This window comes from Brevibacillus sp. HB2.2 (assembly GCF_013284275.1).
Taxonomy (GTDB): Bacteria; Bacillota; Bacilli; order Brevibacillales; family Brevibacillaceae; genus Brevibacillus; species Brevibacillus brevis_D.
Window position 1 is genome coordinate 1 of the sequence record NZ_JABSUV010000034.1, and the last position, 57671, is coordinate 57671.

55 protein-coding genes and 1 pseudogene (1 of these 56 running past the window's edge) are annotated in these 57671 nt (G+C 49.0%); 48 read left to right on the top strand and 8 right to left on the bottom strand.

Annotated elements, in window-relative coordinates:
• Window positions 1–118 precede the first annotated feature (118 nt).
• From HP401_RS21735 to HP401_RS21750, 4 genes and pseudogenes are all read left to right on the top strand, one after another.
• Window positions 119–787: an MBL fold metallo-hydrolase gene (locus HP401_RS21735; protein WP_173606524.1), complete on the top strand. Its 669-nt coding sequence runs from the start codon at window positions 119–121 to the stop codon at window positions 785–787.
• A gap of 259 nt (window positions 788–1046) precedes the next feature.
• Window positions 1047–1420: pseudogene (locus tag HP401_RS21740) on the top strand (DoxX family protein).
• Between the two features lie 66 nt (window positions 1421–1486).
• Window positions 1487–1816, top strand: coding sequence for an ArsR/SmtB family transcription factor (locus HP401_RS21745; protein WP_015893276.1), 330 nt, complete (start codon window positions 1487–1489; stop codon window positions 1814–1816).
• Complete coding sequence (locus HP401_RS21750) at window positions 1813–2235, top strand: SRPBCC family protein (protein ID WP_015893275.1); 423 nt, start codon at window positions 1813–1815, stop codon at window positions 2233–2235. The genes HP401_RS21745 and HP401_RS21750 overlap by 4 nt, the downstream gene beginning before the upstream one ends.
• Window positions 2236–2308: 73 nt before the next feature.
• On the opposite strand, the gene HP401_RS21755 is transcribed toward HP401_RS21750, so the two are convergent.
• Together HP401_RS21755 and HP401_RS21760 are read right to left on the bottom strand one after the other, a co-directional pair.
• The gene (locus HP401_RS21755) at window positions 2309–3586 is read right to left on the bottom strand and encodes an erythromycin esterase family protein (RefSeq protein WP_173606525.1); all 1278 of its coding nucleotides are present in this window, start codon (window positions 3584–3586) and stop codon (window positions 2309–2311) included.
• 175 nt (window positions 3587–3761) lie between these two features.
• Complete coding sequence (locus HP401_RS21760) at window positions 3762–4340, bottom strand: GNAT family N-acetyltransferase (protein ID WP_173606526.1); 579 nt, start codon at window positions 4338–4340, stop codon at window positions 3762–3764.
• Between the two features lie 116 nt (window positions 4341–4456).
• On the opposite strand from HP401_RS21760, the gene pdxR (HP401_RS21765) reads away from it, so the two are divergent.
• The 8 genes from pdxR (HP401_RS21765) to HP401_RS21800 all read left to right on the top strand — a co-directional run bounded on the left by pdxR (HP401_RS21765) (window position 4457) and on the right by HP401_RS21800 (window position 12321).
• Window positions 4457–5878: a MocR-like pyridoxine biosynthesis transcription factor PdxR gene (pdxR, locus tag HP401_RS21765; RefSeq protein ID WP_173606527.1), complete on the top strand. Its 1422-nt coding sequence runs from the start codon at window positions 4457–4459 to the stop codon at window positions 5876–5878.
• 90 nt (window positions 5879–5968) lie between these two features.
• Window positions 5969–6538 (top strand): TetR/AcrR family transcriptional regulator, encoded by a 570-nt coding sequence (locus tag HP401_RS21770; RefSeq protein WP_173606528.1) that lies wholly within the window; start codon window positions 5969–5971, stop codon window positions 6536–6538.
• Between the two features lie 14 nt (window positions 6539–6552).
• Complete coding sequence (locus HP401_RS21775) at window positions 6553–6915, top strand: DMT family transporter (RefSeq protein WP_015893270.1); 363 nt, start codon at window positions 6553–6555, stop codon at window positions 6913–6915.
• Entirely contained in the window at window positions 6912–7334 is a 423-nt protein-coding gene (locus tag HP401_RS21780) for a YvaD family protein (RefSeq protein WP_173606529.1), read from the top strand. The genes HP401_RS21775 and HP401_RS21780 overlap by 4 nt, the downstream gene beginning before the upstream one ends.
• A 216-nt stretch (window positions 7335–7550) precedes the next feature.
• Window positions 7551–8381: an MIP/aquaporin family protein gene (locus HP401_RS21785; RefSeq protein ID WP_173606530.1), complete on the top strand. Its 831-nt coding sequence runs from the start codon at window positions 7551–7553 to the stop codon at window positions 8379–8381.
• Between the two features lie 54 nt (window positions 8382–8435).
• Window positions 8436–9935, top strand: coding sequence for a glycerol kinase GlpK (glpK, locus tag HP401_RS21790; RefSeq protein WP_173606531.1), 1500 nt, complete (start codon window positions 8436–8438; stop codon window positions 9933–9935).
• Between the two features lie 147 nt (window positions 9936–10082).
• Window positions 10083–11753: a glycerol-3-phosphate dehydrogenase/oxidase gene (locus HP401_RS21795; RefSeq protein ID WP_173606532.1), complete on the top strand. Its 1671-nt coding sequence runs from the start codon at window positions 10083–10085 to the stop codon at window positions 11751–11753.
• 13 nt (window positions 11754–11766) lie between these two features.
• The gene (locus tag HP401_RS21800) at window positions 11767–12321 is read left to right on the top strand and encodes a glycerol-3-phosphate responsive antiterminator (protein WP_016741431.1); all 555 of its coding nucleotides are present in this window, start codon (window positions 11767–11769) and stop codon (window positions 12319–12321) included.
• Window positions 12322–12502: 181 nt separating this feature from the next.
• Here the strand turns inward: HP401_RS21800 and HP401_RS21805 are convergent, their stop codons facing one another.
• On the bottom strand, window positions 12503–12856 hold the full coding sequence (locus HP401_RS21805; protein ID WP_173606533.1) for a hypothetical protein: 354 nt from the start codon (window positions 12854–12856) through the stop codon (window positions 12503–12505).
• Window positions 12843–14282 (bottom strand): MocR-like pyridoxine biosynthesis transcription factor PdxR, encoded by a 1440-nt coding sequence (pdxR, locus tag HP401_RS21810; protein WP_173606534.1) that lies wholly within the window; start codon window positions 14280–14282, stop codon window positions 12843–12845. The genes HP401_RS21805 and pdxR (HP401_RS21810) overlap by 14 nt, the downstream gene beginning before the upstream one ends.
• A 127-nt stretch (window positions 14283–14409) precedes the next feature.
• On the opposite strand from pdxR (HP401_RS21810), the gene HP401_RS21815 reads away from it, so the two are divergent.
• From HP401_RS21815 to HP401_RS21855, 9 genes are all read left to right on the top strand, one after another.
• Entirely contained in the window at window positions 14410–15375 is a 966-nt protein-coding gene (locus HP401_RS21815) for a proline dehydrogenase family protein (RefSeq protein WP_173606535.1), read from the top strand.
• A gap of 231 nt (window positions 15376–15606) precedes the next feature.
• Entirely contained in the window at window positions 15607–17982 is a 2376-nt protein-coding gene (locus tag HP401_RS21820) for a DUF7408 domain-containing protein (protein WP_254457145.1), read from the top strand.
• Window positions 17979–18905 (top strand): ABC transporter ATP-binding protein, encoded by a 927-nt coding sequence (locus HP401_RS21825; RefSeq protein WP_087351382.1) that lies wholly within the window; start codon window positions 17979–17981, stop codon window positions 18903–18905. The genes HP401_RS21820 and HP401_RS21825 overlap by 4 nt, the downstream gene beginning before the upstream one ends.
• A complete protein-coding gene (locus HP401_RS21830) occupies window positions 18902–19762 on the top strand; it encodes an ABC transporter permease (RefSeq protein ID WP_173606537.1) in 861 nt (286 codons plus the stop codon). The genes HP401_RS21825 and HP401_RS21830 overlap by 4 nt, the downstream gene beginning before the upstream one ends.
• Before the next feature lie 3 nt (window positions 19763–19765).
• Window positions 19766–21463, top strand: a complete 1698-nt coding sequence (locus tag HP401_RS21835) for a coiled-coil domain-containing protein (protein WP_173606538.1) — start codon at window positions 19766–19768, stop codon at window positions 21461–21463.
• A gap of 30 nt (window positions 21464–21493) precedes the next feature.
• Window positions 21494–22477: an AAA family ATPase gene (locus HP401_RS21840; protein WP_173606539.1), complete on the top strand. Its 984-nt coding sequence runs from the start codon at window positions 21494–21496 to the stop codon at window positions 22475–22477.
• Window positions 22474–23355 (top strand): DUF58 domain-containing protein, encoded by an 882-nt coding sequence (locus HP401_RS21845; protein WP_173606540.1) that lies wholly within the window; start codon window positions 22474–22476, stop codon window positions 23353–23355. Before HP401_RS21840 ends, HP401_RS21845 begins: the two co-directional genes overlap by 4 nt.
• Window positions 23356–23371: 16 nt before the next feature.
• Window positions 23372–25243, top strand: a complete 1872-nt coding sequence (locus HP401_RS21850; RefSeq protein WP_173606541.1) for a vWA domain-containing protein — start codon at window positions 23372–23374, stop codon at window positions 25241–25243.
• Window positions 25233–28076: a VWA domain-containing protein gene (locus tag HP401_RS21855; RefSeq protein ID WP_173606542.1), complete on the top strand. Its 2844-nt coding sequence runs from the start codon at window positions 25233–25235 to the stop codon at window positions 28074–28076. The genes HP401_RS21850 and HP401_RS21855 overlap by 11 nt, the downstream gene beginning before the upstream one ends.
• Before the next feature lie 38 nt (window positions 28077–28114).
• On the opposite strand, the gene HP401_RS21860 is transcribed toward HP401_RS21855, so the two are convergent.
• Window positions 28115–30265 carry a multicopper oxidase family protein gene (locus HP401_RS21860; protein ID WP_173606543.1) on the bottom strand — a complete coding sequence of 717 codons (2151 nt, stop codon included), beginning with the start codon at window positions 30263–30265 and terminating at the stop codon, window positions 28115–28117.
• A 231-nt stretch (window positions 30266–30496) separates the two neighbouring features.
• Between HP401_RS21860 and HP401_RS21865 the strand changes: the two genes are divergently transcribed.
• Window positions 30497–31261 carry a class I SAM-dependent methyltransferase gene (locus HP401_RS21865; RefSeq protein WP_173606544.1) on the top strand — a complete coding sequence of 255 codons (765 nt, stop codon included), beginning with the start codon at window positions 30497–30499 and terminating at the stop codon, window positions 31259–31261.
• Window positions 31262–31467: 206 nt separating this feature from the next.
• Window positions 31468–33192 (top strand): methyl-accepting chemotaxis protein, encoded by a 1725-nt coding sequence (locus HP401_RS21870; RefSeq protein ID WP_173606545.1) that lies wholly within the window; start codon window positions 31468–31470, stop codon window positions 33190–33192.
• A 324-nt stretch (window positions 33193–33516) separates the two neighbouring features.
• On the opposite strand, the gene HP401_RS21875 is transcribed toward HP401_RS21870, so the two are convergent.
• Window positions 33517–34656, bottom strand: coding sequence for an ABC transporter permease (locus HP401_RS21875; RefSeq protein WP_173606546.1), 1140 nt, complete (start codon window positions 34654–34656; stop codon window positions 33517–33519).
• Complete coding sequence (locus HP401_RS21880) at window positions 34653–35396, bottom strand: ABC transporter ATP-binding protein (RefSeq protein ID WP_142496931.1); 744 nt, start codon at window positions 35394–35396, stop codon at window positions 34653–34655. Before HP401_RS21880 ends, HP401_RS21875 begins: the two co-directional genes overlap by 4 nt.
• A gap of 217 nt (window positions 35397–35613) precedes the next feature.
• Here HP401_RS21880 and HP401_RS21885 point away from each other — a divergent pair, with 217 nt between their 5' ends.
• The 6 genes from HP401_RS21885 (at window position 35614) to HP401_RS21910 (ending at window position 40308) form a co-directional block, all read left to right on the top strand.
• On the top strand, window positions 35614–36033 hold the full coding sequence (locus HP401_RS21885) for a hypothetical protein (protein ID WP_015893247.1): 420 nt from the start codon (window positions 35614–35616) through the stop codon (window positions 36031–36033).
• 109 nt (window positions 36034–36142) lie between these two features.
• Window positions 36143–36787 (top strand): SurA N-terminal domain-containing protein, encoded by a 645-nt coding sequence (locus tag HP401_RS21890; RefSeq protein ID WP_015893246.1) that lies wholly within the window; start codon window positions 36143–36145, stop codon window positions 36785–36787.
• Between the two features lie 141 nt (window positions 36788–36928).
• Complete coding sequence (locus HP401_RS21895) at window positions 36929–38437, top strand: spore germination protein (protein ID WP_173606547.1); 1509 nt, start codon at window positions 36929–36931, stop codon at window positions 38435–38437.
• A gap of 35 nt (window positions 38438–38472) precedes the next feature.
• Window positions 38473–39654, top strand: coding sequence for a Ger(x)C family spore germination protein (locus tag HP401_RS21900; protein WP_173606548.1), 1182 nt, complete (start codon window positions 38473–38475; stop codon window positions 39652–39654).
• Window positions 39635–39910 carry a hypothetical protein gene (locus HP401_RS21905; RefSeq protein WP_217366181.1) on the top strand — a complete coding sequence of 92 codons (276 nt, stop codon included), beginning with the start codon at window positions 39635–39637 and terminating at the stop codon, window positions 39908–39910. Before HP401_RS21900 ends, HP401_RS21905 begins: the two co-directional genes overlap by 20 nt.
• Window positions 39911–39957: 47 nt before the next feature.
• On the top strand, window positions 39958–40308 hold the full coding sequence (locus HP401_RS21910; RefSeq protein WP_064201612.1) for a DUF2512 family protein: 351 nt from the start codon (window positions 39958–39960) through the stop codon (window positions 40306–40308).
• A gap of 55 nt (window positions 40309–40363) precedes the next feature.
• Here the strand turns inward: HP401_RS21910 and HP401_RS21915 are convergent, their stop codons facing one another.
• Complete coding sequence (locus tag HP401_RS21915) at window positions 40364–41200, bottom strand: oxidoreductase (protein ID WP_173606549.1); 837 nt, start codon at window positions 41198–41200, stop codon at window positions 40364–40366.
• Between the two features lie 336 nt (window positions 41201–41536).
• On the opposite strand from HP401_RS21915, the gene coxB reads away from it, so the two are divergent.
• From coxB to HP401_RS22010, 19 genes are all read left to right on the top strand, one after another.
• Complete coding sequence (gene coxB, locus HP401_RS21920; protein ID WP_016741454.1) at window positions 41537–42565, top strand: cytochrome c oxidase subunit II; 1029 nt, start codon at window positions 41537–41539, stop codon at window positions 42563–42565.
• A 71-nt stretch (window positions 42566–42636) separates the two neighbouring features.
• Window positions 42637–44481 (top strand): cytochrome c oxidase subunit I, encoded by a 1845-nt coding sequence (ctaD, locus tag HP401_RS21925; protein ID WP_173606550.1) that lies wholly within the window; start codon window positions 42637–42639, stop codon window positions 44479–44481.
• Entirely contained in the window at window positions 44481–45107 is a 627-nt protein-coding gene (locus tag HP401_RS21930; protein WP_015893239.1) for a cytochrome c oxidase subunit 3, read from the top strand. The genes ctaD and HP401_RS21930 overlap by 1 nt, the downstream gene beginning before the upstream one ends.
• A gap of 3 nt (window positions 45108–45110) precedes the next feature.
• Window positions 45111–45428: a cytochrome C oxidase subunit IV family protein gene (locus HP401_RS21935; protein ID WP_015893238.1), complete on the top strand. Its 318-nt coding sequence runs from the start codon at window positions 45111–45113 to the stop codon at window positions 45426–45428.
• 694 nt (window positions 45429–46122) lie between these two features.
• Entirely contained in the window at window positions 46123–46422 is a 300-nt protein-coding gene (locus HP401_RS21940) for an EthD family reductase (RefSeq protein ID WP_041749930.1), read from the top strand.
• A gap of 2 nt (window positions 46423–46424) precedes the next feature.
• A complete protein-coding gene (locus HP401_RS21945; protein ID WP_016741458.1) occupies window positions 46425–46886 on the top strand; it encodes a PaaI family thioesterase in 462 nt (153 codons plus the stop codon).
• Between the two features lie 93 nt (window positions 46887–46979).
• On the top strand, window positions 46980–47381 hold the full coding sequence (locus HP401_RS21950; protein ID WP_007723391.1) for a PaaI family thioesterase: 402 nt from the start codon (window positions 46980–46982) through the stop codon (window positions 47379–47381).
• Window positions 47381–48166, top strand: coding sequence for an enoyl-CoA hydratase-related protein (locus tag HP401_RS21955; protein WP_173606551.1), 786 nt, complete (start codon window positions 47381–47383; stop codon window positions 48164–48166). Before HP401_RS21950 ends, HP401_RS21955 begins: the two co-directional genes overlap by 1 nt.
• 56 nt (window positions 48167–48222) lie before the next feature.
• The gene (paaK, locus tag HP401_RS21960) at window positions 48223–49551 is read left to right on the top strand and encodes a phenylacetate--CoA ligase PaaK (RefSeq protein ID WP_173606552.1); all 1329 of its coding nucleotides are present in this window, start codon (window positions 48223–48225) and stop codon (window positions 49549–49551) included.
• A gap of 33 nt (window positions 49552–49584) precedes the next feature.
• The gene (locus tag HP401_RS21965) at window positions 49585–50358 is read left to right on the top strand and encodes an enoyl-CoA hydratase-related protein (protein ID WP_173606553.1); all 774 of its coding nucleotides are present in this window, start codon (window positions 49585–49587) and stop codon (window positions 50356–50358) included.
• 9 nt (window positions 50359–50367) lie between these two features.
• Window positions 50368–51147 (top strand): enoyl-CoA hydratase-related protein, encoded by a 780-nt coding sequence (locus HP401_RS21970; protein WP_173606554.1) that lies wholly within the window; start codon window positions 50368–50370, stop codon window positions 51145–51147.
• A 22-nt stretch (window positions 51148–51169) separates the two neighbouring features.
• Window positions 51170–52027, top strand: coding sequence for a 3-hydroxyacyl-CoA dehydrogenase family protein (locus tag HP401_RS21975; protein WP_173606555.1), 858 nt, complete (start codon window positions 51170–51172; stop codon window positions 52025–52027).
• Window positions 52011–52766, top strand: a complete 756-nt coding sequence (locus tag HP401_RS21980; protein ID WP_172141345.1) for a 3-hydroxyacyl-CoA dehydrogenase family protein — start codon at window positions 52011–52013, stop codon at window positions 52764–52766. Before HP401_RS21975 ends, HP401_RS21980 begins: the two co-directional genes overlap by 17 nt.
• Window positions 52763–53962, top strand: coding sequence for a thiolase family protein (locus HP401_RS21985; RefSeq protein WP_173606556.1), 1200 nt, complete (start codon window positions 52763–52765; stop codon window positions 53960–53962). Before HP401_RS21980 ends, HP401_RS21985 begins: the two co-directional genes overlap by 4 nt.
• 33 nt (window positions 53963–53995) lie before the next feature.
• Window positions 53996–55195 carry a thiolase family protein gene (locus tag HP401_RS21990; RefSeq protein WP_173606557.1) on the top strand — a complete coding sequence of 400 codons (1200 nt, stop codon included), beginning with the start codon at window positions 53996–53998 and terminating at the stop codon, window positions 55193–55195.
• Between the two features lie 27 nt (window positions 55196–55222).
• Window positions 55223–55648, top strand: a complete 426-nt coding sequence (locus tag HP401_RS21995; RefSeq protein ID WP_173606558.1) for a thioesterase family protein — start codon at window positions 55223–55225, stop codon at window positions 55646–55648.
• A 169-nt stretch (window positions 55649–55817) separates the two neighbouring features.
• Window positions 55818–56645 (top strand): phenylacetic acid degradation operon negative regulatory protein PaaX, encoded by an 828-nt coding sequence (paaX, locus tag HP401_RS22000; protein ID WP_173606559.1) that lies wholly within the window; start codon window positions 55818–55820, stop codon window positions 56643–56645.
• Between the two features lie 135 nt (window positions 56646–56780).
• Window positions 56781–57659: a branched-chain amino acid ABC transporter permease gene (locus HP401_RS22005; protein WP_173606560.1), complete on the top strand. Its 879-nt coding sequence runs from the start codon at window positions 56781–56783 to the stop codon at window positions 57657–57659.
• Window positions 57656–57671, top strand: partial view of a branched-chain amino acid ABC transporter permease gene (locus HP401_RS22010; protein WP_254457146.1) — the 5' portion only. Its footprint extends 1016 nt past the window's final position; the window shows 16 of its 1032 coding nt (coding positions 1–16); the start codon lies at window positions 57656–57658; its stop codon lies off the right edge, out of view. Before HP401_RS22005 ends, HP401_RS22010 begins: the two co-directional genes overlap by 4 nt.

A 57671-nucleotide genomic window follows, 5' to 3' on the forward strand; every position in this document is an offset into this window, starting at 1 on the left:
GAATGAATGAAGAAGCCATTCCTTTAAGGAATGGTTTTTTTTATGCAATGTTGACAACAATGAAACCAACATAATAATATACCCTTACGTAAAAACTAAATTTTATGGAGGCTGATTGATGGAAATTTCAAAGGGAGTCGAAATGCTTGATTTGGATTTTCATGGGAATATCATTCATCCCATTCTGTTGTGGGATCAAGACATGGCTGTTTTAATAGACACCGGATTCCCTGGACAAATGGAAGATTTACGCGTGGCCATGGAAAAGACAGGGGTGCCGTTCGACAAACTAAAAGCTGTGATTTTGACGCATCAGGATGTGGATCATATCGGCAGTCTTCCAGAGATTTTGCAGGAGTGCGGGGATCAGGTTCACGTTTATTCACACGATCTGGATAAGCCGTATATTCAGGGGGAAATCCCACTTTTAAAAGACGGACACGTTGAGAATCCTCCGAAGGGCAGAGTGGATCATACCGTGAGTGACGGTCAGGAACTGCCGTTTTGCGGTGGGATTCGCGTCATCCATACTCCTGGGCACACTCCCGGTCATATTAGCCTGTATCTAAAGCAAAGCAAGATCCTCATTGCCGGAGACTCGATGTACAGTGTAAACGGGTTTCTCGAAGGCATTCATGCCCCGACTACACCAGATATGAATGCAGCTAGACTCTCGTTGAAAAAGTATGTAGATCTCGACATTGCATCTGTGGTTTGTTACCACGGTGGACTTAGCACTGGAAATGTAAAGAGTAGGATCGTAGAACTTAGTCAAGAGTTATCTTAGCAGGCAGTTATTCAAATTCGACTGACAATCATCAAGCTTCGGCATGATCGCGCCGGGGCTTTTTAGCATGTAGTTAGGGGACAGGGGACAAATACACTCACATCGGATTTCAAGTAGTGCGAAAGGACGTTGTTGACAGGACACCAAAGGGTGTCGTATTATCAAAATGACACTAATTGGTGTCCAATCAGGAATTAGTCATTTAGAAAGTTTCGGACATGAATAAGTTTCACTTGAAACCATTATGAGGGGGAAACAAATGGGTCAAATTAACGGTGCAGAAACAATCGCGAAAGTCGAAACCAAGCCCCGAGGAAAAATGATTGCTTATTGGTCAGTCACATTACTACTCGTAGTAGCTCTTTTGTTAAGTGGTATTGGTCAGCTGATGCAATTTGGGGGAAACATCGAGTTAGTGACGAATCTTGGTTACCCGCTATACATCTTGACCATTCTCGGGATTTGGAAAGTGCTTGGAGCCATTGCTCTCGTCACCCCGGGTTTCCCTCGGCTTAAAGAATGGGTTCACGCTGGTATCTTCTTTTTAATGACTGGTGCGGCTTTATCTCACGCACATACGCTGCGCTAAATATTGTCTCGTGGGCGCTGCGTCCGATGAGCCGCAAACTTTAGGGAGGTTACAGAAATTAACGGTTGTCCCCACTATCCTACAGAAAATCAGATTTTGGAGGGAGTGTTGTGAGCGAGAATAACCCGTTACGGGATGTGTTTGATGCGATTGCAGATCCAACCAGGCGGCGACTGATTCGCCTGTTAGCAGAGGCAGAGGAGATGCCGCTTCATGAATTAACGGCACAGTTTCAAATGGGGCGTACAGCGGTATCCAAGCATTTGACAATCTTGAAAGAGGCCGGACTGGTACTTGACCGAAAAGTAGGCAGAGAAACGCGATTTAGGCTAAACGCCGCCCCACTTAGAGAAATTCAAGATTGGTTGGCTTTCTATACGCAGTTCTGGAGTACGAATATGTTGCGCTTAAACCAATTTTTAGAGGAGGAAGAAGAATGAGTTTAACATTATCCCTGGATTTTCAGTACAAGACATCGATGGAGAAGCTCTGGTCGGCCTTAACCGATGCAAACAAGCTCACTAAGTGGATGGTCAACGTCCACACCGGACAGGCGATGGAAAATGATTTTAAGCCCGTCATCGGACACCACTTTCAGTTTCGCACTCAGCCGACCGAATATTGGGATGGAATTGTTAATGGTGAAGTGCTTATTGTGGAAGAACCACACCGGCTGTCCTATACTTGGTGCAGTGGAGGGGAGGAGCACACGGTCACCTGGACGTTGCAGGATTTAGGGGACGGAAAGGTTAACCTTCATCTCGAACAAACCGGAATCTCAAATGCTCAAGCACTGGGTGGAGCCAAGTATGGCTGGAGCAATTGGTGCGGCGAGCTTGAAAAGGTATTGGAGCAATAATCGCATACCCTCAAAAAAACGGCAGCCAGTTTCATTGGCTGCCGTAATTTTTAACCAGGAAAATGTCCACCCGTTAATCCGTTATCATAACCGAAGGAGTAGCCGTTCGCACGAAGATGATCGCATCAAAAGCTTTTGCTGGAACCATCTGCAACGTATACATCTTCTCCATTTTTCCATACCAGCCACTAAAAGCATCACCAATTGCACTGATGGACTGCACTTTATTCAGATAGGTGTAAAAATCTTGATGCTGCTTTGCCTTGGAAAAATCAAGGAATCCATCCGCCATGCCTGTCTGTGCAAACAAAACAGCTAGCCGATCTTTGCCACTATTTTTTACAGTAAATGCTTTGCGCTCATTGGTAGTGGCGTCCTTTGCGAGTAAGGTGCTTTCGTAGAATTCACTTCCGATTGCGTAATAGTGGTCCCCCAAGGCTTTCGCGAGATGTGCCCCCATGCAGGTTGTCAGTCCTGCGGAAGTGGAGGTCTTTTCAATGTGTCCATTATGTCCGGCGATGAACAGGTTATTGCGACCGTAATGTTTCTTTTCAAAGGATAGAATCCACATCACTTTGTCCGCCATATAGCGATCACGGGTGTTGCCATAGTTTGTGTTTGTTCCGCGCAGTGTAGCGTTTTGCTTGATGGATTCTGCGAAGGCAGTAGCCAGCTCATATTCTTTCACAGAGCTTTTCGCGATGTAGGCGGATTGGTTTTGTTTCATCTGCTCCATCAAGCTTTTTATGTGGGTGAGCGCTTCTTGTACGAGGGCGATCTTTTGATCATACACCGTCTGATCATTCAGATTCGTAAGCAGCTTCTCATACTTGGTTGCGAATGTCGGATCAACTTTTTTCAAATAGGCGAATAGCCCGCTTTTGTTATGGTCATAGCGTTGCATGTCAAAGCCATAGAAATGAATTTGATCTTTGGCATCCCGTTGCTCATTAAAGGTGCGCATCCAAGAGAGAAGGGCGGCCATTTCTTCTGTATGGTAAATCGTAAATCCAATGGCTTTTGCGGCATCCTTCGCAGTTCCGCTGCCGCCTAAGATGTATTCATTGACCTTTTGTCCACCGCCAAAATCACCTTCGATGGCAAATACGCGATAACCTTGTTTTTCTACCAAATGCTTAAAAATATCTAACTTCAGCGTAGTGAATTGCTTGTTGCCATGTGTAGCTTCTCCAAACCCGATGATGGTTTTTGCGGGAAGCTCCATTTTTGAAACAGGGACAAGTGTAGATTGCAAGGACTGCTGCAAGGTGTTAGCTGATGCAGATTGGAAACCCGTCAATACACTCAGCACGATGAACAAGCTTAGGGTGATCAGGAGTTTTCTTTTCATATCAATCTCTCTTTCTTGAAGGGATTACTGTGAAACAAGTGGATTTTCTTACCATTTACATAATTATACTCCTTCTTGATCCTATTTACCTACAGTGAATTCTATTCTGTGGAGTCCCAGCCAACATGTAAAAACGCACCTGGGTTGGACGATCTCCCGGTGCGTTTTCCATTTGCTATTTTAAATATTTCGCCCGATACTCATCTGCCAGCATGGACATGAGAATGGAGTCGTGATAGGCATGGTTGTAATAAAGCGCTTGTCGTTGTACGCCTTCCCGTTGGAAGCCGAGCTTTTCATACGTGTGGATGGCACGTTCGTTAAAGGCGAATACGTTTAGCTCGATGCGGTGCAGATTGAGGATGCCAAAACCATAATCGAGCATCAGCAGAAGGGCTTCGCTTCCGTAGCCTTTGCCTTGATAGGCATTTTGATCAATAGAAATTCGGATAAAGGCGTTTCGATTATTCCGATCGATATCCCCGATTTGGACGTCGCCAATTACTTGATCATTTTCACACAGGCAGATCAATAACAGGACACTGGAAGAGTCTTGGCCTTTGTTTTCTATGTACTGGTGGATTTGCTCGCGCGTGAAATGTTTTTGTGTACCAGTCAGCATACGCGTTTCCTTGCTGAACAAGGAGCGGAAGTATAATTCGGTATCTTCCGTGCCAATCGGTCGCAAAAAGACACGTTCTCCTTCCAAAAAGCGAACCGCTGCACTTGCATTCTCGTGGGGTGTCATAGACATAATCGTTGTCCTCCTGTTCGTTCAAAACTTCTTTTTCTTAGGATAACGAACAGGTGTATACTTGAAAATGTGCAGTTTTGTGAAAATGAAAAGGACAGATGGAAGGGGAAATCGAGATGCTCTTGACCCCAAATTGGCAGGAAAACGACAACGATCCGCAATACGTACAGCTATATGCCTACTTGAAAAAGGAGATCGTGGCAGGACGCTTAGCGGTGAGTAGCAAGCTGCCATCCGTTCGAAAGCTGGCTGACCTGCTGGGCCTGAGCACGACACCTGTGGAAATGGCATATCAGCAGTTGCTGGCGGAAGGTTTTATCCAGAGCAAACCGCGCAGTGGGTACTATGTGGAGAAATTGCCTGATCCAGAAGTGAAGCCGGGTGCTGATCCGAGCATACAAACCATCCAGCGGCCCATGCTGCGTGACGAGCGGGAATACGTCTATGACTTTCATCTCTCCCGCAATGATTTTTCGTTATTTCCAACCATGATTTGGCGGCGTTTGTACAATGAGACACTTCACATAGAGCAGCAGGAGAATCTTTTTTATGGAGATCCGCAAGGCGAGGCTGGACTCAGGAGCCAAATCGCTGACTACTTGCGCAGGTACAGGGGCGTTGCTTGTTCACCGAATCAAGTGGTGATTGGGGCGGACCAATTTGGCTTGCTGTCCTTGATCTGTTTGATGGTAAAGCCGCAGTTCCAACGCATCGGCGTAGAAAATCCGGGGTATTTGCTGTTTGCCAATACGTTTCGCCAGCACGGCTACGATGTGGTGCCGATCTCACTGACAGAGGATGGAATTAATGTCAGGGAGCTATATGACTCAGAGGTTCGGTTGGCTGCCGTTTCTTCGGCTCATCAATACCCACGTGGGATGATCATGCCTATATCCAAGCGACTGCAATTGCTCGAATGGGCCAAAAGCGTGGGAGGGTACATCATCGAAGACGATTATGATGGAGAGTTTCGTTACCATGGCAGACCGATTCCGTCTATGCAAGGCTTGCTTCCGCATGCGAATGTCATATATATGGGGAGCTTTGCGCAGGTATTGGCGCCTGCACTAGGCATTTGGTACATGGTCTTGCCAGAATCTCTGCTGGATACGTACTACAACCTGCTGCGCGAGACATTGCTGGAACCATCCTCATCCCGACTACATCAGCGGACGATGGAAGCGTTTATGGAAAAAGGATACTTCGAAAAGCATGTCCGTAAAATGCGCAAGCTGTACCGTAAAAAGCACGATGCGCTTCTGTTGGCTGTGCACAAGCATTTTGGCGAAAGAGCGACCGTTATCGGAGCCGATGCTGGTTTTCATGTCCTGCTACGGGTAAACAGCGAGCGAAGCGAGGAGGAGTTGAAAAAGCTGGCGATTCAGGCAGGTGTGAGAGTCTCATCCGCATCGTTTACATGGCTGGTGCCACCCAATCCCTTGCCAAAAGAGTATTTCCTCGGCTTCGCGGGCATTCCTTTGGAAAAAATCGATTCTGGTATCGAGGCACTGAGCCAAGCGTGGTTTGGCGATTGTTGACAAGTCATGCGTATGCCTTTATGCTAAGAGTACCTTTTGGAAAATATGAAAAACAAAATATTTTCCTTGTTTTCGAAAGGAGGCAAGAGCATGCAGGAGCGTATCCTACAATGCGCCTATCATGAGATTGAGACCAAGGGCGTCCGTTTTACGATGTCCGATTTAGCTCGGCGCGCAGGCGTTAGCACCAAGACGTTGTATGCGAGCTTTCCATCGAAAGAAGCCTTGATTACCAAGGTCATTGAAGAAAACATCGAGGATTTGCGTAAAGCGGAAGATCAGATTTTGCATGATCCTGACCTCGATTTGGTAGAGAAGATGCGGCAGCTACTGGCACTGGTTCCGAACAACTTCTCACGAACGGACCTGCGCGTGTGGTACGAGCTGAAGCGCTACTATCCCGAGCAATGGAAGCTGATCGACGCGTTCAATCAACAGGAGTGGGAGTATGTTCGAATCATTCTGGAGCAAGGGGTAGAGGAAGGCGTGTTTCGTCGTATCCAGCTTCCGATCTTGATCCAGATATATACCGGAACGCTCAACCAGCTAATTGATCAACAGTTAGCGAACCAGCATCATGTGACGATTGGCGAAGCGCTGGATGCCGTCATCGATATTTTATTAGGTGGCATCGTAGATTCTTCGTCTTCAAACAAGTAAGTAGGAGGAACATAATGAGTTGGGTCTATCTATTAATGGCCATTTTACTAGAGGTGGCTGGAACAACATCCATGAAGCTGTCTGACGGCCTGAGCAAGCCTGTCCCCAGTGTGATGATGTTTATTTTTTATATTTTGTGCTTCTCGTCGCTGAGCCTGGCGCTCAAGGAAATGGAGGTCGGGACTGCCTATGCCATCTGGTCGGGTCTTGGCACAGCAATCATCGCGGTCATTGGTGTGGTGATCTTCAAGGATGCCTTCACTGTCAAAAAAGTAATTGCTGTCGGACTGATCATCGTGGGTTGTGTGCTGTTGAATCTGGGAGACACTTCTCATGCGCAACCTTCCAAAGATACAGGGGTAGCTGAGGCGAAATGAGTGAGAAAAATGTGAGGACCATGCTCGTGTTCTTTTGGGTCACCGATGTGGCTTTTGTCGCATACTGGCTCATTACATTTTTGGAGCTTCTCCCCGTGGAATATTTGTATCAGGATTACTACAACCCCCATTTGCTTGCATGGAACCTGTCCTTTTTTCCACTGGATATCTTCATTTCCATCACGGGCTTTGCCAGTCTGTACGCCTATCGCAGAGGACGACACATCTGGAAGCCGCTCGCCATGCTGTCACTTGTTTTGACGTCCTGCTCGGGTTTGCAGGCAATCGCTTTTTGGGCGTTCAAGGCAGATTTTGATTGGACCTGGTGGATTCCAAACCTGTACCTGCTGATTTACCCGTTATTCTTTTTGACGAGCTTGATGCGAGAACTGGCAAAAGTGAAGGAAAGGGATTCTTGACAAATTTTGAGCCGTGGCTATATAGTAAGTCTTAAGTTAATAGTGCTGTGGAGATTGGGAGATCAGCTAATATTTGCAAAATGAGGGCATTTGCTCTTGAGTTGCGAGTATTAGCTTTTTTATTTTCTTGCCAGTCAAACCACAAAGAAGTTGGCGAATTGTAAGCGCTTTACGGGAGTTGTTTTACAATTTTCCCAAAAAGGGGGAGGATGGGGCATGTCTATTTATGTAGGGGAATTGATCGGGACAATGATCTTGATCATTTTGGGGGCAGGTGTTTGCGCCGGACAGAACTTGAAAAAGGCGTATTCCCAAAACGGCGGTTGGATTGTGATTACGCTGGGCTGGGGACTGGCAGTTGCGTGCGGAGCGTATGCAGTAGGAAGCATTAGCGGAGCGCACTTGAATCCGGCACTTACCATTGCACTGGCCAGCATCGGTCAATTTCCGTGGGAGCATGTGCCGGGCTATATAGCAGCTCAACTGATAGGGGCATTTATGGGTGCGACGTTTGTCTGGATCTTTTATTACCCGCATTGGCGTGAGACGAATGATGCAGGAGACAAATTGGGGGTATTTGCAACAGGTCCCGCGATTCCTCATACAGTCGCCAATCTCTTCAGCGAAATTTTAGGTACGTTTTTCTTAGTGCTCGGTCTACTAGCGATCGGAGCGAATAAATTTGCAGAAGGACTCAATCCGTTTATCGTTGGCTTCTTGATTGTCGCAATCGGTTTGTCTCTTGGAGGTACTACCGGCTATGCGATCAATCCAGCCCGTGACCTTGGCCCTCGCCTCGCCCATGCTCTCTTGCCCATCCACGGCAAAGGAAAGTCCAACTGGCGCTACGCATGGATTCCTGTTGTTGGACCTATCATTGGAGCTGTAAGTGGAGCGTTTTTTTACAAATGGACGTTTACAGACCATTCGCTGACAGGTGTAATAGCATTAGCGGCTTTCATGGTGATTGCCATCGTGGTCGGCATGACAACCAAAAAATCAATCGGCAGCAAGGAGCGAATCGCATCCGAAAGTGCGCGTTCCTAGACATAAAGGTAAGAATGAAGACGATTTTAAATGAGTGAAGGAGGAACAATTATCATGGAAAATAAATATATGCTTTCCCTCGATCAAGGAACCACGAGCTCTCGTGCTATTTTATTCGATAAATCAGGTGCCATTATCGGAGTTGCTCAGAAGGAATTCACACAAATCTATCCGAAGCCGGGTTGGGTGGAGCACAATGCCGAGGAAATCTGGGAATCACAGTTGGAGGTTTTGAAAGCGGTTTTACTGGAGAATCATGTGAAACCGGAAGAAATAGCAGGAATCGGGATTACCAATCAGCGGGAAACCACTGTGGTATGGGATAAGCACACAGGAAAGCCGATCCACCATGCGATTGTATGGCAAAGCAGACAGTCCATCGATATTTGCAACCAGTTGAAAGAGCAAGGCTTTGAGCAAACCGTTCGCGAAAAGACAGGACTGTTGATTGACGCTTACTTTTCTGGCACAAAGGTAAAATGGCTGCTCGATCATGTGGAGGGAGCACGGGAGCGAGCCGAGAGAGGCGACCTCTTGTTTGGAACCATTGATACGTGGCTGATTTGGAAGCTGACTAATGGTCTTGTGCATGTGACCGACTATTCCAATGCTTCGCGCACGTTGATGTTTAATATTCATTCCCTGGAGTGGGACGACGAGCTGTTGAACATGCTGCAAATTCCGAAAAGCATGCTCCCAGCTGTCCGTCCTTCCAGCGAAATGTACGGCTACACAGACGAGAAGCTCTTCGAATTCCAGATTCCAATTGCCGGGATTGCCGGAGACCAGCAGGCCGCTTTGTTTGGGCAGGCGTGCTTTGCGGAAGGGCAAGCCAAAAACACATACGGAACAGGTTGCTTCATGCTGATGAATACCGGAGAAAAGGCAGTGGCATCCAAAAACGGGTTGTTGACAACCATTGCTTGGGGCGTGGATGGGAAGGTAGAGTACGCCCTGGAAGGCAGTATTTTTGTGGCTGGTGCGGCGATTCAATGGCTGCGTGACGGACTCAAGCTGATCGAAAAATCCTCGGATTCAGAAAAACACGCACTCGCTGTTGACACCACAGATGGTGTTTATATGGTTCCAGCCTTTGTTGGACTGGGAGCACCGTATTGGGACATGGAAGCAAGAGGCGCGATCTTTGGCTTGACCCGTGGAACGACAGAAGATCATTTGATTCGGGCAGCGCTGGAGTCTTTGGCTTATCAGACACGGGATGTGCTTGAAGCGATGGAGGCTGATTCCGGTATCCGGCTGCAAAAGCTGGCGGTAGACGGTGGAGCCGTGGCGAATAACTTTTTGATGCAGTTCCAGTCCGACATCCTGAATACAGAGGTAGAGCGTCCGCGTGTCAATGAAACGACCGCGCTAGGAGCAGCTTACCTGGCAGGGCTTGCCGTCGGGTATTGGGGAAGTAAGGAAGATATTGTAAATAATAAAGTGGTGGAGCGCTCCTTCTCACCAGATATGGCAGACGAAGTGCGCCAGGGGCTGTACGCAGGTTGGAAGCAAGCGGTTACGGCAACGATGGGTTACAAGATTAGGCATTGATTTTTGCGTAAAAGAGGTCTAAAGTTAAAGATAAGTTAATCATGCTGTGGAGACTCCGGAGACAGCCAGTATCAGAAGAGCAATGACATTGCATTGCTTCTTTTGGATATTGGCTGTCTTTTTCTTTTAGAAAGGATGAGAAGAACGATGAACGATCAACATGCACTATCATCAAGTCAACGCCAGGCTTGTCTGGATAAAATGGCAAACAAACAACTCGATCTTTTGGTAATTGGCGGTGGGGTGACGGGAGCAGGTATTGCCCTCGATGCAGCCGCGAGAGGTCTTAGCGTTGGACTCGTGGAAAAACAGGACTTCGCTGCGGGCACCAGCAGTCGCTCTACCAAGCTCGTTCATGGAGGATTGCGCTATTTGAAGCAGGGCGATGTGCAGCTGGTGCGGGAAGTAGGCCGGGAGCGAGCTATTTTGTATCGCAATGCGCCACATATCGTCATCCCGGAAAAAATGATTTTGCCTATCGTGAAAAATGGTACCTATGGCAAGCTGGCAACCTCTGTTGGTTTGTATGTGTACGATGTGCTGGCTGGAGTCGAAAGAAAAGAGCGACGCATCATGCTGAACAAACAGAAAACCGTGGAGGCAGAACCGCTTTTGCGACGCGATATTCTCAAGGGCGGCGGGCTCTATTTCGAATATCGAACAGATGATGCTAGGCTTACTGTTGAGGTCATGAAAACAGCAAGCTCGCACGGAGCGCTCTGCGTGAACTACACGGAAGCCATTGGCTTTATTTATGAAAACGGCAAAGTCATCGGGATTCGCGTGAAGGATTTGCTTACGGGTACGGAGTACTCCCTCCATGCAAAAAAAATCGTCAATGCAGCAGGGCCTTGGGTGGATCAGCTTCGAGAAAAAGACCACTCCCTGTACGGCAAGCGCCTCCACCTGACAAAAGGTGTCCATCTGGTCGTGCCATATAACAGACTTCCACTGAAGCAGGCCGTTTATTTCGATGTATCCGATGGGCGCATGCTGTTTGCCATTCCGCGCAATAACAGTACGTATATCGGTACCACAGACACGAATTACAAAGGTGTGCTGGAGCGACCAACGGTGACGAGAGAAGACATGGAGTATGTGTTGAATGCCGCGAACGAGATGTTCCCTTCTGTAAAGCTGACGGAACAGGATGTAAGCTCGAGCTGGGCAGGACTCAGACCGCTGATCCACGAAGATGGCAAGTCTCCATCCGAATTGTCACGCAAGGACGAGATTTTTTATTCCAAGAGCGGGCTGATTACGATCGCAGGTGGAAAATTGACGGGCTTCCGCAAGATGGCCGAGCGCATTGTCGATGTGGTGGTCAAGCAGTTGACCGAAGAAGAAGGCAGAGCATTTAAAGCTTGCCAGACAGACAAAATCGTCCTCGCTGGCGGAAATTTTGAATCCGCGGCCAAGATTCCTGTATTTGTGAAAGCACAGGCAGAGCGACTTCGCCAATGGGGAATCACCGAGGAACAAATCCGCGTTTTGGTTGGGAAATATGGAAGCAATAGTGAGCAAATCGTAACCATGTGCCAGGAGATTTTGACACAAAATGCTCAAAATGTATCACCAATCGAAGCCCTGTTGAAAGCAGAACTGCGCTACGCTGTAGAAGAAGAAATGGTCATGACCATGAGCGATTTTCTGATTCGTCGCAGTGGCAGACTATTCTTCGAGAGGGATACACTGGAGCCTGTGTATCGAATGGTGGGAGAAGAGCTCGCTCATGAGCTGCAATGGTCGGATGAGAGAAAAGAACATGAAATAAAAGCGTTTGAAGAGGAATATCATCTTGCGAAAACATTTCAATAGGGGTGATTCGTGATTGGCAAACCAGATCAATCAAGTCATACTTCCTGCAGCCCGGACATTAAAAGAATTTGATGAGCTCATGGAAAGCAGCTACGAGCGCATTATTTTGCTGAATGCTCATGTAGCGCAAGTAAAGCCACTGGGCAAACGGGCCAGAGCGTTTGGGAAAAAACTGCTGATCCATGCTGATCTCATAGACGGCTTGAAGTCTGATGAATATGCGATGGAGTTTCTTGCACAAGAAGCACAGCCCGAAGGAATCATCACCACACGGAACAGTGCTGTTCTTGCCGCCAAGAAAAAAGGACTCATTTCGATCCAACGACTTTTTCTCATTGATACGATGGCATTAGATAGCAGCCTAACTCAGCTGGAGAGAACCAAGCCGGATTACGTCGAGGTTTTGCCAGGAATCATTCCCCATCTGATTGAAGAAATCACTGTACGAACCAAGATTCCGGTTATCGCTGGAGGCTTTATTCGTACAATGGAAGATGTCGATCGCGCTATTCTTGCCGGTGCGACATCTGTAACCACTTCTCGCAGAGAGCTGTGGACGAAATCATAAGAGCCTATTAGGGTAGTCAAAAGCCGGTCATTCCTGTTCGTAGGAATACCGGTTTTTTGGTGTTTGTCCTATAAGAAAATAGGTAGATGACGATGATAGAGGAGGTAGGTAGATACCCTTTTATTTGGATAACGGTCAGTAGTCTATGCGGATGAACGTCACCGTGCATATACACATATAGTCAGCAAAAATAAGAGGAAAGAAGGCGGTTGCGTGAATTTTCAAAGCTCTCAATGGCAATCCTCGTATTCTTCGCGGGAAGGGCATTCTTCTTATTATCCTTGGCAAAGAGATCGGGAACGTCCACCAGGATGGGATCGTGGAGGAGAATGGCAGAGACCTTACCGGAGTTGGGAGTTTGACCACAGAAGGAGATGCCCGGATCACTGTCGTTGGTGCCCTCCTGGCTGCTGCGGACGCTTTCGCTAACAGATAAGTAGAAGAATGAGAGCCAAATCTTGAGATGGATTCGAGAGATTTGGCTCTTCTTTTGGGCGATTGAGAAGGAAAGAGGGTGGAAATCATGGAGAATCAAGAGATGCCAGCATTCTTGTTAAAACAGCCCTGATCCTTTCGATCCCTTCTTCGATCTGTGCCTCATTGGTATTGCCGTATCCGAGAATGATTTTATCTGTATGATTGCCTTTGACAATGGCGTGTTCCTCGACCGGGTAGACACGCACTCCGGCTTGCTCCAGCGCAGCAAGGACGTCAGGTGTGAAGTGAATCGTGGGAAAAGCAGCTACGATGTGCAGTCCAGCGGCCTCCCCCCAAATGCGAATACTATCACCAAAAGCCAGTTGAAGAGCATCAATCAAGCATTGACGGCGTTTTTTGTACAGCTTTTTTACGCGATTTACGTATTTCTCTAGATGCCCCTCCTCGATAAAAACCCCGAGGGCAAGCTGATCAATCGAAGGGGCGTGCAAATCGGATAGCCATTTTGCCTGCTGATAGGAAGCTACCAATGCTTTTGGCAGGACGAGGTACCCCTGGCGCAGTCCGGGAGAAAGGATTTTGCTAAAGGAACCGATGTAGATAACACGCTCCGAGGCAAGTCCCTGAATGGAGCTGATGGGAGCAGTCTCGTAACGAAACTCGCTGTCGTAATCATCCTCGACAATGTAGCAGTCAGCTTCCCATGCATAACGAATGAGTTGAAGTCTTCGCTGGATGGGCATCGTGCCGCCGAGCGGGAACTGATGAGAAGGCGTGACAAATACGAAGCGGGGGCGATGGACAGATAATGACGGTAGCTGTTCCATATCCATCCCGTAGGCATCTGTCGGAACAGGCAGTAAACGAGCGCCTGTCCTGGTGAAAATACTCTGGATATCGTGCGTGATCGGGTCCTCGATGACTACGTGACTATCAGGACGTAGAAGCACATTGGCAATCAGGGTGAGCGCCTGAGTAGCCCCGGATGTCATAATGATTTGCTCGGGGTCGCATTGCACGCCGCGCGTTCGATACAAATAGCGACACAAAATCGTGCGTAGCTCGGTGCGTCCCTCGGGACGATTATAACCAAAGACTGACAGCGGCGCTTCCTGACATACACGCTGGACAGTTTTGCCCCAGAGGTTGCGAGGAAAGTGCTCCAGAGCAGGAACACCAGAACGAAAATCGATTAGCTTGCTCTCGGCTTCGTTGAAATGCTGATCCACTTTTGGCAACCCAGCCCCTGCCTCTGTCATCCGGGCGTGCTGCTCCAAATAAATGCCCGAGGCAATGAAATACCCGGAGCCACGTCTACTCTCGATGTAGCCCTCGGCTAGTAGCTGCTCGTACGCCTCTAGTACCACATTGCGAGAGAGGTGCAGTTCGCTTGCTACTTTTCGGGTAGACGGAAGCTTGAAGCCTGCCGTCAGTTCTCCGCTCAAAATCTTTGTGCGCAATTCAGAATAAATTTGTCTGATTAACGGAATCGGTTTCTCTCGGTCAATGGTTATCCAGAACAAGCAGTGTGAGCCTCCTTACGCAACTGGTCCTCTCGAAATTGTGGGAAACTGGACCTAATCCAAACAAGCGTACCATGGTAGGGTGATAGAAGAGAAGAGGTATGCCACTGCCAAAGGAGAGAGAAGGATGACACCAGAAGAGAGAAGAACCGCAGAGATTTTGCGTACAATCGCCCGTGATGAACGAATCAAGGAAGCGGTCAGAACATCGCCCTTGCTATATCCGTTGCTTTTAACTGCTGCGAAACGTTATGTGACAGGTGAAACGCGTGCAGATGCAATAAAAATAGCCCAACGCTTGGAAAAAATGGGCTACCGTCTATCAATGGAACACATTGGTGAAAATACGCTGGATTCGCAGATTGTACATGAAGCGCAGCGGGAATTTCTGGCGCTAACTGCGGATTGCTCCCAACTACATACACCAATCGGAATCTCTTTTGATCTGTCCCATCTCGGCTTGTTACTGGATAAAGGGCTGGCGTTTGCCCACGTAGAAGAGTTGGCGGAGCGGGCGAGACATAGCGGCCACTATTTGATGATCAGCATGGAGGAATCGACGAAAACAGAGGCGATCATTAGCATGTATGAGCGCTTGGCACAGCGACATGAAAATGTGGGCATTACGATTCAAGCACATTTGCACCGCTCGCTGGATGATGTGAAACGGGTGCTCGGACTCCCGGGGAAAATTCGTTTGGTTAAAGGCGCATTCAAGGAGCCTCAGGAAATCGCATTGGGGCGTTCCGTGGAGTTGAACGAACGATACCTGGAGCTGGCTGATATGTGTGTACGAGCTGGGCGTGAATGCTCACTCGCCACGCACGACCAAGCGATTGTAGACGAGCTAGACGGTCGAGGCTATTTGCATCGACCGAATGTAGAGGTAGAGCTGTTATACGGGGTTCGCCCTGAGCTGGCTCATGCTTTGCGAGAAAAAGGGGTTCCAGTGCGCTTGTACCTCACATATGGGACAGAGTGGTACTTGTACTTGTGTCATCGACTGGCGGAGCACCCCCCTCATGTTCATCAGGCGATAGCCGATATGTTTGATACGGCGAGACTTCAGGATGTAGGGTATGGCATGTCATAGAAGAATTACGAAAAAACGTCAGAGCATGATCCTGACGTTTTTTCTATTTTTCATTATGTCTTGCCTGTGAGTCCCCGAGATCAAATTCATGCAAATCATCTCGCAAATTCCATGAAACCGTAGACTTCATTTTGAAAAAAATTGTAGCTATTTGTCTGGAAATAACGTCAATAACTGTATGAGTAGAAAAGATAGGAAGAAAAAAGAATGGTCCGTGGAGGTTTTGAACGAATGAAAACGGCACAGTGCAAGCGGTGGCTCCTGGCCTTCTGTGCGTTCCTCCTGTTAGTAGCAGGTGTTCCTTTTGGGGTAACGGGAACAGCCTTGGCAGAGGGAAACATTCAGCTAGGAGTAACAGTCGGAATTGAAGGGAAGTACAGGCAAACGGGGATGATTCCTGTTGTCGTCACGGTGAAAAATGGAGGGGCGGATATCGAAGGGGAGCTTTTTGTCGCCACTGGAGAACGGGTAGACACTCGCTTCGCAGTTGCCAATTATCAGCCGGTTTCCATTGCAAGCGGAGTGACCAAGCAGGCAACGATTATCGTTCCAGGATCAGAGCTGCAAAGCAGTTCTTATGTGGCCTTGATGCAAGATAACAAAGTGATCGCGCAAACGCCAATAACAGGCAGTTCTTACAGCGAAGATACGCTGATGATCGGTGTGTTAGCAGAAAACCCAGACACAGCTAACTTCCTTGGTGTACTGCCGAAAGGCTCTAATCATAACCCTGTCCAGCTCTTGACGATGAAGGCAGACAATATGCCAGTGACAGGTACGCAACTCCAGATGATGAATATGCTCGTCATCAATAATTTTGCATTGGATTCATTGAATGAACAGCAGATCAAAGCGATTCGGGATTGGACGAAATCTGGCGGGATGCTGATTTTAGCTGGAGGAGCACAGTACAAGAAATCCGGAGGCATTTTGGGTGATTTGTCACCAGTAGAAGTGACAGGAGTGACGAGTGTACAGGCACTTTCTAGTTTAAAAGTGGATAAGACCAATCCGATCGCACTGACATCCCCCTTTACTGTAAGCAATGGGACATTGAAGGCAGGGAAAGTTCTGTATAGCGAAGCAAATATTCCGCTGATGGCTGTACATAACGTGGGAGCGGGAAAAGTATTGTACGTCGCCTATGATTTGGCGGCGGAACCAGTAGCCAGTTGGGCAGGAAATAGCCGCTTTTGGGCAGATACATTAGTAAAGGCTTTTGGTTCTTCCATCAACGCTTCAAATAGGAGCATGATCGAAGACGTATGGCCGCTTAAGGATGCTGCTGATCGCGTCCCATCCTTGAAAATTCCGGAGGTTGGTTGGTTCGCAGTATTTTTCGGAATTTATGCCCTGGTTGTCGGGCCAGTTCTTTTCTATATTTTGCGGAGAGGCCGCAAGCAAAGCTACATGTGGGTGATCGTCCCTGCCCTTTCGGTGGTGGCGGGAATCGGAATCTTCTCGATTGGTGCCATCCAGCGGGGGGTAGGTGTAAAGCTGCACCAGGTAGGTTATGTGGAGCTGCAAAACAACGGACAGGCGAATTCGGTGAGTGTTACCGCATTATTCGTACCGAGTAATGACGACTATCGTTTGACTTTAAAGGGAGAGGGCATGACCAAGCCTGTCATTGAAAGAAATTATACCGATCAAGTTCCGAAAACGTGGATTTCCATACAGCCAGATCAGACTCATATTGATTTCCGAGATGTAGAGTTCTGGTCGATGCGCAAGGTTGCGACGGAGCAAACTTTATCAGACGTAGGAAAAATAGAATCGAATCTGTCGTATGAGAACGGCGCACTAAAAGGAACTGTGACGAACCATACGAAGTACTCGCTGCGAGATGTGACGATCTCGACAGGTATAACGGTACAAGAGTTTCCGCAGTTGGCGGCTGGCAGCAGTATCGAAGTGAACTTGCCGTTTGCCTCTCAACATCAAGCAAGGCGGAACAAACATCGGATGAATATGGGGAATGCGCTGCCGCAGCACCTGCAATCGAATGGCTATGAAACAGAAACGCGTGAACAACTCATCGTGGAAATGCTGGACATGGTGGACAGACGAAACGGTCCGTCTGAAGTGGTAAAACTCGTGGGCTGGACCGATGAGCAAGTTGTTGAGGCTGTCGTACCAAACGAAAATACGGAGAACAGCAGCATTACGATGGTTACTTCGACGCTGCATGTAAATCCATCCAAGGACGGACACATTTATTATCCGACGGGATCATTTGATGTGACGATGTCGGGCAGCTCTGTTCCGGTAGATGATTACGGCGATGGCTTTCGACTCCCTGCCGGGGATATTACGTTTGATATCAATCTGAATCAGGAAGGACAGGAGCTTACCATCAGCAATTTGTATCTGTACACCTGGTCAGAGGACAATACGACATTTGAAAAAGAGGTGTACAACTGGAAGACAAAAGCTTTCGAACCATTTGAAAAAGCATTCATGAACAACGTCATGTCAAGTGACAAGACCGCTACTTATGTTTCGGGCGACGGCATTGTCCGTATCAAATTTGCCCACCAGTTTGAGGACGAACGCCACATTGGGGTTCCAAGTGTCAGTGTGGAAGGGAAGGTGAGCAAGAAGTGATCCAGATCCAAAATTTGCGCAAGCGCTACGGCAAAATGGAAGCGTTAAAAGGACTTTCGCTCGAAATTGACAAGGGTACCGTTTTTGGTTTCGTCGGTCCGAACGGGGCAGGAAAATCGACGACAATGTCCATTTTGGCGACTTTATTGGAGCCGACCAGTGGGAAAGCATACGTAGGCGGCTACGAAGTGACCAAGCATCCAAAGGAAGTGCGGAAGCTGATCGGCTACATGCCAGACTTTTTTGGTGTCTACGACAATTTGACAGCAGAAGAGTACCTTGATTTTTACGCTGCGAACTACGATATTCCGGCAGCCGAACGAAAACAAATCATTCCGCAGTTATTAGAGCTGGTGAATCTCACGCACAAGCGGGATGCCTACGTTGACTCGTTGTCGCGGGGGATGAAGCAGCGCCTCGGACTGGCCCGCTCGCTGGTTCACAATCCGGAGGTACTCATTTTGGACGAACCGGCCTCTGGCTTGGACCCGCGTGCACGCATCGAGCTGCGGGAGATTTTGAAGGAACTGCGGGATATGGGCAAAACGATTATCATTAGCTCGCACATATTGCCTGAGCTGGCGGAGATGTGCGACGTCATCGGGATTGTGGAGGAAGGCAATCTGGTTGCCTTTGGACGAGTCGATGAGATTTACTCGAAAATGCAAGAGCAGCGGGTATTGCGCATTCGCCTGTTGGATCGGGTTGAGGAAGCAATGACGCGCCTGCGTGAAATGCCCGTCATTACCAGGGTGACACGTGAAGGGAACTGGGTCGTTGCAGGCTTTTCAGGCAATGACGAAGAACAGGTTGAGCTGCTGCGGGAGCTTGCGGTGTCAGGCTATCCTGTTGCTGCGTTTAATGAGGCAGTAGGTGATTTGGAAGAAATCTTCCTGGAAATTACGAAAGGGGTGGGCTCATGAGCGACTTGAGACGATTTCACAACCCTGTCTTGTTCAATGAATGGAAAATGCGGATGCGGACCAATCGGTCACCGTGGATCATCCTGTTATATTTGCTCGTTTTGGGTGCAATGACGATCACGATCATTTTCTTTATGACAAACGGTGGCAGTTATTACAACCCGAATGATACACGCGAGCTGTTCATGATGCTGTCTGTGTTTCAGCTCGGGATGATCGGCTTCGTCGTGCCGGGACTGACGGCAGGTGTGATTTCCGGTGAACGCGAACGCCAGACGTTGAGTGTGCTGTTGACCACGAATGTCAGCGCCACACGATTGATTTTAGGCAAATGGCTGGCATCGCTCAGCTTCATGACCTTTCTGGTCATTGCGACCATCCCGCTCTATGCCATCGTCTTTTTGTATGGGGGAATTTCACCTGCACAAGTCATCAAGGTGTTTGGCTTTTACATCATTACGATGTTCGGTATCGGCAGCATTGGTGTGCTCATGTCCACGCTGATCAAACGGACTGGTATCTCTACGGTTGTCACTTATGCCGTGGTGTTCGGATCTGCGATCGGGTCGAGCATACTGGCGGAAATTATCAAAGAGTTCATTCGGTACCAGCGTCGGTCCGGTAACATGCCATCCGCGACTATGCCAGACTGGCCCAATCTCATGCATAATTTTAACCCATTGTTTGCGATGTTGAACATTTTTGAAGAAGGGCCGCAGATCAGGATTGGGAATGTGGACCCGTACGCAGTTTACTGTCTGTTTTTCGGGGCCATTACATTGTTCTGCCTGTTACTCTCCATTTATCTTATTCAGCCAGTGAAACCGAGATTGCGCAAAGTAAAAGAGGAGCAATAAGCCATGTTTACCTCTAGAGCGAACGACGAGCTGAAGTCACTGCTTGCACCCATTCGAAAGCAATTGGGCTTGCGTGTATGGATACAGCAGCTAACTGTTTATGGTTTGTGGGGAATAGGGGTGAGTCTGATCCTCCTCCTCCTTGCCCGTATCTGGCCGATTCCGTTTTACCATTGGATCGCGGTTGTGCTGCCAGTGCTTGTTGTCATGACAGGTCTGGTGCGCGCGCTTTGGATGCGTCCAACCTGGCTTCAATGTGCACAAGTGGCAGACGGTAATGGTTTGGCCCAGCGAGTCGTCACAGCATGGGAGAATCAAGAGAATCAGTCGATGGTAGCAGGTATGCAGAGGGAAGACGCCTTGCAGCATCTGCGTAAAAATTTGCCGCAAATCGTGGAGAGCGTCCGTATCTGGTCGCTGATCCAAAGAAAGGTGTATGTCACAAGCAGCTTGCTATTGGTGTGCTTGGTGCTGTTTCTTTGGCCGAATCCTCAAGACTTGCGACTGGCCCAGATAGCAGTGGAGAAGAAAGCCATCGCGCAGGTCGAGGAAGAAGTAGAGGCAATCAAACAGGACGTGAAAAAGAATACAGACTTAACGGACGCGCAGAAAAAGCAGCTGGAGGAAATGCTGGAGCAGGCAAAAAAGGCTTTGGCGAAAGCAGACGACCCGGCAGAACGTCAAAATGCCTTGCGCGCTGCGGAAAAACAATTGGAGAAGGTCAGAGATGCAGAGCAGCGCAAAGAAAAAGCACTGCAAGCACTCCAGCGCAGCTTGGGTAATCAAGAAGGGACAAAAGTCTTGGCTGGTGCGATGGAAGCGAAAGATCGACAAGCGATGACCGAGGCTCTGGCACAAATGGCAAAGGCCATGGAAAGCATGCCGCAAAAAGAGCGGGAAGAGATCGCCCGTGAACTCGCAAGTGCAGCAGAGCAATTGAAAAAAGAGGCAGAGTCTGTCAACTCGAAGGAGCTGGAGGATATCGCCAAACAACTGGCAGAGGCAGCCCAGCAAACAGCCCAAGGACAAGTGCCTCAAGCAATGACCGCACTCGAGAACAGCTTGATGCAAGCCATGACGGGCATCCAGCAATCTCAGCAAGCTATGCTCGCAGCCATACATGCCGCGTCTTCACTCAATCAGTCGCAAATGACGCTTGCCAGTGCAGGCACACAAGCAGGAAATGCTGGGGCAAGTGGAGCTGGGGCAACAGGACAGGCGACTCCAGCATCTGGGTCACCTGGCAATCAGCCATCAGCGGCGACACCGGGAGCAGGTACCAACCCAAATCAAGGGGCGAACCCGGCAAACCAGCCTGGAAACGGTAATGGCAACGGAAACGGCAACGGCAATGGAAATGGAAATGGCAATGGAAATGGAAATGGAAATGGAAATGGAAATGGAAGCGGTCAAGGCGGTGGCGCCGGGTTAGGAAAAGGCAAACACGAGCTCGTCACCATCCCGACAGATCGCATAGGTGGAGACAAAGGACCCGTTGATACGGTCGGAGGCTCACTCGGGTCAGGACCTTCCCAGTCACAGCAAAGCGGAAACACACAAGTCACCTCCGGTGGAACGCTGCCGTACGAGGAAGTTTACGGCCAGTATGAGCAATTTGCCCGCGAGAGTATGGAAAAAGGCAGTATTCCCGGCGATTATCAACAGATCGTGAAGGATTACTTCAGCAAAATAGAGCCTTAGATCATTCAACAACAGGAAGGAGACACGGAGATGGCGCAGCAAACGCTTGAGGATTGCTTGCAGCGAGTAGAGCTTGTCAGGCAGGAAATTGGAAAGGTATTGGTAGGACAAAAAGAGGTGGTCGAGCAACTTCTGTGGGCCGTGTTTGCAGGAGGACATGCGCTTTTGGAAGGCGTACCCGGATTGGGCAAAACGTTGCTTGTTCGGACACTATCCCAAGCCTTCGAGCTGTCGTTTCAGCGGATTCAGTTCACTCCGGACCTGATGCCGACAGACATTACTGGAACGAACATCCTGTTGGTCGACGAGAAGGGACAGCAGTCCTTCCAATTCCAACATGGGCCGATCTTCGCTCACGTCGTGCTGGCTGACGAAATCAACCGGGCGACGCCAAAGACGCAAAGCGCCCTGTTGGAGGCCATGCAGGAGCGAACCGTTTCAGCTGGAGGAGTGACTCGTCCGCTGCCGGAGCCGTTCTTTGTTCTCGCGACCCAGAACCCACTGGAGCAGGAAGGGACATACCCGTTGCCAGAAGCGCAAATGGATCGCTTTTTATTGAAGATCGACGTGCCGTATCCGACCGAAGAAGAACTGAAAATGATTGTGCGGCAAACGACCACGAGCCAAGTGTTCACCGTGGAAAAAGTGGCCTCAGCCGAGCAGATTGCTGAGATTCAGCAGGCAGCGCGTGAAGTGCTTGTAGCTGATGCGGTACTAGATTACGCCGTGAAGCTGCTTTTAGCGACGCATCCGGGCCAACAGGCAATTGCTTCGGTGAACAAATATGTGCGCAACGGTGCAGGTCCGCGTGGCGTGCAGGCGATTGTCTCCTTGGCAAAGGTGCGTGCATTACTGGCTGGGCGATACAATCTGGCGTACGAGGACGTGACAGCAGTTGCTTTGCCAGCGTTGCGCCACCGCATTTTCCTCAATTTTGAAGGAGAGGCAAACGGCATCCGACCAGACCGCGTCATTATGGATATTTTGGACGAACTGGGGACGCAGAAGGTATGAATCAACACCTGCTTGATCCGTCATGGCTCGCCAGACTGGAGCGAATGCAGATGGCTAGTCGCAAAGCGGTCAGCGGCAGCCAGGCAGGAAAGCGAAGGGCGAGACAGCTGGGCAGCTCCATGGAGTTCGCAGACTTTCGGGCGTATGTTCCCGGCGATGACTTGCGGCAGCTCGATTGGAATGCGTATGCCCGTTCAGGCAAGCTGTTTTTGAAAAAGTACTTGGATGAGACCGAGCTTCATGTGAACTTGTATATCGATTGCAGTCGTTCGATGAGCTACGGGCAACCGAACAAAATGACCCGTGCTGTCGAGATTGCCGCGGCTCTTGGCTATTTGTCCTTGTGTCACCTCGATCATGTGTCAGTCTATGCATTTGACAGCCGCATTACGGCAGCACTTACCGGGCTGCAGGGAAAGAGCCAGGCGCATCGCTTACTCAGCTTCCTATCTTCCCTGCGAGAAGGGGGAGCAGGTGATATACAAACCGCAATGCGCCAGCCCGGGGCTGTCAGGGGCAAAGCTGGCACATCCATCGTGCTGTCGGACTTTTTGTTTGAGTCAGGCTATACGGAAGGCATCGCGTATTTGCAGGCGGCCAGACAAGAGGTCACGCTGGTCCAGGTGCTTTCCAAAGAAGAGCTTGCCCCCGAGTATGCGGGAGAGCTGCGGTTGATCGATTCAGAGACCGGGCAGGCAAAAGAAGCATCCTTGACCAGCCTTTTGATGGAAGAGTATCACAAGAGCTTGCAAGATTATCAACAAGAACTGTCCGCGTTTGCTTATGGAAGAGGAATCGCCTTCGTGTCTGTAGAGGCGGAACAATCTCTGGAATCGATTGTCTTCCATGTCTTTCGTCAGGCCGGCTTGATTCGCTAGAGAGGAGAGAGACAACATGCAGTGGATGGGTTTGGGCAACTTGTGGTTTGCGCTGATAATCCCGGCCATCATCGTCCTTTACCTGCTCAAGCGAAAAGTAGAGGATCGTGTCATACCTAGTACACTCCTGTGGCAGCGCACGTTGCAAAACTGGGAAGCGGTGAAACCGTGGGAAAGGCTGCGGCGCAACCTGTTGTTGCTGCTGCAACTGCTCGCTGCCTGCTTGCTCGTGCTGGCCTTGATCCGACCGGCCGTGCCCACTGAGGGAATCACATCGGACCATACGATTTTGGTCGTGGATACATCAGGGAGCATGATGGCGAAGGAAGGAAACGAGACGCGGCTGGAACGAGCCGTTTCACAGGCAAAAGCACTCGTAGAGAAGCTTGGAAGCGGACAGACGATGACCCTCATTGAGGCAGGGCGTGAGCCAAATGTTTTAGTTTCCAAAAGTGCAGACAAAGAGCCGCTCTTGCAAGCCATCGAAAAGCTTGCGCCTTTTTCCGGGACATCCGATCAAATCGCAGCCTTGTCTTTGGCAGGAGCCATTGCAGAGAATGAACCAGGTAGTGGAGTGGTTTGGATGGGGGACGGAAGCGGGGAACGCAAGCTGAATGGAGCAGTCCCTGCTTTTTCTGGGAGCTTTCAGTTCATGCAGATGGGAAGCACCCGGGAGAATACGTCAATCGGTGTTTTTGTGACCCAACCTACGGAAAAAGGGGTAGAGGGACTGCTGCGGGTGGACAATCACGGCAGTATGCCTGCAAAAGGAAAAGTCACGGTTTTTGATGAGCAAGACAAGTTGCTGGATACCGATTCTTTTGCGATTGGGGCAGGCAGCTCCCAGACATTTTCGTTTCAGAAGCTGGTGGTGTCTAGCGTCTATCGTGCAGTCATCGAACCGGAGCAGGACGGACTTTCCCAGGATAATGTCATGTGGAGTGTTCCATTCGCTGCCGGGAAAGGAAAAGCAGCGTTGTATTCGCCAGAGGGGAACCGCTTTCTCCATCAAGTATTGCAAACAGTCGGGAGTCTTGAGGTGGAAACAATTCAGCAGGCACCGGATGCTGCGGCTGATGCGCGTGACTTGTGGGTTTTTGACGGGGTCGTGCCAGACCAGCTACCAAAAGGAAACCTTTTGTTGATTGCTCCGAACAAGAAAACAGAGTGGTTGCCGCTTGCCGGAGAAAAAGAGCTAGATCAACAGCCAAGGCCAGTTTCCCCGGATGATCCGCTGCTCAAGCACGTAGATTGGCGAGATGTGCACATCGCCAAAGGATACGCATTGGACGAGATGCCTGGTATGAAGCCATTGGTACGCGCAGGCGATGTCGATCTGGTCAGAGCCGGGATCATAGACGGTCGACGAATAGTCATTATCGGATTTGATTTGCATGCATCGGACTTCCCGCTGCGTCCTGCTTTTCCGATTTTCATGCAAAATGTCGTCAACTGGCTGTCACCTGGTCAGACAGCCCCAATCCCTACGGCACATCCGGGAGAAGTCTTGACCCTCCCACTCTCACCGGGAGCGACAGCACGTACCTTGACGTATCCGAATGGACATCAGCAGTCTCTTACGGAGGACGCCACGTCCAAAACGATGCAGCTACCGGAGCTGACCGGATTGTATCGCCTTGATGAAGAGGTAGATACAGGCACCAAAAGTACGTATTTTCCTGTCCAAATGAATGAGGAAGAATCGAACATTACACCAAAGTCCTTGAGCGTTGCTCGGAAGAATGCCGAAGAGCAAAAGGAGAGTGAGGAAGCAACAGCGACTGACACAACAGGAGCACTGGGAACGAAGGAGCTGACCTATTGGTTGGCAGCTTTTGCACTCTTGGTGTTATTGGTGGAATGGAGGGTGTATCAGCGTGGGTATTAACTTTATACAGCCGCTATTCCTGTTGCTATTGCTTCCTGTTACGTATGTCATCATCAGCTGGTGGCGACATCAAAAGCAAATGCCAATAGGCAGAAAGGCAACAATTGCTACTATTCGTTCGTTCTTGTTCCTCCTTCTGGTTTTGGCGTTGGCAGGGACACAACTGCTGACACCTGTTCAGGCGAAAACGATTGTGTTTGTTGTCGATCGATCGGCTTCCATGAAGGACGATCCGCGAGTTCTTTCCTTTTTGCGGGAGGCGATCGGTCAAAAGCAGGCAGCGGATAAGTATGCTGTCATTGCAATAGGTGCAGAGGCGGCGGTCGATCAACCGATGACGACACGCCAAGAGGTACAGCCATTGGGCGTGGATGTCAACCGGAATGCAACCAATTTGGCAGAGGGAATCCGATTGGCGTCTGCCATGATTCCTACCAATGCCAGAGGAAAAGTCGTTTTGCTAACAGATGGTCTGGAAACAAGCGGAGATGCGGCACGGCAGACGAGACTGGCAAGGGAGCGAGGAATCGCTGTAGAGGCTGTTTCCTTGCAGCAGCCAAACGGGGATGAGGTCGTCCTTACATCTGTACAGGTGCCACAAAGACTGTATGCGGGAGAGGAATACGGCATCACCGTTGATGTGGAGAGTACGATAACGACCGAGGCTATCCTTCGCCTGTATGAAGGCAATCGCGAGGCTGGTCAGCAAACGGTACAGATTGGCAAAGGCAACAATCGCTTCGTTTTTTCGCAAAAAGCGATGCAACAGGGTTTCCATCGCTATCGTGTGGAAATCGAGCCGCGACAAGATACCGTAGCGGCGAACAATCAGGCAACAGCCTATACGCAGGTAGCCGGGGCACCAGTTGTACTCGTAGCCGAAGGGCATCCAGGTGCCGCCAGCAACCTCATTCAAGCGCTGGAAGCAGGCAATATCAAGGTAGAGCTACGCGATCTCGCACTGCTGCCAAAGGAGCTTGAGGGCTACAAGCAATTTGCCTCCATTGTACTGGCAGATGTGCCCGCTACGAGCATGACTGATGCGGATATGGAACGCATGCGGACTGCTGTGCGTGATTTGGGCATTGGTTTGATCATGACAGGCGGTAAAGATAGCTTTGGTATGGGTGGCTGGTTCCAGACACCAATCGAAGAGGCATTACCTGTTCACATGGATTTAAAAGGGAAGGAACAGCTCCCTTCGCTCGGACTTCAGCTGGTCATCGACAAGTCGGGCAGTATGAGCTCTGATGCCAGAGGTGCGGATAAGATGGCACTGGCTAGGGAAGCCGCGATACGAGCGACAACCATGATGAATGCACAGGACTACATCGGGGTGATCGCATTTGACGATACACCATGGGATGTCGTAGCTCCACAATCTGTCACGAAGCTGGATGAAATCCAACAGCAGATCAGCAGAATTCAAGCGGATGGTGGGACCGATATTTTCCCTGCCTTAGAGCTGGGCTACGAACGTGTAAAGGCGATGAACACACAGCGCAAGCACGTGATCTTGCTCACAGATGGGCAGTCTGCACTCGACGACGATTACGAGGGCCTGCTCCAACAAATGACGGCTGAAAATATTACTGTTTCAACAGTGGCGCTGGGAGATGACTCAGATAGGGGGCTGCTGGAGATGATTGCCGAGTTAGGAAAAGGCAGATACTATTTTGCAAATGATGCCGAATCCATCCCAAAAATCTTCAGTAAAGAAACAGCCTTAGCCAGCCGCACGTTTATTGTGGAGAAGCCTCAAGTACCAGGCTATACGGGCTTGGGAGCTTGGCCGACGCTGAAGCAAGCATTGCCTCCGGTGCGTGCGTATATCGCAACAACACCGAAGCAAACAGCCGAATCATCCTTGATGAGTGCTGACGATGATCCGATTCTCTCCCGCTGGCAGTACGGTCTGGGGCGTTCTGTCGCCTGGACGAGTGATCTGGAAGGGAAGTGGTCACCGGACTGGGTGGCTTGGGGAGGAAACAGCCGTCTGTGGAACGAAATCGTGGCATGGACTTTCCCGCAAATTACAGAAGGCGCTTGGAAGACGACCACGAGCGTGAACGGCGCCAAAGGCAATGTGAAGGTAACGATGCCAGCTGGTAAAAGCATGCCTCAAGAGATGGAGGCAGTCGTTCTCAATCAAGAGATGAAGCGAGAAGTCATCAAGCTTAAGCCGGTTGCTCCCGGTGTTATGGAGGGTGAATTCGAGACGGCTGATCCGGGCACTTACATGATTCAAATCTCACAAAAAAATCGAGGCCAAGTCACGGCGAGCCAAACGACAGGCTTGACCGTTTCCTATTCACCGGAATACGGAATACATGCCGATGGTGAGAAGCGTCTTCAAGAGTGGCTAAGTGCTGGTGGAGGGAATCAGATCATCAAGCCGGAAGAAGCTTTTGGTGGCACGCTTCCCGATAAATGGGACACACAGTCAATCAGTGAGTGGTTACTGATGTTGGCGGCGTTGCTGCTGCCGATCGATATCGCCGTTCGTCGTCTGCAGTTGCCGGATCAATGGTGGGCAAGGCTATCCAGTCTATGGAGATTGCGCAAGTCCCCGTCTGCCGATTCTGAACAACAGGCAGTATTGTCTCGCCTCGGCGAGAAACGCTCTGCAACAAGACGGACACGCGAAGAGCGGACAGATGACCAGAAAGTCGTATCTGCTCCCCTTATTCATCCGGTAGGAACGGCTGGAAATCGGGTGAAGCCAGCGGCAGTCAAGACCGAGCAGGCAAAAGAGAAACAAGAGAAGCAAACACAGCCTGACGAAGCGCTAAACAGACTATTGGCGGCCAAGAACCGGAAAAAGTCTCGGTAATAGATAAAACAGAAAACAGCAGCCTGGCGAAAGAATCGCTACGGACTGCTGTTTTCTTTTTGGAGATGCTCTTCATACACGAGCGGGACTGCGATACCAAAAGCAGTTTCATCTTTAGGAAGGTTCTCTTTCATCGATACACTAGGATTATTCGCGCGGAAAGCAACTTCATAGGTTTCACCCGGCGCGATCTGGAGAGTGTCCGTCCACCATGGACTTCCTGTAACCTTTTTGCCGTCCCGGCTCAAGATGAGCATGTGATGGCCGTGCAGATACAGCGATTGATCTTGGAAGCTGCGGTTGACGAAGGTTAGCTTTATGAGATCGCCCTCTTCAAGCATCATCCGGGTATCAGGAAGCAAGTCGCCATTTACAGTCGACAATCGCTCGAATTTACCGTCATAAAAACCATACTGACTATCAATGAGCAGTTGATATTCCCGATCAAAATGGGAAGAGAGATCAAAAGGAAGGGCAGTCGGACTACCGTAACGTGCAGGGTCAAAGACGGAAAGCTCTGCGTTTAAGAAGGGTACAGCATCTTTGGACCCGTCTGGACTTAAGAGCAGCCCCTTGTCATGCTGGTTGGCAGCTGGAGCAAATAGCACGGGACGATTCGGCATCGTAAACTGAATGTCGTATCGACCGCCTCCACCCGGTTGCAAGGCTTGATTGGCAATTAAATTCGGTTCGTTTACCTCGGTTCCGTCTATCGCTACTACCTGAAAAGGAGTTCCTTGCAGCAAATAGGTGACAGGAGCATTTTCTGCGTTTATAAAGCGCAGGCGAACCGTTGTGCCAGGAGTAACTGTTTCGATTTTCTGCGTATCTGAGCCGTTTAACGTCGCGCCTGCCTTTTCATCTTTGTGATGAATCATGGCGATTTCGCGGATGGGTTTGCCTGTAGTCGTAGCATCGGCTGCCTCGATCACAAGTGCACCGAATAAACCGTTCACTACTTGCCCAGGAATTTGCTGATGAGAATGGTACCAATACGTTCCTGTTTGTTCTGCACGAAAACGCAACACAGATTTTTCTCCTTTTGCAAGGCGATCATTGCTAGCGGGAGTCTGCATGCCATGCCAGTGGATGTCTATCCCTTCGGATATATCCTTGTTCAGCAGGGTGATTTCGACGAGCTCACCTCGCTTCATACGCATCTCAGGTCCTGGATATTGTCCGTTCAGGGTCCATGCTTCTACGGTTTTGCCTGATGCCTGACGGATGGTTGTTTTCTGTGCGTTCAGCGAAAACGTTCGATCAGGGTTTTCTTGGTTTGATTTTGTTGATACATCGATACTTCTAGGTTTCTCTGTGGAAGGCATCGAATAGGCACTTGCCCTTACAGGGAAAACGAAATCGGGGAGAGCGTGATCGTCCTGATTCTGAGCTCCCAAGGATGGATGGTCGGGAAGGCGGCTCGCTATCATCGCTTGATTTCCCCAGATCGTTGCCAGTAAAGCGGTCATCAGGAACAACACGGCAAAACGGATGAAGCGGAGTAGACGGCGCGGTTTTACCCAGTTTTCCGCAGTGGAGTGGTATTGATGCTGCCAGGATTGCTGAATCCAAAGCAGGGAGACCCCAGCTAATAATACACCCCAAGCAAGAAATAAAATGGACGGTTCCAACGTAACAGCAGGAAAAAAGACTTGAAGGAAAAGTGCAATTAGACAACCCAAGACGGTAGCTTGCAACGGAACGAGCAATTCGGGGCAAGATGCGTCTCCTCGCCACTCTGCATCTAACGTGTCGTTTAGGTCAGGGGAGTTTGCTTTTACAGGTCGAACATTTTTCTCTTGTAACAAAATTCGGGTATAATCCGTATCTACTTGTGACTGTCTCGAATCTCTGCCTCCTTTTCCGGCCAACTCCCACAGTCGTGGGAAAGTAGAGAGCAGGCAGAAAAGCAATGGAACAAAAATAAAAGGTAAAAAGCCAAGCAGCTTATCCTTTATGTAAAGCCAGCCAAAGGATTCAAACAAAACCCACGTCATCACCAAATGCCCTGCAAAGACAAAAAGGGCCGACCATAAAAAACATAAAGTGATGCGAGCACTGCTTATGAAAGCCCGTTTCGTCGGACGGAAGACGAGCTGGTTTGCCATGATTGTAGGGACCAGCATGACGATGAGAAGGACCAGAAACAATCCTTGATGAATCCCGGCAAGCACTTCAAAATCAGCCATGATCAGTTCCTCCTGTTTACTAGTTCGATACTAATGATATAGAGAAACGGCCGAGGACCAAACGTACTGGGGCAGTATTTTCACTCCGCCTTAAGTCGGAGAAGTATATTGGAGAGGGGGCTTTTACTCATGTCCTTTGATTTTGTACAAACGTAACAACGCTCCCGAGCTCCTCCTGCCTCGTCTGGTTTGGACGCGAACAGACTGATATAAACGAGAGGAGAAGCAGACATGGAAAAGAAGGATTGGATCAAAAGCTTTCAAGAGGAAGTAGAGGCACCATTCGCTGGGTGGGATTTTGCCAGATTGACTGCGACAGGCAGGATGCAGGATGCACCACTTGGCTGGAACTATGTAAACCTCGTGAAAAAGAACATGCATGGGATCAGCTCTATGCTGGAAATGGGAACAGGTGGTGGAGAACTGTTTTCTACGCTTGCGCCGTTCCCTTTGGAAACGTATGCGACAGAAGGCTATGAGCCGAATGTAGCGGTGGCAAAAGCCAATCTGGAGCCCCTGGGTGTTCGTGTGTTTCCGGTAGACGGGGAAGAAATATTGCCTTTTGAGGATCAGTCACTTGACTTGATTATCAATCGACATGAAGCTTATTTGCCTTCTGAAATAAAGCGTCTGTTGAAGCCAGGGGGCACATTTGTTACCCAGCAAGTAGGCGGTCAAGACAATCTCGAGCTGAATCGCTTGCTGGACGCTCCCATTCCGCCAGGTTACTTGCACTGGAATCTAGCCTATGCAGTGAACGAACTGGAGGAAGGTGGTCTTACGATTGTGGAGCAAAGAGAGGAAGTGAGCTTTTCGCGTTTTTACGACATAGGTGCCATTGTTTACTACCTGAAGGCTATCGAGTGGCAGATTCGCGACTTTACTGTAGAAAAGTACGCTAAAGCCTTGCTCGATCTGCACCAAAAAATCGAAGCGGCTGGTTATATCGATATTCCTACCCATCGCTTTCTCGTGATTGCCCAACAAAAGTCCTAATTAAATCACTACCGATTGTCGATAAGACTGGTAGGGAGTGTTTAGGAAAAGCACCCTTTTTGGGTGCTTTTTTTATCGAGTAACACCGTGTGAGAACAGCAATGCTGATCCTTTTACGAAAAGGCAAACCCTCCCGCAACAAAGCGTCCGCTCCTGGGTGGTCCGCATTACACATATCGAAACCGGCGAAGGAGAAGTGAAACAGGATGAGTAAGAGCTTGGCAACACGGGTCGTTGCTCTTGTAGCAGTGATCATTGCCGTCATGATGGCAATCAATATTATCATGATTTACGAAAACAGCGTAGCTACTGTTGAAAAAACACTCTCGCGCTCAAGCATCAACACGGCATTGCATATCTCCCAAGGGCTTGACTCAGAGAAGATAGCGAAATTTATATCTCAGCCAAAAGAATCTGACGACTACTGGTCGATCCGAAATACGTTGCTTGAGTACACGCAAAAAACCGGTGCCCTTTATGTTTATATTCTTCATACAGACGGTGAAAAGGTAAAGATTATGGTGGATGGAATGGCGAAGGGAGCAGAGGGAGCATCAGCAATCGGTCAAGAGACGTCCTCTACCGGCATGGCTGATATCGCTCCTGTTTTGGCAGGCGGATCGAACAGTACGCCAATTGTCAAAGACCCTGTGTACGGGGACTACCTGAGTGCATTCGCACCGATTGAAGATCCATCTGGTCAAGTGATTGCTGTGCTAGGTGTAGATACTGCGGCAGACAAAGTGGAGCAGATTAATGATCAGGTTTTAGATGAAACCATGCCACGGATCATCATCGCTATGATCGTCGTAACGATTATTGCTTTGGTTGCTGTATTCTTCTTGATCAAAAAGATGCTACGTCCACTGCAGGTTGTACAAGAAGCGTCTATGCGTATTGCTTCTGGTGATCTCACGTCTACCGAGATTTCCGTTTCCAACAAAAAAGACGAGATTGGCCGAATTGTCGTTGCTTTTGGTGAGATGACGGCTCAGCTGCGTCAAATCATCGGCGGAGTAAAAGAGACTACGGAGCATATCGACACCATGGCGAATTCCATTCGGGAAGGTGCCAACTCTGTCCGCGAGCAAAACAAAAATATCGTGGTCACCAGCCAAGAGATTGCCCAAGGGAATGAGCAGACAGCAACTGCGATGGAGATGACGGTGCAAACGGTGCAAGAATTCTTGAGCGAGCTGTCTGAATTAAATACGGCGATTGACGAGATGGATGCAGTATCCAATCGCGTGTCTGATATCGGAGAGAGTAGCTATAAGGTATTGCAAGAGTTTTTGGCAGATGGAACAGAGACGAACAAACAATTTCATGAAGTGCAAAATACAATGGCGATTCTCGAAGAAAAATCGAGCCGAATTAACGACGTGATTGAAACAATTCAGCAGATCGCTGGACAAACCAATCTGTTGGCGTTGAATGCAGCCATCGAGAGTGCGCGTGCTGGCGAAGCAGGCAGAGGCTTCGCTGTGGTAGCGGGAGAAGTTCGCAAGCTGGCTGAACAGACAGGTGCGGCAACTCATGTTATTCAGGAGAGCATCAAAGACATTCAAGATCAGGTAAGACAAGCTACGGAAAAGACAAATGCGACGCTGGATCGCTACAATGCGGGTACTGAGCGTTTGGATTCCGTTACACAAGGCATTACGGCGCTGTCTGACATGACGCATACCTTGAAGACGTCGCTTGCGAATGTTATGGCAAGTGTAGAGACGATGAAGCAAGGTCAGAACAAGGTGAATGAATCCGTGTTGACGGTTACTGCCATCTCGGAACAAACAGCAGCAGCCACCGAAGAGGTATCTGCTACGATGCATGAGGTTAGTGGAAACGTTGATCAGTTCGTGTCTGAAACGGAGCAGGTGACAGACAGCATTCAAGAGCTGCGCAGCAAGGTGGATACGTTCCGACTGTAGATGGATTACTTTATCAATAAATAAAAAACAGCTCTTCTACTGGCAGGATGTTGCCAAGAAGAGCTGTTTTTTTGTAGCTGTAGTGGAGGGAAGAAGCGCATTTCCAGTCTACGCTTCGGCCTCCGCCTCGCAAGGGGGGAAGACTGTCCGCTCCGGTCTGAATGGCGGGAGCCGCTTCAAAAGTAGAAGTTTCGATGAGGAATTCGCAGAGTTGAAGCTAAAATCACTCCCTCCATTCAGCCCTCCGCTTTGTCGGGCTCCAGAGGCGCTTGGACTGGAAATGCGCTTCTTCCACGCGGCTTTTCATGTAACGGCAAGCTTACACTACAAAATTCCAATGAGCACAAGAACTACACCTTGCACACCCAATAGCACCATGCGCAGCCAGCTAAAAGCCTGTCTCATCTGCCCATCCCGAATCGGAAAGATTGCATATCCGTTGCGCTTTTGCTGATGTCGCCAGAGGCTGCTGATCTGGCTGGCAGTCATGAAGAGAAAGAGCAGACCGGCAATGATTTTCGCATATGGGCTGGGCAATATGAGAACGACGAAGGCTGACAGCAGGAGCAGTCTGAAATAAGTGCCCGCAAAGTCACCAGAGCGAATAAATTTTTTGGTAAACAAATGATGTCCTGCTATTGATTGACGGTAAGGCAGCAGCTTCGTCAAGGTAATGAGCCACGAGCGTGATTTCACTTGGTGCTGCATGGCAGGGACATCCCGGAAGTTGTTCACGAACTGATAAAAGCGGTGACGCAAGCCGCTTTCGATGGCCAGCAGGCGATACCATTGTAGAGAATGTCTTTTCTTATAAGTCAACATTCGCGAATGGAGCCAGATCAAGAGCGCAGCGCAGATCAGAACACCAAATGGGACATTACCCAAGCGCAAGAATTGGCCTTCACTCAATACCCAGGCAAGGAGGATGTACGAAAAGACAAATCGAGCGAGTGTATAGGATCCGATCTTCTGCTGATCTGGCAAACGTAAGAACGTCCAATTGCTGTAAATATTCCAGCCCTTCAAGAGCAGGGGAATGCACCAGTATACCCACAGCTGCACACCTTGTGCGCCTACGACCCCTGTATACATAGGCATGAGCAGGAGCAGGACGATAAACACCACCATGCCCTGAATGGCAAAATTGTAAATGAGCGCCTTTCGGAAATAGCGATCCAGTCTTACTTCATGCGGAGTCAAAAAAAGCAAATCTGCTTCCAGCAAAAACGTGCGTAGGGGGCTTCTCACCACGACGATTGCAATCACGAGCGCCATCGCATACGGCAAAGGGAACCAGGCTGGAATCATCGCGATGATGCTGCGGTAGTAGAAGGCGAGCAACCCCATCAAAAAGATCCCAACAAACGCTAAACCGCCATTCGCCATGTACTGGGCATACCGAATGAATTCTACGGAAAAGGCATGGAACCGTTTGCGAAATAATTGATCAACGTCTATTTTCACTGGCCGTCATCCTCTACGATATGTAAGTATATGTCGTCCAAAGAGCTATCTGGGAGCCCTGTCATACGCCGAAGCTCCTCAAGCGTTCCTTGGGCTTTGATCTCGCCTTTATGCAAAATGATGAATCGGTCACAATGCTTTTCGGCAGTCGCCAAAATATGTGTGGACATCAAAATGCCAGCCCCTTGCTCCTTGCAACGGTTCAACCACGTGAGAAGAGAACGAATCCCCAGCGGGTCCAGACCCAGGATCGGTTCATCTACGATGTACAGAGGCGGTTGTACGAGCAACGCCATCATGATCATGAGCTTTTGTCGCATCCCTTTGGAAAACTGCTGAGGAAATCGATCTTTCATTTCCTCCATGCGGAATTCTTTTAAGAGAGGACGTGCTCGTTCATAAAAAACTTCCCGGTCCAACCCGTGGCTCATGGCCATTAACTCGATATGCTCCCACAGCGTAAGCTCTTCGTAATAAATGGGGGACTCAGGAATATACCCGTATGACAAGCGATAGTTTTCCGGATCAGATTGAAAAGTCTTCCCCGCAATGCTGATTTCACCTGCGATGGGTTCCAAGAGTCCTAGAATATGCTTGATTGTCGTACTTTTGCCTGCGCCATTCAGCCCGATTAGGGCCACAATTTCTTTTTCGCGTATGTGAAAGGAGACATCTTTAATTACAGCGTGGTTGTAAGAGTACCCACCCGTTACCCCTTTTACCTCCAACAAGGTTGTCATGGTATCCTCCTTTATGGATAAACGGTTTTGTCCCCGTTTATTTGAGAGAAATGCTAGATAGTCTTCCTTCTATTTTAGCTGAATTCAGGATTTGGAAATACATTTGTTTGCCGCCTTTTTTACACGAGACTGAACAGAGAGGGATAACCGTACAGGCAATGCTCCTCACCGATACATAAACAAGTAGTATAAAGGACGGACGGGGGAGGTGGAATCTATGACAGCAGGACCGTATGAAAATCAGAAAGATATAGATCAGCATATCCAACGTATCTATTTGAAATTAGACAAATTCGAAGAACGAATCGATCAGCTTGAGGGACAAATGTTAGTCGTCACGAAGTGGTTGGAACGAATTGAACATCGATTGGGACGCATGGAGGATGTGCGTTACGATGTACTGCAAGTTTTGAACAAGCTGCAGACTGAATTAGAAACGAAAGCAGAGAAGACGGAAAAAGACAAAGATATTATCCTGCAATTGCTGTCTAATGAAAATCGGGACAAGGAAGCACTTGCTCAGTTTATGGAAGTAGAAAAAGACAGGAAACAAGAACGCTTTCTACAGGTTTGGGCAGTTTTAGGTCCTGTTATCGCCTCCGTTCTCTCCTCTTTTTTTACCCGATTTTTTATGTAGCGCATAATATGTTTAAAATGTGGAAAAGTTGTGTAATGCGCTTTCCATTTTTCTACCATAACTTCTTTCTATACTTGGAGGGCAGATTATAGAAAGAGAGGATATCCAAGTGAAGAAGTTTGATATTTCCATGCTTACGGTTGCCATATTAGTAACAGGGTTAGCTGTTTTAGGTTTTTATCAATCATGGGCAAAAGGCAATGACCCTGTATTGGTAACAGCTGGCGATACCTCGATTACACAAAATCAGCTTTACGGTGAAATGAAGAAAACGTACGGAAAACAAACGATACATGAACTTGTTGCGGAAGCGTTAATCAAGCAGGAAGCCAAGGCGCAAAACGTCGCGGTGACGCAAGAAGATATGAATAAAGAGATTGATTCGATGAAAAAACAGGTAGGTTCACCTGAGGCATTCCAAAACTACTTGAAGAGTATGGGAATGACTGAGGCCCAACTGCGGGATAAGTTGAACGTGCTCATGACACGGGATAAGTTGTTGGATAAAGCATTCCCGGTTACCGAGGAGCAAATCAAAACCTACTATGATACAAATAAAGCACAGCTGGGTTCACCAGCACCTGAGTTTGATAAAGTCAAAGATCAGATCAAGATGATGCTGACTGACCAAAATCGCAGTCAGAACTACGGTACCTGGTTAAATACGCTTCAGGATAAACACAAAGTAGAATGGAACGACCCTTCCTTTGACGATCCATCAGTGCCAGGTGAAGAACAAATACCTGCTCCATAAGTAGAACTTATACCCAAAGACCTTGTCCTCTTTCATGAGTGCGAGGTCTTTTTCTGTGATAACGGTCATGAACGTTTTGTTTAGCAATGGGGGCAATCGGAGAAACTGTGTTCATAATAGCCGATGTGAGGAGCAATCCGAATGGCTCAGATTGGTTGCAGCCTAGACGACAACGTTCACTATATAAAAGAATCGCTCGGATACAGCAATGACATTGTGATTCGAGAGGTAGTCCTACATAACCTAGAACCCGTTCGGGCAGCTGTCGTGTATGCGGATGGCATGGTTGATTCGTATCTGGTACAAGCCGTCTTAATCGACAGTCTCTTATACAAAATGCGCTTGAAGGAATGGGAAGGGATACGCGAGGACGAGTTCGTTCCCTTTTTAAAAGAATCGATCTTGACCGTAGGGGATATGGGGGATTTACACGATTTTCCCACCTTGTTTACAGCATTGCTGTCTGGGTGTGTCATCATTCTCGTGGATGGCTGCTCGCAAGGAATTCATATTGGTTTGCAGGAGTGGAAGGATAGAGGAGTCACCGAGCCGTCATCACAAACTGTCATTCGTGGTCCACGGGAGAGCTTCACGGAGACACTTCGCACCAATATTACGCTGCTGCGGAGACGGATTTCCAGTGAAAAGCTATGGATTGAAATCAACAGAATCGGCGAGGAAACCAAGACAGAAGTCGCGGTTGTGTATATGAAAGGGATTGTTGAAGAAGATGTGGTAGAAGAAGTGCGTAATAGACTGGATCGAATCAGCATCGATGGCATCATGGAAAGCGGAATGATTGAGGAGCTGATCCAGGACGAAGCCTACACACCTTTCCCCACCATCTCTAACTCGGAGCGCCCGGATGTAGTGGCAGCGAATCTATTAGAGGGACGCGTAGCGATTCTTGTAGATGGGACTCCTTTTGTTTTGACCGTGCCCTCTCTTTTTGTTGAGTTTTTCCATTCTGCGGAAGACTACTATCAGCGCTTTGATTTTAGTACGTTGATTCGCATGCTGCGCTTCGCCTGTTTTTTTATAGCGTTGCTGGCCCCCTCTCTCTATATCGCCATTACGACCTTCCACCAAGAGATGCTCCCGACACAGCTTCTGATCAGCTTGGCGGCACAGCGAGAAGGAGTGCCCTTTCCAGCCTTTATTGAGGCGATCATGATGGAAGTGGCTTTTGAGATATTGCGAGAGGCCGGAATCCGCATGCCGCGTGCAGTAGGTCAAGCCATTTCCATCGTGGGAACACTGGTCATCGGACAAGCAGCGGTGGAAGCCGGGATTGTTTCGGCAGCGATGGTCATTGTGGTCTCGATTACCGCGATCTCCAGCTTTATTTTCCCAGCGAGCAACATGTCGATTACCGTGAGGATTCTTCGTTTTCCACTGATGGTGTTGGCTGCTTCTTTTGGTATATACGGAATTATTGTAGGGATGCTAGCCTTGGTGCTGCATTTATGCAGTTTGCGCTCGTTTGGCGTACCGTATATGGAATCATTTGCTCCGTTTTCCTTGAAAGAGCAAAGAGACACGATTTTTCGCTTGCCACGCTGGGCCTTGGACAAACGTCCTCAATCGATTACCAAAAACAATTTGCGACGCCAATCTAAAGGGATAAAGCCATTACCACCGCAAAAGTAAGAGACTTTCCACAGCATGTAAAGGAGTGGGCACCAGTGAAAGGGATAAAAGTTCTTCTCTGCATCGTGCTCGTTATTATCCTAGCTGGTTGTTGGGATCGAAAAGAACTGAACGATTTGGCGATTGCGGTCGGGATTGGTATTGATAAAGTGCAAACAGGCTATCAAGTTTCGGTTCAAGTAGTCGACCCTGCAGAGGTCGCGGCCAACAAGGGGAAGCCTGGACGTGCACCTGTTACTCTCTTTACGATGAACGCTCCGACGATTTTTGAGGCTGTGCGGAAAATGACCACGATCTCTCCTCGGAAAATTTATATGGCCCACACGCGGATGCTCATATTTGGCGAGGAGGTCGCGAGGGAAGGGATCGCTCCTGTCATCGATTTTGTCTCGCGTGACCATGAGTTTCGGACTGACTTTTATATTGCCATCGCTAGAGGAACGACGGCACGCAACATCCTGAGAGTGATCACACCGCTTGAACAAATCCCTTCTACAGAAATGTTTGCTTCTTTAGAGACATCCTCCAAAGTATGGGCGCCTACCGCAGCCGTTACGATGGATCAATTGATTACTGACTTTACCAGCAAAGGGAAAGAAGCCGTTTTGACAGGCGTGCGACTAACCGGACCTGCAAGTGAGGGGGACCAACGAAATAACGTCGAGCAAATAGATACCCCCGTGCTTCTTCAATACACGACATTGGCTACTTTCCGGGGAGACAAGATGATTAACTGGCTTAGTGAAGCGGACAGCAAAGCCTATAGTTACATTACAGGCAAAGTAAAAAGCACGGTTGGAAGTATGCCTTGCAAGGGGGGAGGACTCTTGACGATGGAAGTCATGTACGCCGACGCGAAAATCGAGGCTACCATGAAAAATGGCACGCCTGAAGTCAACGTTCACATCGGTTTGGAAAATGATATTGGCGAAGTGCAATGCAAGCTCGATCTGACAGAGGAGGATACGATCAAGGAGCTGGAAAAAGAGGCAGAAAAATCACTGGAAGCATTGGCGACAAAAGCCATTGCCAATGCCAAGAAAAATGGAGTAGACATATATGGATTCGGAGAAGCGATTCATCGGCAATACCCGAAGGTATGGAAGAAGATAGGGAGCAATTGGGAAAAGGGATTTTCCAAGCTGCCTGTACATGTCAAAGCTGATGTGAAAATCAGACGTTTAGGAACCATCAATAATGCCTTTGAAGAAAGGTGATTGTGTAACAGGGGCAGGGGGAGTTTGTATCTCGACATTTGCTGTCATCGTTATATCCATAATCGTTTGTGCATACGAGCTGCCCCGACTAATTCGGAAGCGGCAGCGTAAAGAGGTCGCTGTCTTTCTCGGGTTGCTCGTCATCAGTGTTGGCTTGTACGCAGGAGCTGAAAAAGGGGTTGTTCCCAATCCTGTTTATTGGGTGGAAATGGTTTACAAGCCCGTATACGACGGCCTCATGACATGGCTGAAGTAAACGAGGGGCATACTGAGTACACCCCCAGTAAAGGAGAGTAAATAGACGTGGACGGTCTTTTGATGAAGCTGCTCGTTAGTCCGTTGTTGGTCGTTTTGGCAGATGCTCTCTTTCCAGAAGTAAATTTCGCTAATCTATATCAGTCTGTCGGAGTCGGATTTGTCTTGGCAATCGCCGGATATTTTTTAGATAGGGCGATCCTTACAGCAGGGAGTCTTTGGCTTACGACCATGTTTGACTTGATTATCGGATTTTTGATCGTTTATGGAAGCATTGTGTTTTTGCCGACGGCTCAAATCGCTGCAATCGGGGCCGGTTTTGTTGCGATATTTTTTGGCGTAGCAGAATATATCCAGCATGTTTGGCTGATACGCACAGGACGAACGGAAAGTGTATAGTTGTTCAACGTGCAAACACACTCCTTGGGGGTGTGTTTTGTTTATGGAAAAACCATTACGATCGCTTTGTCACGATTCGCTCAATCCATGACCACGGAAGCCAATTTTTTGCGGCGATCGTAAGTGCCACGCCTCGGCCAACAGGGTAGCGGAATCGCGGCTTGGGAGTGGTGGCTGCATGGACAATCGTCGAGATGACTGCGTCGGGGGCAGGTGCCTTCTCTATGATTGCTTCTACGTGACGTATCAGTTGCTTCATTTGGGAGGCGTAAGGAGAGTCTTCATCAAGCTGTTGGTCTTGCATTCCTTTCTCCCAGATGGCTGTACGAAAGGAGCCGGGCTCAACAAGGACGACTTGAACCTGAAAGGGTAGCATTTCAAGGCGAAGCGATTCACTGAAGCCTTCGACTGCATGCTTGGATGCGGCATACGGCGAGAGACCGGGGAAACCAAATCGCCCACTAATGCTGCTTACGTTTATAATTCGTCCAGCTTGTTGCTGCCGCATATAAGGCAAGACTGCCCGAGTGACGTCGATCAGCCCAAACACATTTACATCAAACTGCTTGCGCCATTCTTCAGAAGAGATCTCCTCAGCAAAGCCACCCAGCGCGTAGCCAGCATTGTTTATCAACAAATCAATGCGCCCATGTTTTGCAATGATGGAGGTGATCGCCTCCTGAATTTGTTCCGAATTCGTAACATCAAGGGAAATGACTTCCAGATGGTCAAGATCTATATGTAAACTTGCCAATTTGTCAAGTGGGTCTCTTTTTGCTGGATCACGCATAGCAGCAATTACCTGAAAACCGGCCTTGACTAAAGCGATCGATGCATGCTTACCAAAGCCACTTGAGGTACCAGTGACTAGTGCAATTGGTCTTTTTTGCATAGAATTCTCCTTTAAAATGTATAGTATGGTAGAATTTAACTGCAATGTTCACAAAATTGTTCATAAATTTGTTAACAAAATCATAACAAATAGCCTTTGTATTAAGGAAAATTTATGTATACTTAAATGGTTACCACGCTTGGGTAGAAGTGTGCAATACTGCCCCTTACTTTGCTGTTTGTTTTTGGAATGGCTGCTAATACTTTTCACGTTTGGGTATTATAGTTGTGAATGGTATTGTATGCGATTTCTTTAAGCAGATAGAAAAGTACGAAAACTTCTAGTTATAGGCGTGGCTAGAACGTTACCAACACGAAGAAAGAGGGGTTCATTGGTATGAAGGGTTGGCAACAGTATTGGCGTCAGTTTTCCCTGTTTGCTCTGCTGGCGCTAGTGTTAACCGGGTGTGGCAAGGATGAGCTCTCAGCGCTCAAGCCCTCTGGTCCGGTAGCTGCGATGCAGTTTGACCTGATGAAGCTGTCCTCCGCTATCATGATCGGCGTCTTCATTGTCGTTATGGCGATCTTTACGTACGTCCTTATCCGCTATCGTAAGCGTCCCGGACAGCAAGGCATTCCTAAGCAGGTCGAAGGAAATCATGCACTTGAAATTCTTTGGACGGTAATTCCTTTCTTGCTCCTAATCATCATGGCGATTCCGACTGTTACTACTGGTTTCGCACTGCACAAGGAGTACCCGAAAGAGGAAGCAGTTCAAGTAAAGGTTACCGCTCACCAATTCTGGTGGGAATTCGAGTATCCTGATCTTGGAGTAGCGACTGCACAAGACTTGGTATTGCCGGTTGGTAAAAAGGTTCAATTCGTATTATCAGCATCTGATGTTAAGCACGCATTCTGGATTCCTGCATTGGGCGGTAAAATCGATACAAACCCAGGGCAAGAAAACAAAATGTGGCTGCAAGCAGACAAAGCAGGCATTTACTACGGTAAATGTGCAGAGCTCTGTGGAGCCTCCCATGCTTTGATGGACTTCAAGGTAGAAGTAAAGGAACAAGCAGATTTTGACACTTGGGTAGCGAACATGAAGGGCGTTCAGGCAAAAGAACCTGTAACGGCAACTTCTCCACTGGCTGCAGAAGGTCAACAAATCTTTGATAAGAGCTGTTTAGGATGTCACGCTGTGGCAGGTAAAGGCGGTAAGATGGGGCCAAACCTGACTAACTTTGCAGATCGCGAACGTGTAGCAGGTATCAAAGCACATACGCCTGAAAACATTGCAGAGTGGCTGAAAGATCCGCAAAAAATCAAGCCAGGCAACAAAATGCCTAACCTCAACCTCGATGACAACCAAGTGAAAGCACTTGTAGAGTACATGGAGACATTGAGCGTAAGCGAGAAAAAGTAAAGTAAAACCTCATAAAACTTATTGCATTGACAATCGTCATAGGCAGTGACGCTTAAAAAGGAGGTAAACCCGTGTCTGCACATGCTTCTCATGCACCAAATCGCTCGGGGCTGTGGGATTATCTTACGACAGTGGACCATAAGAAGATTGCGATCCTGTATCTGATTGCTGGTGGGATATTCTTCTTGGCCGGTGGTTTGGAAGCCCTGCTGATTCGTTTGCAGTTGATGTACCCAGAGATTGAACTCGTTGGTGCCAAGACTTTTAATGAATTAATTACGATGCACGGCACTACGATGATTTTCTTGGCGGTTATGCCGATCATTTTTGCTTTGATGAACGCGATTGTCCCTCTTCAAATCGGTGCACGCGACGTAGCATTCCCGTTTGTTAACGCTCTCGGATTCTGGCTATTTTTCTTCGGGGGAGTGCTACTGAACACAAGCTGGTTCTTGGGTGGCGCACCTGATGCTGGTTGGACATCGTATACAACCTTGGCTTTGAATCAATACAGTGGCAGAGGCGTAGACTTCTACGTGCTCGGTTTGCAAATTGCCGGTCTCGGAACGCTGATTGGTGGTATTAACTTCCTGGTTACGATCATCAACATGCGTGCTCCAGGTATGACATTCATGCGTATGCCAATGTTCACCTGGACGTCCTTTATTACATCCGGTTTGATCCTCTTCGCATTCCCTGCGATTACGGTTGGTTTGGTTCTGTTGATGTTTGACCGTTTGTTCGGCGGAAACTTTTTTAACCCTGACGCAGGTGGTAACGTTGTTATCTGGGAGCACTTGTTCTGGATCTTCGGTCACCCCGAAGTATACATTTTGATTCTCCCGGCATTCGGTGTCATTTCAGAAGTAGTTTCTACATTCTCAAGAAAGCGTCTGTTTGGTTACAGCTCCATGGTATTTGCAACAGCGCTGATCGGTTTCTTGGGCTTCATGGTGTGGGCTCACCACATGTTCACAACAGGTTTGGGCGCAATTGCCAATACACTGTTTGGACTTGCAACCATGTTGATTGCTGTTCCTACAGGGATCAAAATCTTTAACTGGCTGTTGACCATGTGGGGCGGTCAAATCCGCTTCCCTACCGCAAACCTGTTTGCAGTAGGATTTATCCCAACGTTTACAATCGGTGGTATGACAGGGGTTATGCTTGCGGTTCCGCCGGCTGACTACCAATACCATGACAGTTATTTCGTAGTTGCTCACTTCCACTACGTAATCGTAGGGGGTCTCGTATTCGGTCTCTTCTCTGGTCTTTACTACTGGTGGCCGAAAATGTTCGGTAAAATGCTGAACGAAACAATTGGTAAATGGAACTTCTGGACGTTCTTCATTGGTTTCCACCTTACCTTCTTCCCGCAACACTTCCTGGGTCTGATGGGGATGCCGCGCCGCGTCTTTACATACCTCAAAGATCAGAACCTGGATATGGGGAACTTTATCAGTACGATTGGTGCATTTGGTATGACGATCGGTACCATCCTATTCGTGATCAACGTAGTCGTTGCAGCGAAGAGCTCCAAACGCGCTCCTGCAGATCCGTGGGATGGACGTTCACTCGAATGGGCGATTCCTTCGCCGCCGCCGGAGTACAACTTCGTTCAAACGCCACTCGTTCGCGGTTTGGATGCGTTGTGGGTTGAGAAAATGGCTGGTAACAAAGGCATGACGCCTGCGGAGCCTATTGGCGACATTCACATGCCATCGCCATCGTTCTTGCCATTCCTGATGTCTCTCGGATTGTTCGTGGCAGGCTATGGCTTTATCTACCACAACTATGTGGTTGTAGTCATTGGCGTGCTCTCTACACTGGCTTGCATGTTTACCCGTTCAGTGAAAGACGATCCAGGCTATCACATTCATGAAGATGAACTCGAAGAGAAAGGGGTAAAGGCTTAATGGCTAACCATCACGCACATGCAGTATTGCCTGACGAACCGGAAAAAGCCACCCTTGAAGGTAAGAATAAGGTTCTTGGCTTCTGGCTCTTCCTCGGTGGGGAGACAGTTCTCTTCGGTTCCTTGTTTGCAACATTTATCGCTCTTCGTGATCAAGCAAATGGTGGACCAACGTCTCAAGCGTTGTTTGACATGAATCTCGTTGCAGTGGCCACACTTCTCTTGCTTACCAGCTCGATGACAAGTGTTATGGCTACACTGGCTCTTCACAGGAAAGACCTCAAGAAGATTCAGCTATGGCTGACCATCACAGTAATACTCGGTCTCGGCTTCCTTGCTTTGGAGATTTACGAGTTTGTACACTATGTAAATGAAGGACTGAAAATGTCAACGAGTGCATTTTCATCTGCCTTCTATACATTGGTTGGATTCCACGGAGCTCACGTAGCGTTCGGGATTTGCTGGATCACCCTTTTGCAACTATCTGCGACGAAAAAGGGCCTAACGGTAGTAACTGCGCCGAAGTTCTACCTGGCATGTCTGTACTGGCACTTTATCGACGTTGTATGGGTATTCATCTTTACCGTGGTATATCTCATGGGTATGATCGGTGGAAAGGTGGGATAATCTATGGGAGCACAAGCTCATAATGAAGAGGTACGCAAACCGAAAGTGAAGCACGAAGGTCCGAAAAGACACCTTGTTGCTTTCATCGGATCTCTCGTATTGACCGCACTGGCATTCATTGCAGTGGCGTATGAAGCAATTCCATCAGGTTTTACCGTACCATTCATCGTAGCACTGGCCTTTGTTCAAGCGTTCTTCCAGCTGTATGTCTGGATGCACATGGATCAAAAAGGTCATGAGTTTGCACGGATTAGTATTTTCGCAGGATTGTTTGTAATTATGATGGCGATCATCGTCTTTATTTTCTGGGTCTGGGTCTAGGAAATGGAGCGATGCGAGAGGACAGACATTGGGTCTGTCCTCTTTTTTTGTTTTGTGTTGGATTTGTAAGTAGCTATAGTGGAAGGGAAGAAGCGAATTTCCAGTCTACGCTTCGGCCTACGCCCCGCAAGGGGGATTCACTGTCCGCTCTGGAATGAATGTCGGGAACGCTTCAAAAGTAGCAGTCTCGAAGAAGGGGTGGCAGAGGTTGAAGCTAAAACCATTCCCGCCATTCATCCCTCCGCTGGGTAGGGCTCCAGAGGTGCTTGGACTAAATTCGCTTCTTCCCACGCGGCTTTTATTAAATTCCGAAAAAGGACTCCTTGAAATTCCCTAACAAATGTTTTGAAAAAACAAAGGCAACCACAGCTGTTCGAGAGTCCTGTCACATGTTGGAAGGAGACCGCCCGAACGAAGTGAGGATACAGGCGACTGGAAAACATGTGGCAGGGCTTCCCACGACCACAAAAATTGGAAGACACCCTATCGAAGCATATTCTGTCAGCCTTTTGCCAGTCATAAACATGAAGAGAAGGGGGGATTAAGAGCAGACGGAGTTTTCGCGCTTTTTGAAAAATACTTGCACCTGTCACAAAGGCTTTATATAATAAAAATATTAACATGCGTTAAAATAACGTTATATGAATTCGTCGTCACACATTACAACTATAATCTGAGGAAAGCAGGGATCATGATGGTGAAATTGGTAGCAATTTATCGCAAGCCCGAAGATATCGATGCTTTTGATAAGCATTATTTCGAGGTACATGGCCCATTGGCAGAAAAAATGCCTGGCTTAATCAAAATGGAAGTAAGCAAAATCTACGGAACACCAATGGGAGAATCTGACCTGCATCTGATGGCAGAAATGTACTTTGAATCAAAAGAAGCTTTGACGGAAGCGTTGTCATCTTCTGAAGGTCGCGCAGCAGGAAAAGACCTCCGTGGCTTCGCTGGACCCATTGTGTCCATGCATTTTGCAGAAGTAGTTTAATCATGACCACGAAAAGATTGATAGACGAACAAGCGCTCCATCAGAAGCACTACGCAGAGATTTGCGAGAAGCTAAAGCAAGATCCATTTGCCCAATTTTTGGGCATCAAGCTGATTGAGCTGGGAGAAGGAACGGCGACTGCGGAAGTCACAGTTGCCGAGCATATGCTGAATGCGCACGGCACCGCGCATGGCGCAATCATCTTCTCTCTGGCAGACTTTGTTTTTGCAGCGGCTTGTAATTCCTATGGCAAAACATCTGTAGCACTGTCGATGAATATCGGATTTTTGGCTGCTGCCATGAAAGGAAATCGCTTGGTGGCAACTGCGACCGAAGAGAAGAAAAACAATCGTACAGCCTGGTACCGCATCCGTGTAGAAACGGAGCATGGCTTGGTAGCGACACTGGATGCACTGGCGTACCGGAAAAGTGATTACTTCGTCGAAATCGACGGAAACGAATAACTGACAGCGAAAATAAAACGGAGAAAGGATGCCAAAAGCCACGTGCTTAGGCTCCTTTCACTGTTTCAAGACGATACGAGAAAGGGGGCAAAGATGTCAGTGGAGATCCGTAATCGATTCAACCACTACCTAGGCATAGAAGTCGTTCACCGAGATGAACAGGGCTGTAAGGTAGCACTGAAAATTCGCCCCGAGCTATTCAATAGCATCGAAGGTGTCGTACACGGAGGCGTTACGGCGACATTAGCCGATGTGGCGATGGGGCATGGGGCAGCACCCCATGTGGATGGTGTACAGCAATGTGTGACGGTGGAGAGCAAGATTCAATACCTCCACCCTGCACGCGGTGAGGTACTCGAGGCACAATCTCATGTATTGAAACAAGGAAAAAGCTTGATCGTGATGGAAGCACGCGTGACTTGTGATGGCAAGCTTGTGGCTTTTGCTACCGGCACGTATGCACGGGTGAACCCGCCTACACAAGGAGGACGTTGATGATGGAAGAGAGCGTTCGCTTTGAACGTGAAGGACATATAGGACTGATTACATTAAATCGTCCAGATGAGCTGAATGCGCTGAACTACGATACATTGGAGCGCCTGGGAAGCTTGATTGAGCAGGTGCGTTTGGATGCAAAAGAGATTCGCGTGGTTATCGTGAAGGCAGAAGGGCGAGCATTTAGTGCAGGGGCAGATTTGAAGGAGCGCCGTACACTGACGGAACAGCAGGTGCGCCGCAATGTCCGCAAAATCCGCGATGTATTTACTGCGTTGGAGAGGCTTCCGCAGCCGACGATTGCCATGATCAACGGATTTGCTTTTGGCGGGGGATTTGAGCTTGCGCTGGCCTGTGATTTCCGCTATGCCGTCGCAGATGCCAAAATGGGACTGACAGAGGTGAGCTTGGGCATCATTCCTGGTGCGGGTGGTACGCAGCGGTTGTCTCGCTTAGTCGGACCTTCCAAGGCAAAGGAGCTGATCCTGACTGCCAGGCGCATCCAAGCGCAGGATGCGTACCATATCGGTTTTGTAAATGCTGTTGCAAAAGATACAGAGGAGCTGCGTGAGCTGGCAATAGGGCTGGCAAACGAGATTTTGGCAAATGCTCCGTTGGCGGTTTATCAGGCAAAGTCAGCTATTGATCGCGGAAGCAGTGTTGATTTACAGACAGGTCTAGATATCGAAACCATGTGCTATGAAGTGATTATTCCCACGACAGATCGTCTGGAAGCATTGGAAGCCTTTCGCGAAAAGAGAAAACCAGTTTTTAAAGGCGAGTAACATTTTCAAATAAGCACTCCTACCGAGTCATAACGCAAGGGAATGAGGGAAGCGACATGATCTTTAATACAGAAATGGAAACGCTACCAAGAGAGAAAATGACGGAACTGCAACTGGCACGCTTGAAAGAAACGGTTAAACGCGTATACGAGCGCGTTCCTTTCCACACAAAAGCATTCAATGAGGCTGGTGTGAAACCAGAAAACATCCAATCGATCGAAGACATAAAGAAGCTTCCCTTTATGAAAAAGACTGATTTGCGAGAAAATTATCCATTCAATCTGTTTGCGGTCGAAATGAAAGAAGTAGCACGCATTCATGGTTCTTCCGGGACAAAGGGAAAACCGACTGTTGTCGGCTACACCAAAAAAGACTTGGAGAATTGGGCGGAGATCGTGGCCCGCGCCATTTGCTGTGCGGGTGGAGAGCCAGGGGACATTTTCCATAACGCGTATGGCTACGGTCTTTTTACAGGCGGTCTGGGTCTGCACAATGGCATCGAGCATATGGGCGCAGTCGCAGTACCAGTATCCGGCGGCAATACCTCCCGTCAAATTACGTTGATCGAGGACTTCAAGCCACGTGGCATTGCAGCAACGCCATCCTATGTCCTCAACATCGTGGAAGAGATGAAAAAGCAAGGAATCGATCCACGTGAGACAAGTGTCAAATACGGGATTTTTGGTGCTGAGCCGTGGTCGGAAGAAATGCGCGTGCAGCTGGAGCAAGAGCTCGACATTAAAGCCGTGGACATTTACGGTCTGAGCGAAGTGATGGGGCCAGGCGTTTCCATTGAATGTCAGGAGGCGCAGGATGGCCTACATATCGCAGAAGACCATTTCTACGCAGAAATTATCGATCCGAATACCGGAGAAGTGCTTCCATACGGACAAGAGGGCGAGCTCGTATTTACGTCGCTGACGAAAGAAGCATTCCCGGTTGTCCGCTATCGTACGGGTGATATCGCGTCCCTCAATCCTGAGCCCTGTAAGTGCGGACGGACAACCATGCGGATGTCGCGCATCAAAGGGCGTGTAGATGACATGCTCATTATTCGCGGAGTCAATGTGTTCCCGACAGAGATCGAGTCCGTTCTGCTTACGTTCAACCAATTGGCTCCACACTACCAGGTCGTCATTGAGCGCGACGGTGCCCTCGACCGTTTTGAGGTGCACTGCGAGCTGACACCAGCATATGCAAAAGAGCTCAGTGAAAATGACAGCTCTGCTCTCTCGTCATTGGTGAAAGAAATTTGCCATCACATCAAAAATACGTTAGGTGTGTCCGTGGTGCTGCGGGTGCAACCGCCAAGTTCCTTAACGCGTAGCGAAGGCAAAGCGATACGAGTCGTAGATAACCGAAACAAATCACAGGCAGCGATCTAAACCAACTCCTGTAAAAAAAGGGTGTGACAGTTCATGGCCTATGAATATATTAGCGTAGCCAGTGAAGATGGTGTCGGTATCATTACGTTGAATCGACCGAAGATTCTAAACGCGCTGAATTTGCAGCTCATCGACGAATTGGTTGACCAGCTGGAGCAAATGGACCGCAACCCGGATATACGGGTGATCATCCTGACTGGCAACGCGAGGGCGTTCGCAGCGGGTGCCGACATTAATGAAATGGCGGAAGCATCAGCCATCGACATCATGAAGCGCAATCAGTTTGCGGTTTGGGATCGCATCTCACTCATCTCCAAGCCGATCATTGGTGCCGTCAGCGGCTTTGTGCTCGGTGGTGGCTGTGAATTAATGATGAACTGCGACATTGTGATCGCTTCGGAGACAGCCGTCATTGGCCAACCGGAAATCAAGCTGGGAGTCATGCCTGGGGCTGGTGGTACACAGCGTCTGACGCGTGTGGTAGGTGAACGAAAAGCACTGGAGATGCTGCTCACAGGTGAACCGATTTCGGCCAAAGAAGCGTTGAAATACGGATTGGTCAATCGGGTAGTGCCAGTAGAAGCGTACTATCAGGAAGCGCTCAAGCTGGCGAAGCAAATCGCCCAGCAGCCGCCGCTCGCGGTACAGGTCATCAAAAAATCCGTGTACAAAGCTGGTGATCTCGCTCTTCAAGAGGGAATGGATTACGAGCGAAACAGCTTTTATCTTCTTTTGGCAAGCGAAGATCGAAAAGAAGGCATGCAAGCTTTTCTGGAGAAGCGCAAACCCCGTTTTACGGGACATTAGGAGGCGGCCATGTACGAAACGATTCTTTATGAAGTGTCAGAAGGCGTAGCAGTAGTGACCTTGAACCGTCCGGACAAATTCAATGCGTTTACAGCCGTCATGAACAAGGAAATCACTGATGCGTTGAAGCAAGCACAGAAGGATGCGGACGTGCGTTGCATCGTTCTTACTGGAGCAGGGAAGGCGTTCAATGCGGGTCAGGATCTCAGTGACGTTGCTGGAGGAGGAGATGTGGATTACGGGGCTTTCTTGAGGGATCGCTATAATCCAATGATCCTCCAGTTTCAAAAAACAGAGAAGCCAATCATCGCAGCGGTTAATGGTGTAGCAGCAGGTGCAGGCATGAGTGTTGCGTTGGCGTGCGATATTCGTCTGGCATCGGAAAAGGCATCCTTCGTCAATGCCTTCGTCAACATCGGGCTCGTTCCTGATTCAGGAGGCTGCTACTTTTTGCCGCGCATCGTCGGGATCGGCAAGGCGTTGGAGCTGGCGATGACGGGGGAAAAGGTTACTGCTGAGGAAGCACTGCGAATTGGATTAGTCAATCAGGTGTACCCTGCGGAGAGCTTCATGGAGGATGCGTTGGCGTATGCGCGCAAGCTGGCGTCACTGCCGACGAAGGGCATTGGTTTGATCAAGCGCACGATGTACAAAGGGCTTGAGATGGGGTTGGAAGAGACCTTGGAATATGAAGCTTTTGCACAAGAGGCGGCTGGCAGCACAGAGGATCACAAAGAAGGGGTCACCGCTTTCATGGAAAAACGTGCGCCTCGTTTTACAGGCCGTTAGAGGCGAAGGGAGGCAAGCCCAAGTGAGTATAAAAACAGTAGGCGTCATCGGGGCGGGAACGATGGGAGCGGGGATCGCTCTCGTATGCGCTCGCAAAGGACATCAGGTCATGCTGCTGGATGCAAATCAGGCGGTGCTGGACAAAGCCCTTGTCTATTTGGAATCGATCCTGACAAAAGACGTGGAGAAAAACAAAATCAGCGAGCAAGAAATGACAGAGACGCTAGAGCTGGTCCATCTCGTTTCGGAAATGGAGCAGTTGGCAGACTGCGCTATCGTCATCGAAGCGGTGCCAGAGCGTCTTGATTTGAAAAAAAGCATTTTCAGCCAGCTTTCTGAGATTTGCAGAGAGGATGCCCTTTTACTAACGAATACTTCCTCCATCTCGATTACGGAGATTGCAGGAGGCCTTTCGCATCCCGAGCGCATTCTTGGATTTCACTTTTTCAATCCCGCACCCGTCATGCCTTTGGTTGAGGTTATTCGTGGGAAAAAATCGAGCGAGGAAAATGTGGAGGTGGCGTATCGATTTGCGCAAGAGTTGGGCAAGGTGCCTGTTCTGGTGACGGACACCCCTGGCTTTATCGTCAATCGCATCGCGCGTCCTTATTATAATGAAGCATTGCGCATCCTGGGCGATCATGTGGCAGGTGTAGAGCAGATTGACCGCATCATGAAGCTGGCTGGCGGATTCAAAATGGGACCGTTTGAGCTGCAAGACATGATTGGCATCGACATCAATTTTGCCACCACCAAATCGGTCTATACCGACTTCTTCCATGAAGGACGATTTAAGCCTAGCCGGATTCAGGAACAAATGGTTCAATCCGGTAGCTTGGGCAGAAAGACGGGGGAAGGCTTCTATGACTACAACAAATAAGGCTGTATTGCTCGTGGGCACAAGCCCGCTGTACGCAGAGTTGAATCAATTGATGGTGGAAAGAGGCTACCAGGTGCTTACGCTTGCAGAAGCAATGGCGGAACCTGAGCTGGTTGAATTGGCTGTGGAAGTAAATAGCGTGGATATGCAGGCGAAAAAGAGGCAGGTACGCGAGCTGGATGACCTATTGCCACCAAACGTACCGATCATCACGACTTCGCTCGCGATTACAGCGACAGAAGTAGCGTCCTGGACACAGCATCCTGAACGCGTTTGCGGATTTGGAACACTCGTACCCTTGGTCGAACGGGAGCTGATCGAGATTGCCCCTGCTCTGCAAACGGAGCTGGATACGATTCAAGCAACAGAAGGCTTCTTTCAATCGCTCGGGAAAGAGACGGAAACCGTAAACGACGAGGTAGGTCTCGTATTCCCGCGCATTTTAACACTCATTATCAACGAGGCAGCCTTTACTCTGATGGAAAAAACAGCAACGGCTACTGATATTGATATCGCGATGAAAAAAGGCACCAACTACCCATACGGTCCTCTCGAATGGGCAGATCGCGTTGGCTTGGATGAGATTTTTGCGATATCGAGAGGCTTGCAGCGGGATCTGGCCGAGGAGCGTTATCGCACTGCGCCGCTATTACGAAAGCTGGTGCTGGCAGGGCGAGTCGGCGTACGCAGTGGGCAAGGCTTTTACACGTACGAAGAAAAAGTGGGTGTAGAGGCATGAGCTTGACTAACAAGGAGGTGTACGTAGCAGCAGCCGTACGTACACCAATCGGCAAGCTGGGCGGAAGTCTGAAGAACACCCCCATCGACGACCTGACAGCCATTGTCTTGAATGGAGCGCTTGCGAAGGCAGGACAATCCGGTGAGATTGTTGATGGGGTCATCATGGGTAACGTCATTTCGGCTGGACCGTTTATTAACATTGCCCGCGTTGGTTTGTTGAAAGCAGGGCTTCCTGACACCATACCTGGACTGACTGTGAATCGGGTATGTGCATCCGGGCTGGAGGCAGTCAATTTGGCTGCGCAGTCCATCCAGGCAGGACATAGTCAGGTCATGCTGGCTGGCGGTGTAGAGAATTTGACTCGTTCACCGTACATCATGGAAAAATTCGAGCAGCCGTATCAACGCGGCGGACAGACACTGATCGAGTCTTTTGGCGGACCTCGTTCTGCTCCTGTCTCGATCTATGGCGATCTGACCATGGGAGATACCGCAGAAAACGTGGCAGAGCAATTCGGTATCAGTCGCGACGATCAGGATCGTTTTGCAGCAGAGAGCCAGTCTCGGGCTATCACCGCGATAGATGCAGGTCTGTTCCGCGATGAGATCATTCCCATCACGTTAAAAGGGAAAAAAGGGGAAGAGACGCTGTTTGATACGGATGAATTCCCAAGAAGAGATTCTAGTGTGGAGTCATTGTCCAAGTTGCGACCTGCCTTCCGAAGAGATGGTAGCGTCACAGCAGGCAATTCCTCGGGTATCAACGATGGCGCAGCGGCTTTGCTCTTGATGAACGAAGAAATGCTGCAAAAGACAGGCGTCGCTCCTTTGGGGCGCATTGTTCATTTCGTCAGTGCTGGTGTAGATCCGCGCATTATGGGCATTGGTCCGGTCGCTGCGATTCGCAAGCTGCTTGCCGAAACGAACATGACCGTAGAGCAAATCGACCTGTTTGAGTTAAATGAAGCTTTTGCTTCCCAGTCACTTGCTTGCATACGCGAGCTGGGGCTGGACCCTTCGAAAACCAATGTAAACGGTGGAGCAATCGCATTGGGTCATCCACTCGGAATGAGCGGTGCCCGCCTGGCAGGTACGATTCTTTTCGAGCTGAGACGTCGCCAAAAGAAATACGGAATCGTTTCGTTGTGCATAGGCGGCGGTCAAGGATTGGCCACGTTAGTAGAAGCGCTATAGAAAAAAGCCCTCGTGCATGGGAGGAGTGGAAGAATGGGTACACCTGTCATCATAGATGCTGTGCGCACGCCAATCGGCCGCATTGGTGGTGCGTTGAAGGATGTGCGCCCGGATGACCTGGGCGCATTGGTGATTCAAAAGCTGCTGGAACGAAATTCCATCGATCCGAAGACGATAGATGATGTCATCATGGGTTGTGCCAATCAGGCTGGGGAAGACAACCGCAATGTCGCGCGTATGTCACTTCTATTGGCGGGATTGCCTGTCGAGGTGCCGGGAGTGACTGTGAACCGCCTGTGTGGCTCAGGTCTGGAGGCTGTGAACCAAAGCGCGAATGCAATCAAAGCCGGAGCGGGTCACGTCTATATCGCGGGCGGGACAGAGAGTATGACACGCTCTCCGCTGGTGATGATGAAGCCTGGCACGGCTTTTCAGCGCGGCAATCAGCAGTTAGTTGATACGACGTTGGGCTGGCGATTGGTCAACGAAAAAATGAAAGAGATGTATCCACCGATCAGCTTGGGGGAAACTGCCGAGAAGGTAGCGGAGCAATACGGCATTAGCCGCGAAGCGCAGGATGAGTTTGCATTGAGTAGTCAGCAAAATTACGCACATGCCTTGGCAAAAGGAAAGTGGGAGGCAGAGATCGTTCCGGTAGAGCTGAAAGGGCGAAAAGGCGAGGTTACGCTGTTTGAACACGATGAGCATGCACGTCCACAGACGACTATCGAACAGCTGCAAAAGCTGAAACCAGCATTCCAAGCAGATGGAAGCGTCACAGCAGGCAACTCCAGCGGTCTAAATGATGGAGCCTGCGCTCTGCTCATCATGGAACAGGAAGCGGCTCTTGCAGCCGGTTTGAAGCCTCGTGCAAGGATCGTCGCATCCGCAGTCGCAGGCGTTGATCCATCCGTGATGGGAATTGGACCTGTACCTGCTACGCGAAAAGTACTGAAGCAGGCAGGCTTGACGCTTTCGCAGATTGATCTGTTCGAATTCAACGAGGCTTTTGCGGCGCAGGCAGTGGCAAGCGTACGCGAGCTGGGAGTCGACCCTGATCTGGTCAACGTAAATGGCGGAGCGATTGCTTTGGGTCATCCGCTCGGGTGTAGCGGAGCGCGCATCCTTACTACTCTTTTGTATGAAATGGAGCGACGTGATGCCCGTTACGGGTTGGCCGCGATGTGCATTGGAGTTGGACAGGGAATTGCGACGATTATCGAGCGTGTGTAGCTTGGACAGAAAGGGAGGCAGGTACTCTTGATAGATAGACTGCAGCCAGGTACGACGGAAGAATTTACTGTGACAGTGACAAAGGACATGCTTCCTGTTTTTGAAGGCCAAGTCGTGCATCCTGTGATGTCGACAGTCAGCATGATTTATTACATGGAATGGGCGGGAAGACGTGTTATTTTACCGTACCTGGAGGCCGATGAAGAGGGCTCGGGATTTGCTGTAGATATCAAGCATGTCGGCCCAGCTGTGATTGGTCAGGAGGTCACGTTCCGGGCTAGCTGTTTGCAGGTTACCGAAAAACGCGTAGTGTGCGAGGTTACGGCGGATACTACGCGTAATCGTGTAGGGCTCGGGACGTTCGTCCAGGCCATTTTCAAAAAGGACGAGATCAAGCAACGCTTTGAGGCCTTGCAAGCTGAGATCAATCAGGAAGTAAGTAGGAAATCATAAATTTAACAGAATAAATTGACTCTTTTAAAATGTTTTACTATAATTACGTTAAAATTACGTTATACGATTTTTTCGTCATATACTCTTGATCGATTCACGCACTTCCTACAGAATATGGTACAATTTCACACAGCTAATAGGTATGAATCGATTTGGGGGTAGAAGAAACGTGAAGCCACAATCCATGCTTTTTACAATTTACGGTGAATACGTCCGCCATTATGGAAGCGAAATCTGGATTGGTAGTCTGACCAAGCTGATGGGGGAATTCGGACTGTCGGAGCCTGCTGTCCGTGCAGCGATCTCCCGGATGCTTCGCCAAGGCTGGCTGGAATCGCGAAAAGTAGGGAACCGCAGCTTCTACTCGGTATCCGAGCGCGGCAAAAAGCGGCTGGAAGAGGCAGCAGCGCGTATTTATAAGGTCGAGACAGATGTGTGGGACGGCAAGTGGTGCATTGCCAGCTACAACATTCCCGAGGAGCGTCGAGCGCTGCGTGATCAACTGCGCAAGGAGTTGGGCTGGATGGGCTTCGGGATGCTGACGACCAGCACATGGATCAGCCCGAATAACCTCAGTGACCGTGTGAAGGACCTGACGGAAGCTCACGAGATTACAGAGTATGTCGAGATTTTTACATCCGAGCATATGGGTTGGAGCAATCCGAAGCAGCTCGTGCAGAAATGCTGGGATATCGATGAAATCAATGAAAAATACAAGGCCTTCATCGATGCCTACCGAGAGGAATATGAGCAGCTTTCAGCAAAACTCAGCAATGGGGAAGAGGTTCCAGACAGCCATTGCTTCGTGGAAAAGACAAAGCTCGTCCACCAATACCGCAAGTTCTTGTTCATCGATCCTGATTTGCCGCAGGAATTGTTGCCAGGGCTGTGGTTGGGCAAAGAGGCGGATCAGTTGTTCCAAAATTACTACCAGCTATTGAATCCAGGGGCAGTACGATTCTTCGAGACCGTGTATGAAGCTGCGCCATCCGCATAGGCGAAAGCTCCGAAGGAAAGGCCCTAGCACGTCTAGGGTCTTTATTTCATCAATAAATTTTCCATTATTTAAAATGTAAGCGTTTTACTTAGGTCTTGATTGGTGGGCGAGAAACAAAGGGGGTACAGCACGAATATGACGGAATTGCTGCAGTACGTTGCAAACGGACTCGTCAGTGGCGGGATTTACGCGATCGTAGCGGTTGGTTTCATCACGATTTACAGCGTAAGCAAGGTGATTAATCTGGCGCAGGGTGAATTTTTGATGCTGGGCGGAATGGTTACAGTAGCCTTGATTGGCATGAATCTTCCGTATGGGTTGGCGGCATTGCTCGCGATCCTCACGGTCACCTTGATCGGTGTTTTGATGCAGAAATATGTAATCGCTTACGTCAAAAAGGCTAATCCAATTAGTTTGATTATTTTGACGATAGGGATATCCACACTGATTCGCGGCATTGCCAGCTTTATTTGGGGAAAAGATGCGTTTGCCCTCGAACCGATTACGAGCAATGAGCCGATCTCGTTCGGTGGCGTGATGATCGCACAACAAAGTATCTGGATTTTAGCTGCTGTTCTTATCATTCTTCTTCTACTTTGGTACTTGATGGACAAGACAATTCTCGGCAAAAAAATTAACGCCTGTTCGATCAACCCGATGGCAGCTCGCCTGATGGGGATTAGCCCGACAAAGATGAGTATGCTGGCCTTCGCCATCAGTGGAGCGACCGGAGCGATTGCAGGAATCGTGATCGCGCCGCTTTCCGTAACGTCCTACGATGTCGGCGTGCTACTCGGAATCAAAGGCTTTTCCGCAGCCATTCTTGGCGGACTGGGAAATCCATTGGGTGCAGCCGTAGCCGCCTTTTTACTCGGGATCGTCGAGTCGCTGGGAGCTGGTTACATCAGTTCCGGTATGAAGGACGCGATTGCCTTTCTGGTGTTGATCGGCATGCTGTTGATTAAGCCATCCGGCATCTTTGGAGAACGCAGCGTTGGAAAAGGAGGGCTATGATGAAGCAGATCG

Coding starts and splice junctions, on each gene's coding strand:
- HP401_RS21840 (WP_173606539.1), top strand. CDS start 21,494: ATGGCGCAGCAAACGCTTGAGGATTGCTTGCAGCGAGTAGAGCTTGTC.
- HP401_RS21845 (WP_173606540.1), top strand. CDS start 22,474: ATGAATCAACACCTGCTTGATCCGTCATGGCTCGCCAGACTGGAGCGA.
- HP401_RS21895 (WP_173606547.1), top strand. CDS start 36,929: ATGGCTCAGATTGGTTGCAGCCTAGACGACAACGTTCACTATATAAAA.
- HP401_RS21955 (WP_173606551.1), top strand. CDS start 47,381: ATGATGGAAGAGAGCGTTCGCTTTGAACGTGAAGGACATATAGGACTG.
- HP401_RS21780 (WP_173606529.1), top strand. CDS start 6,912: ATGAGTGAGAAAAATGTGAGGACCATGCTCGTGTTCTTTTGGGTCACC.
- HP401_RS21980 (WP_172141345.1), top strand. CDS start 52,011: ATGACTACAACAAATAAGGCTGTATTGCTCGTGGGCACAAGCCCGCTG.
- HP401_RS21990 (WP_173606557.1), top strand. CDS start 53,996: ATGGGTACACCTGTCATCATAGATGCTGTGCGCACGCCAATCGGCCGC.
- HP401_RS21860 (WP_173606543.1), bottom strand. CDS start 30,265: ATGGCTGATTTTGAAGTGCTTGCCGGGATTCATCAAGGATTGTTTCTG.
- HP401_RS21935 (WP_015893238.1), top strand. CDS start 45,111: ATGGGAGCACAAGCTCATAATGAAGAGGTACGCAAACCGAAAGTGAAG.
- HP401_RS21915 (WP_173606549.1), bottom strand. CDS start 41,200: ATGCAAAAAAGACCAATTGCACTAGTCACTGGTACCTCAAGTGGCTTT.
- HP401_RS21795 (WP_173606532.1), top strand. CDS start 10,083: ATGAACGATCAACATGCACTATCATCAAGTCAACGCCAGGCTTGTCTG.
- HP401_RS21815 (WP_173606535.1), top strand. CDS start 14,410: ATGACACCAGAAGAGAGAAGAACCGCAGAGATTTTGCGTACAATCGCC.
- HP401_RS21850 (WP_173606541.1), top strand. CDS start 23,372: ATGCAGTGGATGGGTTTGGGCAACTTGTGGTTTGCGCTGATAATCCCG.
- coxB (WP_016741454.1), top strand. CDS start 41,537: ATGAAGGGTTGGCAACAGTATTGGCGTCAGTTTTCCCTGTTTGCTCTG.
- HP401_RS21870 (WP_173606545.1), top strand. CDS start 31,468: ATGAGTAAGAGCTTGGCAACACGGGTCGTTGCTCTTGTAGCAGTGATC.
- glpK (WP_173606531.1), top strand. CDS start 8,436: ATGGAAAATAAATATATGCTTTCCCTCGATCAAGGAACCACGAGCTCT.
- HP401_RS21820 (WP_254457145.1), top strand. CDS start 15,607: ATGAAAACGGCACAGTGCAAGCGGTGGCTCCTGGCCTTCTGTGCGTTC.
- HP401_RS21835 (WP_173606538.1), top strand. CDS start 19,766: ATGTTTACCTCTAGAGCGAACGACGAGCTGAAGTCACTGCTTGCACCC.
- paaK (WP_173606552.1), top strand. CDS start 48,223: ATGATCTTTAATACAGAAATGGAAACGCTACCAAGAGAGAAAATGACG.
- HP401_RS21930 (WP_015893239.1), top strand. CDS start 44,481: ATGGCTAACCATCACGCACATGCAGTATTGCCTGACGAACCGGAAAAA.
- pdxR (WP_173606527.1), top strand. CDS start 4,457: ATGCTCTTGACCCCAAATTGGCAGGAAAACGACAACGATCCGCAATAC.
- HP401_RS21950 (WP_007723391.1), top strand. CDS start 46,980: ATGTCAGTGGAGATCCGTAATCGATTCAACCACTACCTAGGCATAGAA.
- HP401_RS21885 (WP_015893247.1), top strand. CDS start 35,614: ATGACAGCAGGACCGTATGAAAATCAGAAAGATATAGATCAGCATATC.
- HP401_RS21970 (WP_173606554.1), top strand. CDS start 50,368: ATGTACGAAACGATTCTTTATGAAGTGTCAGAAGGCGTAGCAGTAGTG.
- HP401_RS21940 (WP_041749930.1), top strand. CDS start 46,123: ATGGTGAAATTGGTAGCAATTTATCGCAAGCCCGAAGATATCGATGCT.
- HP401_RS21735 (WP_173606524.1), top strand. CDS start 119: ATGGAAATTTCAAAGGGAGTCGAAATGCTTGATTTGGATTTTCATGGG.
- HP401_RS21985 (WP_173606556.1), top strand. CDS start 52,763: ATGAGCTTGACTAACAAGGAGGTGTACGTAGCAGCAGCCGTACGTACA.
- HP401_RS21775 (WP_015893270.1), top strand. CDS start 6,553: ATGAGTTGGGTCTATCTATTAATGGCCATTTTACTAGAGGTGGCTGGA.
- HP401_RS22005 (WP_173606560.1), top strand. CDS start 56,781: ATGACGGAATTGCTGCAGTACGTTGCAAACGGACTCGTCAGTGGCGGG.
- HP401_RS21865 (WP_173606544.1), top strand. CDS start 30,497: ATGGAAAAGAAGGATTGGATCAAAAGCTTTCAAGAGGAAGTAGAGGCA.
- HP401_RS21760 (WP_173606526.1), bottom strand. CDS start 4,340: ATGTCTATGACACCCCACGAGAATGCAAGTGCAGCGGTTCGCTTTTTG.
- HP401_RS21880 (WP_142496931.1), bottom strand. CDS start 35,396: ATGACAACCTTGTTGGAGGTAAAAGGGGTAACGGGTGGGTACTCTTAC.
- HP401_RS21770 (WP_173606528.1), top strand. CDS start 5,969: ATGCAGGAGCGTATCCTACAATGCGCCTATCATGAGATTGAGACCAAG.
- HP401_RS21965 (WP_173606553.1), top strand. CDS start 49,585: ATGGCCTATGAATATATTAGCGTAGCCAGTGAAGATGGTGTCGGTATC.
- HP401_RS21905 (WP_217366181.1), top strand. CDS start 39,635: ATGCCTTTGAAGAAAGGTGATTGTGTAACAGGGGCAGGGGGAGTTTGT.
- HP401_RS21755 (WP_173606525.1), bottom strand. CDS start 3,586: ATGAAAAGAAAACTCCTGATCACCCTAAGCTTGTTCATCGTGCTGAGT.
- HP401_RS21750 (WP_015893275.1), top strand. CDS start 1,813: ATGAGTTTAACATTATCCCTGGATTTTCAGTACAAGACATCGATGGAG.
- HP401_RS21785 (WP_173606530.1), top strand. CDS start 7,551: ATGTCTATTTATGTAGGGGAATTGATCGGGACAATGATCTTGATCATT.
- HP401_RS21830 (WP_173606537.1), top strand. CDS start 18,902: ATGAGCGACTTGAGACGATTTCACAACCCTGTCTTGTTCAATGAATGG.
- HP401_RS21945 (WP_016741458.1), top strand. CDS start 46,425: ATGACCACGAAAAGATTGATAGACGAACAAGCGCTCCATCAGAAGCAC.